At 38.8% G+C, this 57671-nt stretch carries 68 protein-coding genes and 1 tRNA gene (1 of these 69 running past the window's edge); 8 read left to right on the top strand and 61 right to left on the bottom strand.

Going from position 1 to position 57671, the window contains the following annotated elements; translation table 11 throughout:
* Positions 1-63: 63 nt before the first annotated feature.
* From CPS94_RS03190 to CPS94_RS03175, 4 genes are all read right to left on the bottom strand, one after another.
* Positions 64-333: a hypothetical protein gene (locus CPS94_RS03190; protein WP_112195137.1), complete on the bottom strand. Its 270-nt coding sequence runs from the start codon at positions 331-333 to the stop codon at positions 64-66.
* A gap of 415 nt (positions 334-748) precedes the next feature.
* Positions 749-1159 (bottom strand): hypothetical protein, encoded by a 411-nt coding sequence (locus tag CPS94_RS03185; RefSeq protein ID WP_112195139.1) that lies wholly within the window; start codon positions 1157-1159, stop codon positions 749-751.
* Between the two features lie 16 nt (positions 1160-1175).
* Positions 1176-1526 carry a hypothetical protein gene (locus CPS94_RS03180; protein ID WP_004047774.1) on the bottom strand — a complete coding sequence of 117 codons (351 nt, stop codon included), beginning with the start codon at positions 1524-1526 and terminating at the stop codon, positions 1176-1178.
* A 294-nt stretch (positions 1527-1820) separates the two neighbouring features.
* The gene (locus tag CPS94_RS03175) at positions 1821-2240 is read right to left on the bottom strand and encodes a hypothetical protein (protein WP_004047775.1); all 420 of its coding nucleotides are present in this window, start codon (positions 2238-2240) and stop codon (positions 1821-1823) included.
* A gap of 420 nt (positions 2241-2660) precedes the next feature.
* Here CPS94_RS03175 and CPS94_RS03170 point away from each other — a divergent pair, with 420 nt between their 5' ends.
* Positions 2661-3314, top strand: a complete 654-nt coding sequence (locus CPS94_RS03170) for a phospholipase A2 family protein (protein WP_225359704.1) — start codon at positions 2661-2663, stop codon at positions 3312-3314.
* A 22-nt stretch (positions 3315-3336) separates the two neighbouring features.
* Positions 3337-3645 carry a hypothetical protein gene (locus CPS94_RS03165; RefSeq protein ID WP_039935990.1) on the top strand — a complete coding sequence of 103 codons (309 nt, stop codon included), beginning with the start codon at positions 3337-3339 and terminating at the stop codon, positions 3643-3645.
* A gap of 116 nt (positions 3646-3761) precedes the next feature.
* Here CPS94_RS03165 and CPS94_RS03160 read toward each other — a convergent pair whose 3' ends face one another.
* The 19 genes from CPS94_RS03160 to rpsU form a co-directional block, all read right to left on the bottom strand.
* On the bottom strand, positions 3762-4091 hold the full coding sequence (locus CPS94_RS03160; RefSeq protein ID WP_112195143.1) for a hypothetical protein: 330 nt from the start codon (positions 4089-4091) through the stop codon (positions 3762-3764).
* A gap of 37 nt (positions 4092-4128) precedes the next feature.
* Positions 4129-4365, bottom strand: a complete 237-nt coding sequence (locus tag CPS94_RS03155) for a hypothetical protein (RefSeq protein ID WP_112195145.1) — start codon at positions 4363-4365, stop codon at positions 4129-4131.
* Positions 4366-4814: 449 nt separating this feature from the next.
* The gene (locus CPS94_RS03145; protein WP_112195149.1) at positions 4815-6020 is read right to left on the bottom strand and encodes a primase C-terminal domain-containing protein; all 1206 of its coding nucleotides are present in this window, start codon (positions 6018-6020) and stop codon (positions 4815-4817) included.
* A 169-nt stretch (positions 6021-6189) separates the two neighbouring features.
* The gene (rpoD, locus tag CPS94_RS03140; RefSeq protein ID WP_004047907.1) at positions 6190-7314 is read right to left on the bottom strand and encodes an RNA polymerase sigma factor RpoD; all 1125 of its coding nucleotides are present in this window, start codon (positions 7312-7314) and stop codon (positions 6190-6192) included.
* Positions 7315-7328: 14 nt separating this feature from the next.
* On the bottom strand, positions 7329-9194 hold the full coding sequence (gene dnaG / locus CPS94_RS03135) for a DNA primase (RefSeq protein ID WP_162626404.1): 1866 nt from the start codon (positions 9192-9194) through the stop codon (positions 7329-7331).
* Between the two features lie 261 nt (positions 9195-9455).
* Positions 9456-12434 (bottom strand): type III restriction-modification system endonuclease, encoded by a 2979-nt coding sequence (locus CPS94_RS03130; protein ID WP_112195151.1) that lies wholly within the window; start codon positions 12432-12434, stop codon positions 9456-9458.
* 1 nt (position 12435) lies between these two features.
* Positions 12436-14439 (bottom strand): site-specific DNA-methyltransferase, encoded by a 2004-nt coding sequence (locus CPS94_RS03125; protein ID WP_112286365.1) that lies wholly within the window; start codon positions 14437-14439, stop codon positions 12436-12438.
* Between the two features lie 781 nt (positions 14440-15220).
* The gene (glyS, locus tag CPS94_RS03120; RefSeq protein ID WP_112195155.1) at positions 15221-17299 is read right to left on the bottom strand and encodes a glycine--tRNA ligase subunit beta; all 2079 of its coding nucleotides are present in this window, start codon (positions 17297-17299) and stop codon (positions 15221-15223) included.
* On the bottom strand, positions 17299-18216 hold the full coding sequence (glyQ, locus tag CPS94_RS03115; protein ID WP_004047915.1) for a glycine--tRNA ligase subunit alpha: 918 nt from the start codon (positions 18214-18216) through the stop codon (positions 17299-17301). The genes glyS and glyQ overlap by 1 nt, the downstream gene beginning before the upstream one ends.
* A 656-nt stretch (positions 18217-18872) precedes the next feature.
* Entirely contained in the window at positions 18873-20048 is a 1176-nt protein-coding gene (locus CPS94_RS03110; RefSeq protein ID WP_112195157.1) for an AEC family transporter, read from the bottom strand.
* Positions 20049-20186: 138 nt separating this feature from the next.
* On the bottom strand, positions 20187-21521 hold the full coding sequence (gene frc / locus CPS94_RS03105; RefSeq protein WP_004047919.1) for a formyl-CoA transferase: 1335 nt from the start codon (positions 21519-21521) through the stop codon (positions 20187-20189).
* A gap of 16 nt (positions 21522-21537) precedes the next feature.
* Positions 21538-23271 carry an oxalyl-CoA decarboxylase gene (gene oxc / locus CPS94_RS03100; RefSeq protein WP_112195161.1) on the bottom strand — a complete coding sequence of 578 codons (1734 nt, stop codon included), beginning with the start codon at positions 23269-23271 and terminating at the stop codon, positions 21538-21540.
* 351 nt (positions 23272-23622) lie between these two features.
* Entirely contained in the window at positions 23623-24411 is a 789-nt protein-coding gene (gene recO / locus CPS94_RS03095; RefSeq protein WP_112195163.1) for a DNA repair protein RecO, read from the bottom strand.
* Between the two features lie 55 nt (positions 24412-24466).
* Complete coding sequence (era, locus tag CPS94_RS03090) at positions 24467-25369, bottom strand: GTPase Era (RefSeq protein WP_010689126.1); 903 nt, start codon at positions 25367-25369, stop codon at positions 24467-24469.
* 23 nt (positions 25370-25392) lie between these two features.
* Complete coding sequence (locus tag CPS94_RS03085; RefSeq protein ID WP_004047928.1) at positions 25393-25803, bottom strand: diacylglycerol kinase family protein; 411 nt, start codon at positions 25801-25803, stop codon at positions 25393-25395.
* Positions 25787-26266: an rRNA maturation RNase YbeY gene (ybeY, locus tag CPS94_RS03080; RefSeq protein WP_112195165.1), complete on the bottom strand. Its 480-nt coding sequence runs from the start codon at positions 26264-26266 to the stop codon at positions 25787-25789. The genes CPS94_RS03085 and ybeY overlap by 17 nt, the downstream gene beginning before the upstream one ends.
* A 2-nt stretch (positions 26267-26268) precedes the next feature.
* A complete protein-coding gene (locus CPS94_RS03075) occupies positions 26269-27252 on the bottom strand; it encodes a PhoH family protein (protein ID WP_112195167.1) in 984 nt (327 codons plus the stop codon).
* Positions 27253-27375: 123 nt separating this feature from the next.
* Positions 27376-27822: a GatB/YqeY domain-containing protein gene (locus CPS94_RS03070; protein ID WP_004047933.1), complete on the bottom strand. Its 447-nt coding sequence runs from the start codon at positions 27820-27822 to the stop codon at positions 27376-27378.
* A 21-nt stretch (positions 27823-27843) separates the two neighbouring features.
* The gene (rpsU, locus tag CPS94_RS03065) at positions 27844-28029 is read right to left on the bottom strand and encodes a 30S ribosomal protein S21 (protein ID WP_003694124.1); all 186 of its coding nucleotides are present in this window, start codon (positions 28027-28029) and stop codon (positions 27844-27846) included.
* A gap of 279 nt (positions 28030-28308) precedes the next feature.
* On the opposite strand from rpsU, the gene CPS94_RS03060 reads away from it, so the two are divergent.
* Complete coding sequence (locus tag CPS94_RS03060; RefSeq protein WP_004047936.1) at positions 28309-29124, top strand: pyruvate, water dikinase regulatory protein; 816 nt, start codon at positions 28309-28311, stop codon at positions 29122-29124.
* A gap of 58 nt (positions 29125-29182) precedes the next feature.
* Here the strand turns inward: CPS94_RS03060 and CPS94_RS03055 are convergent, their stop codons facing one another.
* The 15 genes from CPS94_RS03055 to deoC all read right to left on the bottom strand — a co-directional run bounded on the left by CPS94_RS03055 (position 29183) and on the right by deoC (position 42954).
* A complete protein-coding gene (locus CPS94_RS03055) occupies positions 29183-30085 on the bottom strand; it encodes a deoxyribonuclease IV (protein WP_112195169.1) in 903 nt (300 codons plus the stop codon).
* Between the two features lie 15 nt (positions 30086-30100).
* Complete coding sequence (locus CPS94_RS03050; protein WP_004047942.1) at positions 30101-31051, bottom strand: glycosyltransferase family 2 protein; 951 nt, start codon at positions 31049-31051, stop codon at positions 30101-30103.
* On the bottom strand, positions 31052-31828 hold the full coding sequence (locus tag CPS94_RS03045) for a glycosyltransferase family 32 protein (RefSeq protein ID WP_112195171.1): 777 nt from the start codon (positions 31826-31828) through the stop codon (positions 31052-31054).
* Positions 31825-32844, bottom strand: coding sequence for a sugar transferase (locus CPS94_RS03040; RefSeq protein ID WP_112195173.1), 1020 nt, complete (start codon positions 32842-32844; stop codon positions 31825-31827). The genes CPS94_RS03045 and CPS94_RS03040 overlap by 4 nt, the downstream gene beginning before the upstream one ends.
* Positions 32845-32860: 16 nt before the next feature.
* On the bottom strand, positions 32861-33733 hold the full coding sequence (locus tag CPS94_RS03035) for a YitT family protein (protein ID WP_004047945.1): 873 nt from the start codon (positions 33731-33733) through the stop codon (positions 32861-32863).
* Between the two features lie 227 nt (positions 33734-33960).
* Positions 33961-35727, bottom strand: a complete 1767-nt coding sequence (gene aspS, locus CPS94_RS03030) for an aspartate--tRNA ligase (RefSeq protein ID WP_076149881.1) — start codon at positions 35725-35727, stop codon at positions 33961-33963.
* A gap of 15 nt (positions 35728-35742) precedes the next feature.
* Complete coding sequence (gene hisS / locus CPS94_RS03025; protein WP_112195175.1) at positions 35743-37020, bottom strand: histidine--tRNA ligase; 1278 nt, start codon at positions 37018-37020, stop codon at positions 35743-35745.
* Between the two features lie 288 nt (positions 37021-37308).
* Entirely contained in the window at positions 37309-37509 is a 201-nt protein-coding gene (locus CPS94_RS03020) for a hypothetical protein (protein WP_112195177.1), read from the bottom strand.
* Positions 37509-38003 (bottom strand): thiol peroxidase, encoded by a 495-nt coding sequence (gene tpx, locus CPS94_RS03015; RefSeq protein ID WP_112195179.1) that lies wholly within the window; start codon positions 38001-38003, stop codon positions 37509-37511. The genes CPS94_RS03020 and tpx overlap by 1 nt, the downstream gene beginning before the upstream one ends.
* A 211-nt stretch (positions 38004-38214) precedes the next feature.
* Positions 38215-38302: transfer RNA gene (locus CPS94_RS03010), tRNA-Ser, on the bottom strand.
* Between the two features lie 212 nt (positions 38303-38514).
* Positions 38515-38841, bottom strand: a complete 327-nt coding sequence (locus tag CPS94_RS03005; protein WP_112195183.1) for a hypothetical protein — start codon at positions 38839-38841, stop codon at positions 38515-38517.
* Positions 38842-39079: 238 nt separating this feature from the next.
* Positions 39080-40366, bottom strand: coding sequence for a pyrimidine-nucleoside phosphorylase (locus tag CPS94_RS03000; RefSeq protein WP_112195185.1), 1287 nt, complete (start codon positions 40364-40366; stop codon positions 39080-39082).
* A gap of 16 nt (positions 40367-40382) precedes the next feature.
* A complete protein-coding gene (gene deoD / locus CPS94_RS02995; protein ID WP_112195187.1) occupies positions 40383-41099 on the bottom strand; it encodes a purine-nucleoside phosphorylase in 717 nt (238 codons plus the stop codon).
* A complete protein-coding gene (locus CPS94_RS02990) occupies positions 41092-42294 on the bottom strand; it encodes a phosphopentomutase (RefSeq protein WP_112195189.1) in 1203 nt (400 codons plus the stop codon). Before CPS94_RS02990 ends, deoD begins: the two co-directional genes overlap by 8 nt.
* Before the next feature lie 12 nt (positions 42295-42306).
* Positions 42307-42954 (bottom strand): deoxyribose-phosphate aldolase, encoded by a 648-nt coding sequence (gene deoC, locus CPS94_RS02985; RefSeq protein ID WP_112195191.1) that lies wholly within the window; start codon positions 42952-42954, stop codon positions 42307-42309.
* Between the two features lie 944 nt (positions 42955-43898).
* On the opposite strand from deoC, the gene CPS94_RS02975 reads away from it, so the two are divergent.
* The 3 genes from CPS94_RS02975 to CPS94_RS02960 all read left to right on the top strand — a co-directional run bounded on the left by CPS94_RS02975 (position 43899) and on the right by CPS94_RS02960 (position 46070).
* Entirely contained in the window at positions 43899-44369 is a 471-nt protein-coding gene (locus CPS94_RS02975; protein WP_238145378.1) for a phospholipase A2 family protein, read from the top strand.
* Between the two features lie 313 nt (positions 44370-44682).
* Complete coding sequence (locus tag CPS94_RS02965; protein WP_112195197.1) at positions 44683-45210, top strand: helix-turn-helix domain-containing protein; 528 nt, start codon at positions 44683-44685, stop codon at positions 45208-45210.
* Positions 45135-46070: an IS3 family transposase gene (locus CPS94_RS02960; protein ID WP_112195199.1), complete on the top strand. Its 936-nt coding sequence runs from the start codon at positions 45135-45137 to the stop codon at positions 46068-46070. The genes CPS94_RS02965 and CPS94_RS02960 overlap by 76 nt, the downstream gene beginning before the upstream one ends.
* 23 nt (positions 46071-46093) lie before the next feature.
* Here the strand turns inward: CPS94_RS02960 and CPS94_RS02955 are convergent, their stop codons facing one another.
* The 13 genes from CPS94_RS02955 to CPS94_RS02910 all read right to left on the bottom strand — a co-directional run bounded on the left by CPS94_RS02955 (position 46094) and on the right by CPS94_RS02910 (position 52354).
* Positions 46094-46303, bottom strand: coding sequence for a hypothetical protein (locus CPS94_RS02955; protein WP_076150349.1), 210 nt, complete (start codon positions 46301-46303; stop codon positions 46094-46096).
* A gap of 372 nt (positions 46304-46675) precedes the next feature.
* On the bottom strand, positions 46676-47587 hold the full coding sequence (locus CPS94_RS02950; protein ID WP_112193163.1) for an IS3 family transposase: 912 nt from the start codon (positions 47585-47587) through the stop codon (positions 46676-46678).
* Positions 47524-48237 (bottom strand): helix-turn-helix domain-containing protein, encoded by a 714-nt coding sequence (locus CPS94_RS02945; protein ID WP_004048385.1) that lies wholly within the window; start codon positions 48235-48237, stop codon positions 47524-47526. The genes CPS94_RS02950 and CPS94_RS02945 overlap by 64 nt, the downstream gene beginning before the upstream one ends.
* A gap of 59 nt (positions 48238-48296) precedes the next feature.
* Positions 48297-48509: a hypothetical protein gene (locus tag CPS94_RS02940; protein WP_112195203.1), complete on the bottom strand. Its 213-nt coding sequence runs from the start codon at positions 48507-48509 to the stop codon at positions 48297-48299.
* A 253-nt stretch (positions 48510-48762) separates the two neighbouring features.
* Positions 48763-49134 (bottom strand): hypothetical protein, encoded by a 372-nt coding sequence (locus CPS94_RS02935; protein ID WP_076150347.1) that lies wholly within the window; start codon positions 49132-49134, stop codon positions 48763-48765.
* Positions 49110-49463 (bottom strand): hypothetical protein, encoded by a 354-nt coding sequence (locus CPS94_RS02930; RefSeq protein WP_112286364.1) that lies wholly within the window; start codon positions 49461-49463, stop codon positions 49110-49112. The genes CPS94_RS02935 and CPS94_RS02930 overlap by 25 nt, the downstream gene beginning before the upstream one ends.
* Before the next feature lie 246 nt (positions 49464-49709).
* Positions 49710-49877 carry a hypothetical protein gene (locus CPS94_RS11420; RefSeq protein ID WP_167397196.1) on the bottom strand — a complete coding sequence of 56 codons (168 nt, stop codon included), beginning with the start codon at positions 49875-49877 and terminating at the stop codon, positions 49710-49712.
* Positions 49877-50014 (bottom strand): hypothetical protein, encoded by a 138-nt coding sequence (locus CPS94_RS11310; RefSeq protein ID WP_162626403.1) that lies wholly within the window; start codon positions 50012-50014, stop codon positions 49877-49879. The genes CPS94_RS11420 and CPS94_RS11310 overlap by 1 nt, the downstream gene beginning before the upstream one ends.
* A 286-nt stretch (positions 50015-50300) precedes the next feature.
* Positions 50301-50765: an ArpU family phage packaging/lysis transcriptional regulator gene (locus tag CPS94_RS02925; RefSeq protein ID WP_112195214.1), complete on the bottom strand. Its 465-nt coding sequence runs from the start codon at positions 50763-50765 to the stop codon at positions 50301-50303.
* A 64-nt stretch (positions 50766-50829) separates the two neighbouring features.
* Positions 50830-51216, bottom strand: coding sequence for a hypothetical protein (locus CPS94_RS02920; protein ID WP_112195216.1), 387 nt, complete (start codon positions 51214-51216; stop codon positions 50830-50832).
* Positions 51213-51368: a hypothetical protein gene (locus tag CPS94_RS11305; protein WP_162626402.1), complete on the bottom strand. Its 156-nt coding sequence runs from the start codon at positions 51366-51368 to the stop codon at positions 51213-51215. The genes CPS94_RS02920 and CPS94_RS11305 overlap by 4 nt, the downstream gene beginning before the upstream one ends.
* Before the next feature lie 384 nt (positions 51369-51752).
* Positions 51753-52157 carry a RusA family crossover junction endodeoxyribonuclease gene (locus CPS94_RS02915; RefSeq protein ID WP_112195218.1) on the bottom strand — a complete coding sequence of 135 codons (405 nt, stop codon included), beginning with the start codon at positions 52155-52157 and terminating at the stop codon, positions 51753-51755.
* Positions 52154-52354, bottom strand: coding sequence for a helix-turn-helix domain-containing protein (locus CPS94_RS02910; RefSeq protein WP_331250491.1), 201 nt, complete (start codon positions 52352-52354; stop codon positions 52154-52156). Before CPS94_RS02910 ends, CPS94_RS02915 begins: the two co-directional genes overlap by 4 nt.
* 108 nt (positions 52355-52462) lie before the next feature.
* Here CPS94_RS02910 and CPS94_RS11415 point away from each other — a divergent pair, with 108 nt between their 5' ends.
* On the top strand, positions 52463-52606 hold the full coding sequence (locus CPS94_RS11415) for a hypothetical protein (protein WP_167397195.1): 144 nt from the start codon (positions 52463-52465) through the stop codon (positions 52604-52606).
* Between the two features lie 157 nt (positions 52607-52763).
* On the opposite strand, the gene CPS94_RS02905 is transcribed toward CPS94_RS11415, so the two are convergent.
* The 10 genes from CPS94_RS02905 to CPS94_RS02865 form a co-directional block, all read right to left on the bottom strand.
* On the bottom strand, positions 52764-53030 hold the full coding sequence (locus tag CPS94_RS02905; RefSeq protein ID WP_112195220.1) for a hypothetical protein: 267 nt from the start codon (positions 53028-53030) through the stop codon (positions 52764-52766).
* A complete protein-coding gene (locus CPS94_RS02900) occupies positions 53027-53974 on the bottom strand; it encodes a hypothetical protein (RefSeq protein ID WP_112195222.1) in 948 nt (315 codons plus the stop codon). The genes CPS94_RS02905 and CPS94_RS02900 overlap by 4 nt, the downstream gene beginning before the upstream one ends.
* 66 nt (positions 53975-54040) lie before the next feature.
* Positions 54041-54184 (bottom strand): hypothetical protein, encoded by a 144-nt coding sequence (locus CPS94_RS11300; RefSeq protein ID WP_162626401.1) that lies wholly within the window; start codon positions 54182-54184, stop codon positions 54041-54043.
* Positions 54185-54193: 9 nt separating this feature from the next.
* Positions 54194-55030, bottom strand: coding sequence for a PD-(D/E)XK nuclease-like domain-containing protein (locus tag CPS94_RS02895; protein ID WP_238145377.1), 837 nt, complete (start codon positions 55028-55030; stop codon positions 54194-54196).
* Positions 55020-56066 (bottom strand): recombinase RecT, encoded by a 1047-nt coding sequence (locus CPS94_RS02890; protein WP_112195232.1) that lies wholly within the window; start codon positions 56064-56066, stop codon positions 55020-55022. The genes CPS94_RS02895 and CPS94_RS02890 overlap by 11 nt, the downstream gene beginning before the upstream one ends.
* Positions 56059-56271: a hypothetical protein gene (locus CPS94_RS02885; protein WP_112195234.1), complete on the bottom strand. Its 213-nt coding sequence runs from the start codon at positions 56269-56271 to the stop codon at positions 56059-56061. The genes CPS94_RS02890 and CPS94_RS02885 overlap by 8 nt, the downstream gene beginning before the upstream one ends.
* Positions 56268-56492 carry a hypothetical protein gene (locus tag CPS94_RS02880; RefSeq protein WP_112195236.1) on the bottom strand — a complete coding sequence of 75 codons (225 nt, stop codon included), beginning with the start codon at positions 56490-56492 and terminating at the stop codon, positions 56268-56270. Before CPS94_RS02880 ends, CPS94_RS02885 begins: the two co-directional genes overlap by 4 nt.
* Positions 56493-56495: 3 nt before the next feature.
* Positions 56496-56810 (bottom strand): hypothetical protein, encoded by a 315-nt coding sequence (locus tag CPS94_RS02875; protein WP_112195238.1) that lies wholly within the window; start codon positions 56808-56810, stop codon positions 56496-56498.
* A gap of 78 nt (positions 56811-56888) precedes the next feature.
* Positions 56889-57068 carry a hypothetical protein gene (locus CPS94_RS02870; RefSeq protein ID WP_112195240.1) on the bottom strand — a complete coding sequence of 60 codons (180 nt, stop codon included), beginning with the start codon at positions 57066-57068 and terminating at the stop codon, positions 56889-56891.
* 6 nt (positions 57069-57074) lie between these two features.
* Entirely contained in the window at positions 57075-57257 is a 183-nt protein-coding gene (locus CPS94_RS02865) for a helix-turn-helix domain-containing protein (protein ID WP_112195242.1), read from the bottom strand.
* Positions 57258-57546: 289 nt separating this feature from the next.
* Here CPS94_RS02865 and CPS94_RS02860 point away from each other — a divergent pair, with 289 nt between their 5' ends.
* On the top strand, positions 57547-57671 hold the 5' portion of the coding sequence (locus CPS94_RS02860; protein WP_112195244.1) for a hypothetical protein. 85 nt of this gene lie beyond the right edge of the window; the window shows 125 of its 210 coding nt (coding positions 1-125); it begins with the start codon at positions 57547-57549; its stop codon lies off the right edge, out of view.

Below are 57671 nucleotides of genomic sequence, written 5' to 3'. Positions count from 1 at the left end.
GATCTACGAGATTTCTTTGTATTCATTTCAATTGATAGTTAGCTCTTGTTCCACTATGCTTTGCTAATATTTACTAATTTCTATGACTTCTCCGTTGAATTGATCAAGCTCAAAAAATGTCTGATGATCAATACAGGTGCAATCATTTCGACGGTATTCTTCATATTCTTGTAGATCCTCATAATAGTAAATCGCACGTTTATCCCAATCGTTAGGTACCTCTTCTCCTTCATCAAAATAGCTAAAATAACCACGTTCCTTATCTAAAAAGAATTCTGCTAACTCTTGATGTTCTTCTGCAAATTCATAAAAATTGTCATAAATCATTTGCATGATGTTCTCCTCCTCGTAAATCTCTTTGATATTAAGTTACATTTTCTATAAGTTCATATACTCCAGAACTATGCAAGTCTGCTAGCTTGCTAGTACGCGGAGCGCTTGGGCTTGCGTAGTTATGGAGTATATGATATGTGCCAAGAGGCGCCCTAGCGCCTTGCGGAAGGAGCATCGGCGACTGGAGCTATTAAAATTCCCCTTGTGCGGTGGGCGGAGGCTGGAGCGCCACGATTTATGGGTACTGACCACCCGACTGAAAAATACCCTGCAATTTACAAAAAACGGGAGCAAATTGGTAGCATTTTGGTAGCAAAAAGGGAGCAATTTGCTCCCAATTCGCTACCATTTTGCTCCCACTTTCACTTTTTAACAATTTGAGACAAAAAATGCCCAGCAGTGCAGGGCAAAGTTTTTATTCAACTCGGTATGTCGCACCATTATCTCTGATATCTTCATACATTTCCAAATACTCTTTAGATATATGCTTGGCTTTGTCTTCTAAAAACTTAGCATGTGTCAATTCCAAGGCTTGATATTCATTAGCTTTGATATTGGCTGGCGTAATTTTCATGTCTATACACAGCAGTGCTTGCATGAACCACTTAGGATTTTCATCATGCAGTGTCTTCAACGTTTTAACGTAAGTATCAATTAAATTGATAGCAACACTACTTTCGACCATTTCTTCCACACTTTTGCCTAATAGCTTTTTATAGTGTGTAGTTGGTACTCGAGTCTCTTGATAGCAGTATGTCATGTCTGTTATCTTTTGCGCCATTTTATTGAGCGACAACTTAGTAAATTCATCAAAATATGTCTTCATTTTTCACACGTCCTTTCTATGCAATTCGGTTAAGCTTTTTATCGACCTTGATCGTGCCAAATTCCGAGTATTCGGGCCTAGTTATATTGTATACGTACGCATAAACATAACCTTCTTGAGCAGACTCTATATCTGCTTGATACCTATCAGTGTCGTCCAATACAACTAAAATACTGACCAATTCTTTTGTGCGAAGTGCACAATATGCGTATGCCCCACGTTCTTCCAATTCTTTAGCAACATTAGGGTGGTTAGCCTTCAAAAAATATTGTAAGACTTCAACTTCAATACCAATATCTACCGGAAAACCTAGAACACTTTCTAAAATTTTTTCAGCTTGTACCCGTTTTTCTTCTACACTAACCATAGTTAATTACCAACTTTCTTTGTATTATTGCGTGTCATGCACGCCACGTTTTCTCCAAGTTCATAGTTGTAAGGTGCGTACAAGTCTGTTAGTTATCTAACACGCGTAGCGCTCGGACTTGTGCGCTCCTTACAACTATGACATGTCCCAAAAAGCGTTCTAACGCTTTGCGGAAGGCATTTTAAATGCCTGGAGTTCGACTATACTTTTCTAGCGCGGTGGGCGGAGGCGGAGCGCAACTGACTTATAAATAAAAGGCTTGAGCAACATTACAGTCTAACTCAAGCCTCTATTCTAGCTAAAAACAAATGTTTCCTCATCGAATTTGGTAAATCTATGTCTCCCGGCTATCGTTTCCCAATAATCTGTTTCCCACTCTTCACAAAATTGTGTATTAGATAATTGCGAAACATAACCATCTTCAAGCAACATATGGTAAGCTTTGGCATAATCTGAACTTAAATCGTAGATACACTCTGTACTTACGCAATAAATCCCATCATCTTCAATCTCAATATCATCAACGTCAAATCTTGCTTCATTAGCAGCCAACCATTCTCCAGACACTAAAAAGCTTTCCTCGCACGTAGCTTTGAGCCGACTTTCTAGCGTCATCGTTGTACTCTTGACCTCTTTAGTTATAAAATCATAACTAGAAAATGTCACGATTTCCTTGTTCAAATTCGATATGATATGTTCCACACTTTTACTCATCAGTACCTACCTCCATCTGTTGTTGATTAGTAACATTTTCTATAGGCTCATATCCATAAGATCGATGCAAGTCTGTTAACTTACTAACACATGCAATGCCTGGGCTTGTAGCGATATTATGGATATGATATGCCAAAAGGCGTTTTTACGCCTTGCGGAAAGATGTGTTAACGACTGAAGTTTTATCTTGATTTTAGTGCGGTGGCAGGTGGTGGAGCACGTTTTAGATTTTGTAAATTATTATTTTTCGGCACACCACAAAATATATTGCTTACTACGATATTTATTGTTATAATTAAGTTGTAAACGGTTACCTATACATAAGAAAGGAAAAAACACGGAATAAATAATATGTATTTGGTAACTAATATGTCTAATGTACCTACAGCTTATAAATCAACTAGAAATGAGGTCTACATTATGAAAGAAAAAGCTGCTACTCGTTTAGACATTATCACCTATCTAAAATTTTCATTACTACTTTTTATCGCATTTTTTGCACTATTTTCACCCCATACTGTTAATGCCGATACTCAAGAAACTAACGAAACAGAATATGTTGAAACTACGCCTCAGGATATTGATAAGCTAAAACAATATCTCAAAACGATGGATAAATATATTGATAAAAACACAGGATATTTTGATGAAAATCTTGCAATTGATAATAATGAAGAAGAGCTTATACTCGAAGCTGGCCGCGAGTATAATGAGATTCGTTGGCAAGAATCTCAAGGAATGTATGAATCTATAAATAGAAAAAAGCGAAGTATCGCAGACATTACACGTTATGGTAATTGGTGTGGGAAAGGAAATAATGGTCGTGCACCAATCGATATACTTGACGCACAATGCAAAAAGCACGATAATTGTTACTCCTCTAGAGGAATGTGGAATACCTCGTGTGACATCGAATTTCTCCATAACTTAGCTAGAAACTTTGGTGCTATAACTAAACGTGGCACACACGCTACTGCTTATGCGATAGCAGCTATATCTGGGTTTGCTTATAAAGTTGGCGGAACTGCTAAATTAAAAAGCATGTACCCTATCCTTATACCATTTATCCCGTAACAGTTATAGGGAGTGAGTCATCATGACTGCATTAAAACAATTTTGGGACTATTCACTATTAGAAAAAATTACCTTGCTATCATTATCAATTCTGATAATTCTTTTACCGCTAGAGTCAATTTTATCAGCTTTTCATATGGGATTTGTTTCTGTTCAATCTTTTTTGATTGTATGGTTCATAACTGTACTTCTGTGTCTAATAGTACGTAAATGGCTATGGCTATTAATTTCGATTTTCTCCCCTTGGGGAACATTCGTGTTTTGCACATGGTTTTTGGAGCCTGCAATTTGGTATTATGGCAAAGAATGGTTTGGTTTAAATCTCTATTGAGATAACATAATTGTAAATAAGCTAATGGAGTTCGTATCATTTTAGGCTCTTTGTCAACCACTGTGTAAAGAGTAAATATTTTTAGAGAAGCTCTGTGAGAATAGTTTAGGCTGTTTTCACAGAGCTTCTTGTATCTTTACCAAGATATGTTTGGAGATAGATACGAGCTTTGAGATGTTCAAAATTACGATAACCATAGACTGTTCTTTGGCCAATTTCACTCTGACAATATTTCTTTCTGAAAACACACCTTTAACCCTTATAATTGCTGGTATAGGTGTCAAAATATCTTCAGCCTGATAAAATGTCCAACACACACTGTCGACCGTAATCTTCTCAAAATCCGGGTGACCACGATATATCTTGAACTCATATTTATTTGCCTCTTGACCACCTCCAAGAAGATAGTATCCCTGTACGATCTTATAATCTACTTCACTATCCATTAGCTCACTCCCTTACAATTAAGTTTTTTGCTTACCGCTAGAAATTCCATAACAACAAAGCAATAAGACATACGCTCCATAAAAACCAAAAATCAAAATCTGTATCTATAAGCTGCTTAGCCCTAATTAGACTTACCAGCGTAAAGATACAAATAATCATAGTCATAATCATAAACATAACCCCCGCCTGTGACGAAGTTAATAATTTATTTAATTCTTCACCCAAATTTCTTAGCATATCGCAAGACAAATCAAAAGGATTTTTATTTTTCAAACTCTACACCCTCTCTTTACCACGATACATGGTGCAATTCCCCTAGGATCGCCATTGCTTTGCCATTTATGTAAGAATCTATATGCTGCCCCCTCAGTTCTAAAAAACAGAGGTTTATCATGGTACACTAAATAATCTTGTAAGCTATAAGAAAAAATTTGATACATAAACTGATACCTCACTTTTTGATATATTTGCACTGTGCTTTGATTAGCCACACTATCATAGATATATGTATATGGCAGTTTGACCTTTTTATCATGACGTATTCACACTCAAAAATTCCAATTGTTCTCCTTTCTCTTGAATATCAAATTCGTTGTGTGTAAATAGCGCTATAGTCCGTTCTAATTCTTTATAATTGTCGTTGAGTATCTTTGCTACATGATCGATAAAAAGCTGTTTACAAGCTTTATTTTTACTTATGGCACCCACAACAAACAATGCAATCAATACCAATGTTGTTCGGCCATTTCTTTTGATGTGCAAGTCAAATAAGGCTTATCAACGGTGCATTTTTTTCGTAGATAAGCTAGTAAATCATCCTCTCTTTCTTTGAAGTGACTGTTCCTACGTTCTTCTCTTGGTCGTGCGAATTTATACCAACTACTTTTAGAAGTAAATAACTCGGCCTCTGTTAGCGAAGGATCTACCCACGTTTGCATCAGCTGTGTTATATACGCGCGTTGTGCTGCTTTGTATTTACCAGAGTACGCACTGTCTATTATTCGCTGCACCTCAACTTCTCTCAAAGGCTGACTCAATCTACCATTAAACTGATAAAGATTGAACTCACAATTTTCTTTTTCTTTACCTGAAGAAAAAAATGCAAGTGCCAATGTCAAAATAGCGTTATTGCGCCCTAAAACGCCCTTTTGGCCACGAATCCGGCCACGATGTAGTAACATATCAAACCACGGTTCGTCGATTTGACGTAATCGACCATGTTTCCTGATCAATCGCATCTCATGCTCTTTATTTTCTTCTAGCAATGAGTCAGATCGCTTTAAGGACCAATTTAGCCACTCATCAAATGAATAGCGATAATCTTGATCAAAGAATAAGACGTTGTCTTTCCGTGGAACTCGTGCAATTCCAAAATCATTACACCCCATATCAACGTTAAATTTTGATGCGTAAGCTTTTTTTAGGTTTCTAGAAATCTTTTTGGCCACATCTACCACTTTGTAATTAGTCTTACTCGTAACAAATGCCGGGCGACTTAATACATGATATATTTGATAACCTTTGGGAGTTTCAAGAACCATAGTAGGCATAAATCCCATATCTAAGCCTAGTAATAAAACTTCAGACCAGTTCACACTTTTACTATCAATATCGATCACAAATGTGTTGATTTGACGCAGGTTCTTCTCGCTGTATCCCTCTACAATGCCACCAAATTCTCTCTTTTTTCCATAACGGTAAACATTTGGTGTCCAATGAGTAAAATTATCAGTATTATCATTCATAGCCTCGATTGATGTTAAGATCACACCACGACCTACTTTTAGTGCCTCTTTTTCTCTGAAACCAAAAATGGACCCCTTCATTTTCTCTTTATGTCCTACGGGCTTAAGATGACTGTTTAAGTATTTGAACTCCCGTAATCCACTACCAAGGATCGTTTTGTATACCACGTTCATGTTTACCATCTGGCCTCACCACCTAAAAAGAATATAAAAAATAGACCTACACCAGAGTTGATCTCTAGTATAGGTCAAATATTTTATATTAATTTTCAGTAGCTAATTAAGAGTTTTTTACCTACCGAGGAAAACTAAACGCTTAGCCACCAAAAAAGTGGCGGACCTGTGACAAAGCTTATTCTAAGAAGTCTTTTAATTGTTTGGATCGTGAAGGATGACGCAATTTACGTAAAGCTTTGGCTTCGATCTGACGAATACGTTCCCGTGTAACGCCAAAAACTTTACCAACTTCTTCTAAAGTCCGCGTCCGACCATCATCTAGACCAAAACGTAGACGCAAAACATTTTCTTCACGATCAGTCAAAGTATCTAAGACACTTTCGATCTGTTCTTTTAATAACTCATAAGCAGCATGTTCAGCTGGACTTGTTGCATCTTGATCTTCGATAAAATCACCTAAATGCGAATCATCTTCTTCACCGATCGGCGTTTCTAAAGAAACAGGTTCTTGCGCGATCTTTAAGATCTCACGTACTTTTTCAGTTGGCATGTTCATTTCTGCCCCGATCTCTTCAGGGATCGGTTCACGCCCGAGATCTTGGAGCATTTGGCGTTGGATACGGATCAATTTATTGATCGTTTCCACCATGTGCACAGGGATCCGGATCGTCCGTGCTTGGTCAGCGATCGCACGCGTGATCGCTTGTCTGATCCACCAAGTTGCATAAGTTGAGAATTTGAATCCTTTACGATAGTCAAATTTTTCAACGGCTTTCATCAAGCCCATGTTACCCTCTTGGATCAAGTCAAGAAATGACATTCCGCGCCCAACATAGCGCTTAGCGATCGAAACGACTAAGCGCAAGTTTGCTTCGGCCAAACGTTGCTTAGCTTCTTCATCGCCTTCTTCGATCCGCAAAGCTAAAGCCACTTCTTCGTCAGCAGTCAAGAGATTGACACGGCCAATTTCTTTAAGGTACATCCGAACTGGATCATTGATCTTAACACCAGATGGAGCTGATAAGTCACTTTTTGCTAATTCTTTTTCTTCATGACTAGCTTTCTTCAAGCTAAGTTCACTTGGATCACCATTTTCATCCACAACTGAGATCCCAGCATCTTCGACCCGCACGATCAAATTGTCCATTTGTTCGGCATCTAAGTGAAATGGCGTTACCATTTTATCAGTCAATTCATCGTATCTGATTTCTTTTTTTGGTTTATACTCACGTAATAACTCACGCAATGCTTTCTTATATGCCACCGCATCGAAATTCGTATTTTTTTTCTCTTCTGCCAAAATAGAGGCCTCCCTTAAATGATTGACTTCTCTGTCTGCTTTTTTTTCAATAATTCGATCAGTTTAGTCGTCTGTTCCATGATCGCTTTAGCATCTCCCAGACGTTTTGCTTGCTCTAATTTGGTCTTTACCACCTTGATCTGCTCTTCTAACGGAGAATGTTGCATGATAAAGGCTAGGCAATCACTGATCTCTTGTTCATTTACTTCACCATAATCACCTAATTCAAGTGAAATGATGATCTGTCTTAAATGTTCATCTTTTAAAAAGTCTAAAAAACTCGCACTTTCATACTCGGAATAACGATCAAAGTATCCATCAGCCAATAAAAAGATCGTTTCATACTCTTCGTGGATAAATGAAAAATCAGCTAGACCTTTGATGCGCAAAAAGACATCATGTTCATGTAATAAACGGTACAATAATAATCTTTCGGCTTGTTCAGCTGGGCTATAGCGTTTTTTTTCTTGACGCTGTTGGGTACTATAAACGACTTTATCCGAGCGTTTGAGTGAATTTGCCTGATCTTGTTTTAATTGTTCTGACTGGACCTGTTGCATCAAAGCCTGAAGTTGACTAGTTAAGTTATTCTTATCTAGCTCGAACTCTTTGGCTAAACGATTGAGCGTCAGATCGCGTGCCAGCGGATCTTTGACCTGCGCAACTTTTTCTAAAACATCTGTGATATACGCTAATTGATCACTTTCAGTCTCAAGATTACGGCCTACCCGAAAATATTCTAGATAAAATTCTAACTCAGTGCGTTCATGTGACGTCACAAAATCTTTAAAATTTTCTGGACCGTATTTACGAACATATTCATCTGGATCAAGCTTTTCAGGTAATAAGATCGCTCCAAGATCAAACTTGCTCAACGGTGCGATCAATTCCAAAGCGCGCTTAGTAGCTTTGCGCCCCGGAAGATCGCCATCATAACAGATATAGAGTTTACTTGCCGTTTGCTCTAAAAGATAGATCTGTTCACTCGTTAAACTCGTCCCCATCGAGGCTACACCATTTTTGATCCCGGCCCGCCATGCCGCTAAGACATCCATAAAACCTTCAAATAAATAGACTTTACTTTCATGTCTGATCGTCTTTTTAGCCTTATCAAAATTAAAGAGAACTTTACGTTTATTAAATAAGATCCCCTCGGGTGAGTTGAGATATTTAGGCAATTTCTTATCAGGGGTCAAGAGTCGTCCTGAAAAAGCAATGATCGATCCAGTTTGATCTCTGATCGGAAACATGATCCGATCATTGAAACGTTCAGCTAGATCTTCACCTTCACGTTCGCTAAACAAACCCGATTTTCGCAAAGTCTGATAATCATCAAGCTTTTTTTCATGAAAAAAGGCTTGTAAGATCTCAGCTTGCGGGGCATACCCCAACTGAAACTCTGCAATCAGTTCATCACTTAGACCACGTTCATGCAAATGATCCAAAGCTGGCTGACCTAACTTAGTATTTACTAAAATGTGATGATATAACTGCCCAGCTTGCGCATAAAGCCGCTTTAATTTACCAGTCTCGGACTGCGTGTCTTCTGCACCAGCAGCATTTTGCGGTAAATACTTAGCATCAAGCTCGATCCCAGCTAACTCAGCCGTACGATAAACGGCTTCCGGAAATGTCAGGTCCTCGATCTCCATCAAGAATTTGAAAACATTTCCCCCGCGACCACATGAAAAACAGTGAAAGAACTGCTTGGGTTCGTTTACAGAAAATGAACCCGTTTTTTCTGTATGGAAGGGACACAATCCGAACCAATTGCTCCCAGAACGGTGTAACTGGACATATTGGCCTACGATATCCAAAATATTGACATCCGATCTGATCTGATCGATCACATCAGTCGGTATCCTACGTTGACTTACCACGGCCTCACCCCATTTTTAAATATAGTTACGAAAGGTCGCACACAAAAGCACGACCTTTCATAATAAAAATTATACCGATACTAATTTTATAATAGATATATCTTTATTGCAAGAGTAAACGTAAACAATTACTATATCAAATTGACATGTTTTTGACAAGCATTATTATTTAAACATCAAGAGTTTTAGAACTAACCCCCTCAAGTTTAAACTTAGCTTTGGTTGACTAAATTTCATCTGCTAACTTAATTAATGATGTACTTACCCTATCTCTCCACTTTCAATTTTATTAATCCATTGATGTACTTCTTGTTCACTGGTTGCCATTTTGTAGTACACGCCGCTTTCTTGCAAGTGATTGAAGTACTTTTCCTGGATAATCTTTATTTTTTCATCCCCTAAACGCATATTTTCAGCCTTGGTCTCAATCATTAAATAAGTTGGCTTGAAATCTCGCTCAATCTTAAAAATAAAGTCTGGTGTTGTCGTCCCGTTATCATAACGTGGAATCTTAATAGCTCGCTTAGGTAGCTTACCAAAAACCGTTATATTGTTATCGTATGTTTTCTTTAATATTTTTAATTCTGGGTTAACACTGTCATAGCGCAATGGTGGTCGATCATACAAGTACTTGTCATCGCTTGTTGAGTTATTATCAGTATAAATGCCTAATTCATTCGCTGAAATCTCATCAACAAAATCCTGTTTTTTATTGTCGTAAATTGACGTAGATGAAGTAAAATCTAACGGAACATATTCATATGAGCACTTAACTTTTTCGTTGAAATCCGTATTGAATCTGTTCACCAAGTTATTGAGAGTAAGCTCGTTAATATATGCTTTATTCCCACCTAATCGCTTAATAGCTAAAATCATCTGTTCATGTAAAAACTGTACGGGAAGATTAGTCCGAGTTGCTAATTGCTTCAAAAACTGCCCATATTTCATAGTCAAATAAGTAGTCTTATAATCGTAGTTAGTTTCTTGAATCGTAGCATGTTGTTTATTAACCACCACTTCCTGTGAAATCATTTGTGGTGTCTGTAAAACAAAAATGTCTTTACACAAATCTTCAAACACATTCTTAGCAATAATTTTTGCCATATTATCGACATCATCATCAAACCTAATCATCCGTCGACGAGATAATTCCTGCCAAAGTTCTTTAAGTTGATTCCAATTGGACTTGCGTAACTTAACTTTCGTAGAGGGATATTTTTTAGGATCTCTAATTTTTCCTGATGCAACCCTAGTTTTATTTTCAAGCTCAGGGTAAAGCTGTACTAAAGCATCATACCCCATAAGAGTCTTACCATCTAATTGAACATCAGACTTAAATTTATTAGAGCGTGTAATAATTTTATGTTCATCTAAATCTGCAAGCAACTTATCTTCGTTGAAAAGTTCATCTGTCTTCTGACGTGCTTTAACAATTAAATCAATCATCTCGTCAGTCAGTTCTTCATGATTCATTTCAATAGGACTGTCTTCGTTTATTTGGTCAACCAGCTTAGTGGCAAAGTCTTTTTCATCATAACCTATCAAAAAGGATAAACGACTTTCAAATTCATCTTGTTGTAGTCGATGCCCTGTCTCATCGACCGGCAAACGTAACCCCCGACCTACTTCTTGAATCTTACTAATTTCAGAACCTGATGTACGGAGCTTAGCAATCACAAAAACATTAGGGTTGTCCCAGCCTTCACGCAATGTCCATTTTGAAAAGAGAAAACGTCGAGTAATCCAGTTGCCATCCTTGTCCTTAAAACTTAGCAGACGTTCCTTATTTTTCAAGATATCGTTAACTTCGGCCTGGATGGCTTCATCTCCGCTCCCTCGGTCTTCACTGAAATAACCGGCATATACTTCTTGCTTATCCTTTTTCAAATCACGCAAGGTTGCTCTTAAGAAGTCTAGATATTCTTTTTCACGGTCTTCAACAGTTAACTTATACTTAGCAATCAAGCTATTAATTTTCTGTCTAAGCATATCTTCAAAATGCTGAGCCAACCAGCCTTTGGTATGGTCAGGACCACGAAAACTAGCAATACTATCAATAAAAAACAAAGATAATGTCTTCACTCGTGGCGCTTTGCCATCACTTTCAGTGCGCATAAAGTTACGCTCCTCAGCTTCGAAGTGACGATCGATTGCTTGAGAAATAATTTCATCCTGGTAGTTTTGTGAGAAGGTTCCAGGGATGAGCTCCATGCCGGTCTGTAATTCAAGATTATTTGATAATTCTTTCCCACCAGCATAAGTAATATCACTAGCAAATCCTTCATCAATATCTACGAGTTTTTCACCCCTATTGATTACATATTCTTTTCCGTTGCGAGAAAGTATCAATTGCTTGGCATTTACCCCTTTAACCTTATAGCGCTTATTCGCTTCTTGTTCGGTAATATTTGGGTAATTGATATCAATGGCCTTAACCAATCCCTGATTGAAACTGTCAATGGCGTTAAGCGTATACTGTGCCTTACCACGATAATAATCTGTAACAGTTTTCTTATTTTTACCACGGCCTGTTGTACTTTGCGGAAATGTAGCACCAAAACGAACAACTAATTGTGGGTTCATTTCCATGATGGACTTGTAAGTTATCTTATCGCGTGGAAAACGGTGTGGTTCATCAATAATAATGATTGGACGAGTTGCAGCAATAGCTTTCATAGGATCAGTTTCCCCACCAAGCAAGGTTTGATCATAATCACTCTTATGCATCCCTGAATTTTTACTGAGCATTCCAGAATTAATTAATAACACCTGAATCTGGTTAACATTTTGACGAGTAGCTTCAACAAATTCAGACAATTGAGCGGGAAAGTTTTTTCTACCCTTTTTATTCTTGAAGTCCCCAGCATTAATTGTATTTAACTGAATGGATACATTTTCGTATCCCGATACACCAGAAAAGTACTGCCGAGCATAATCAGAAGTAATAAAACTCTTGGTACCTTCCTTGATACTTGGAGTAGGAACAACAATGACAAACTTGAAAATACCCTGCTTGTGCATTTCATACATCATTTGAGTGTAAACAAATGTCTTACCTGTCCCAGTTTCCATTTTAATATCAATAAAGGATTTCTCGTTGCCAGCATATTTCAAAATTGGATTAGCATAAATATATCCCGCATCAGGAGAAGTTGAGTTAACATCAACGCCCGCAAATTTTTCATTAATAGCGTCAATAGCTTCAATCTGGTGTGGTAAACGTTCAAGTTGAATTTTCATATTAATACCTCTTCAAAAGACCAATAGTACTATCTAGCTGTTTCAGACCAATTTCAAGTTCACGAATGCCGGTAATATCAAATGAATAACCAAATAAGATAATAGTTTGAACTGTTAATTCATGATTACCAATCTTATTAAGTAATTCTTCAGTACTTTCACCTGTCCATCCTTCATTAATGAGATAGAGTCGACTGTCTTCAACTAATTTTGCTTTATATCCAGCAAAACTAACTTCTTTAACATCAGTCTCAAAATTATAGCCATCCTTAGCAAACCAGGTGGTTAAGATAGTTTGTTCACCAGTAGCATTACCAGCAACTCCCAGTGCTTCACTAGAGAAGTAACTAACCATATCATTAAACAAATTAACATTATCAGGATCAAATTCTTCAATTTCTTCAAGAGTTTGTTTAACTGGATTAACAACTCGGTAATGCTTAAAACTACCATCAAAGTCTTCTGGTATCATTAATCCATTCTCTTCCTTGATTTTAGTCGCCGCCCGACGAATCCGTTCCCTTGAAATTTCATCAATGGTTTTAAAACCAGCTTCATAAGCGACCTTTCCACCTTTAGTTGGAACTGCATTACCATCACTATTTAATGTATATGTCTTCTCTGGCAATTGAACCATAATGAATTTACGATGGCCTCCGTCTTCGGCATTAAGTTGCATTACTGCATCTGCTGTAGTTGACGAGCCAGCAAAAAAATCCAAAATAATTGACTCTTTTTTAGAACCCATTTTAAGTATTTTTTTCAATAAGCCTGGAGACTTTGGAAATGTCATAATATTACTACCAAATAAATCTTTAATCGCTTTTTTTCCATAATCATTATTTATTTCTTTATCTACCCATAATGATTTTGCAAGGGTGGTTGCCTTTTTTCCATCTTTAACTAAATAATCTTTTCTGTAAATTCTCCAACTGTTACCTGACTTCCCTGCAATCAAAAGGTTATTCTCATTAACAACCTTCTTTTTCATCCATGTCCAACAAGTTTTCGTTCCATCCGGAGCATCCGGCCAAACCTCATCAATATAACCATTATCCTTTACAACTGAAACTTTTAAAGTTTTCGGATTCACATAAAGAGGATAATATAGGTTAGGCCTTGTTACAGGATTAAATGATTGATTTCGATTTCTCAATCCAATTTCTCTATATTTACCCAATTCATCTTTCTTATTATATTCATCAATCATTTTTCCTTTTTTTTCAATACCATTTATTGAATTTTCATTGTTATAGTTCATAACATAAACAAGCACGTATTCAATTGTTTTAGCTACGAAAATATCAAGATTTCTTCCTCTTGGATTAATTTGTACTGCTATTTGTGCAACAAAGTTATCTTCACCGTATAATTCGTTACATATGTTTCTTAAATTTGTAACTTCATTATCATCAATAGAGATAAAAATAACACCACTATCTGATAATAAATTCCTGCTTAAAAAAAGTCGTGGATACATGAATGTTAACCAAGCCGAGTGACTAGATTTTCCCTGAATACTCTTTAAGTGTTTAATTTGGCTGTCATCCATCCCAAACATTTCTTTGATTTTCTCATCTGAGTACTCAAATTTATCTGGGTAAACAAAACCATCACTCCCAGTATTGTATGGTGGGTCAATGTATATCATATCAATTTTGTTAGCGTAATTTGTCTGAAGATGACGAAGAACTTCCAAATTATCCCCGGTAAAGAAGAGATTCTTACTGTTCTTACCCTCACTATTATTTTGTTCTTCATCTGGAACGATCACAGTCCACGGTCTTTCTCCAGCTTGACGACGCGCATAGTCCTTACCAATAAAATCTAATTGGTATCCATCTTTTAGTTCATTGATATTATGTTCTTGGAGTTCCGATTTGAACTTATCTAAGTTGAACTCTCCATCCTTGTTAAAAAATTCGGGTAACTTATTTTTTAATTCGCTTAAGAAAGCTGTATTTGGTTTTACAGCTTCATTATATTTCTCATTATCTGTTTGCATATACTCACACCTTTTTCCTTTTCACTTTTGTGTGCTGAGTCTTCTATATCAACACCTAGAGACATTTGGCAAAAAACACACGGGCATCATTTAGTATCTGGATACACAAAAAAGAGCCATAATGGCATCTTTCTATTGTGTATCTTACACGAAAATTCAACTAGAAAGTATGATATCCATCATGAGCTCTTCAAATTATACTACAAATTCAAGCTATTCGATAGTTAAATCTTACCTTAATTGTTATGTTCCACATCGGTCAAATGCTCAACATTGCTGTAAATTCAATACGTACCGCCCTGATGAACCTCTTTTCCTCTAACTCTAAAGACTATAAGTTATTTAAACAATTAGAAACTTTTCTTAAAGCGATACGATAATCTGAACCGTGTTCATCAATTTATATGGAAGACCATAACGCAAGCGGATCACTTCTTTCTGAACGATTGGTCAATCAAGGTCTGGAGTTAGCTGATCATAACTTTCGTAAGGCATATTTGGATTATCAACGATTACTAGGAGTCATTGATGCCCCAAAGAACTCTAAACTAAAAATATTCAAACAATACCTTCATGCAGTGCATCAATAGTACTCAGTTTCTCGCCATAACACCTCTAAAGATGACAAAGTATTACTAATCTAACCTCTTTGATATTTTTCTCCTGTTATCACAGCTTTAGAGTAAAAAATATCATCATTATACTCACTACCTTCCAGAGGTATAAAACGTAAAATAAAACAAATTCAGCGAACAGTCTATGGTTTTTATAATTTTGTTCATTATTTAGTATTCAAGGCATCTAAAGCCCCAAAAACAGCTGTCAAACGTGCGATCTGCGCTAATTGGCGCAAACGATTCAACTTGACCTTTTCATCATCAGCCATGACCATCGTCTTTTCAAAATAAGCATTGATCGGTTCACGTAAATTCTTCAAAGCAATAAATTTGGTTTCAAGATCAGCTGCTTTGAAATCTTTTCTAACTGCTTCAACGGCTTCGTAAAGACCTTGTTCAGCTTCATTTTCAAATAAAGTTGTATCAACCGTAAGATCACTTTGATCATCTAATTTTTTAGCTAAACGACTTGCTCTAGTCAAAGCTTCGATATTTGCTTTGAAATCTTCGTCTGCCAAATGTTTTGCCAAAAGATCAGCTGCTTTTTGGGCTAACGTAAACGCATTAGCTTTATTAGCCATAACTGCTTCAAGCACATCATGACGTAAGTTCGGTCCATTCAAGATCTGTTGTAAACGATCTGCGATAAAGTCTTGGATCATAGCTTTATTTTCAGCAGGAGCGATCTTTTCGTATAGATCTGGGCGCTTAGCATAAGCAGATTCAACTGCCGCTTGCAACAATGGAGTTGAAAGAGCCCAGCCTTTAGCTAAAGCGATCCGGACGATCCCTAAAGCTTGACGACGCAAGGCATAAGGATCATTGGAACCACTTGGTAACATTCCTGCACTAAAGAAAGCTTGGATGCTATCAACTTTATCAGCGATCGATAAGACTGCGCCAACATTAGTTTGTGGTAATTCACCTTCAGCACTGGTTGGAAGGTATTCTTCACGCATCGCAACACAAACTGCTTCATTTTCACCTTGCAATCTAGCATAGATCTCACCCATGACACCTTGCAATTCTGAAAATTCACCGACCATTCCAGTTACTAAGTCAAATTTATAGATCTGACTTGCACGATCAAGATCAGCTAACTCTTGCTCACTTAAGCCCAATTTTTCGCCTAGGTAATGTGCGATCAAGTGAACACGTTCCATCTTTTCATAGATCGTGCCGATCTTATCGTGAAACATTACTTTCTTCAAACGTGCAACATAATCTGCGATCGTTTGTTTTTGATCTTCTTCATAGAAGAAAGCAGCATCTTCTAAACGTGCCGTCAACACTTTCTCGTTACCTGCGATCACATTTTCCAAATGAGCTTGGTTACCGTTACGCACTGAGATAAAGTTTGGTAACAAGTTACCAGCTTTATCAGTTACGTAGAAGAACCGTTGATGATCTTTCATGGAAGTGATCAAAACAGCATCTGGGATCGTCAGATATTTTTGATCAAATTTTCCTGCAAAGACAGTTGGATATTCGACCAAATTGTTAACTTCTTCTAACAACTCAGGATCGATCACTACTTGCCAGTTATTTTGTTGCGCAAGCTCATTTAGCTGAGAAACGATCATTTCTTTACGTTTCTTGGCATCAGCGATCACCATTTGTGGTTCTAAAGCAGCTGGATAATCATTGGCATCAGCAAGTTCGATCGCTTTACCTAAGAAACGATGACCTAATGTTTGGCGCCCTGCCTTAACGTTTAAGATCTCAAAATCTACGACATCTTTATCCAACAAGGAAACTAACCACTTGATCGGACGTACATATTCAAAATCATTAGTGCTCCAGCGCATCATCGTTGGGAACTTAAGATCCATCACGACTTCTTTGACATCACTTAAAACTTCTTTAGCACTCTTACCGGGGATGAATTTTTTAACATAAGCATATTCGACCCCTTTTAATTCCTTAAAGAAGATATCATCTGGGGTGCAACCTTGTCCTCGTGAAAAGCCTTGGGCAGCTTTAGACCAATTTCCATCAGCATCCAAAGCGATCTTTTTAGCTGGACCTTTAGCTTCTTCTTCAATGTCAGCTTGTTTATCAGCTAAGCCTAAAACCTTGAGCGCTAACCGCCTTGGAGTTGAGTAAGCCTTGATCTCATCAAAGTCTAAGCGATTTTCTTCTAAAAATGCCGTCATCTTTTTGACCAATTGTTGGCTACTTGGTGTAACGACATGAGCTGGGATCTCTTCTAATCCGATCTCTAACAAAAATGTATGTGCCATTATTTGTCCTCCTCTAACAATTTAGCGCGTAAAGCTTCATCTTTGATCAATGGATAACCCAATTTCTTACGTTCAGCCACAAAAGCACGTGCGACCATCCGAGCCATATTTCTGATCCGCGATAGATAACCGGCACGTTCAGTCACTGAAACTGCACCCCGAGCATCTAATAAGTTAAAGGTATGACTACATTTTAGGATATAGTCATAGGCTGGGTGAACTAAACCATTTTCGATCTGCTTTTTAGCTTCTTTTTCATAAGTATCAAACAATTCAAACAACATCTCTTGGTTGCTTTCCTCAAATGAATACTTGGAATGTTCAAATTCAGGTTCTTTGAAGATATCACCGTATTTGACTCCATCAGCCCATTCAAGTTCAAAGACTGAATTAACATCTTGAATGTAAGAGGATAAACGTTCGAGCCCATAAGTCACTTCAACGGCGACCGGACGAACTTCTAAGCCCCCGACTTGTTGGAAATAAGTAAATTGGGTGATCTCCATCCCATCGAGCCAAACTTCCCAACCCACACCGGCACAACCCATTGATGGGTTTTCCCAGTTGTCTTCAACGAACCGAATATCATGTTCTAAAGGATCGATCCCTAAGGCACGTAAACTATCCAAGTAAAGTTCTTGGATGTTATCTGGTGAAGGTTTCATGATCACTTGGAATTGATGGTGTTGATACAAACGGTTAGGATTTTCACCATAGCGACCGTCAGCTGGGCGACGTGAAGGTTCAACATAGGCAACGTTCCAAGGTTCTGGTCCGATCGCACGTAAGAAAGTATAAGGACTCATCGTGCCGGCCCCTTTTTCTGTATCATAGGATTGCATTAACATACAGCCTTGTTTTGCCCAAAACTGTTGTAATGTCAAAATAATATCTTGCATTGACAATTTATCTGCCATCTTTTTTCCTCCAAAGATTTATTTTCGAATCAGCCAAATAACGCACAAAAAAGTCCCTATGTAGCGCCTTTGGCCACATAGGGACGATTTTAAAAAATCGCGGTTCCACCCTACTTCTAGTATAACTAGCAGCTTAATTCGTTAAGACTCCAAAAGTGCCAATCATGTCTCAATAGATATCTGCTTTCACCATCCCAGACTCGCTAACTCTATCCTTAGACCGATTCTCTTTTATCAACGTCTCATTATTGATATTTTTAGGATAGTTTAACCGCGTTTTTTTGTCAAGGCTTATTTAGTTGTAAAATCACGTATTATCCTTAAAAAATTGATCCCATGACGCCATTTGAGCGAGAAATTTTTTGGCTGGTACGTAAATTCCAACTTGAAAACAATCCAAGAAGCGTCTGAAAAAACTTAACGATCGCCTTTGTAGGACTTATTTAAATTTATTTTTGGTTTGTAGAATTTTGAAAAGGTCCTCGTCACTCTAAAAAGGCGGACGAACCGTAACAAAAGCCATGATAATATACTGATATTTCTTAACAAATTTCTTCATTTCACCACACACTTACCTATCCCAAAACACATATGACACCTCTAATATAGCCTAAAAAACCTATATTGGAGACCAACCTCCAATATAGGTTCAAATTTTAAAAGACACTCGCCAAGATCGGGAGCAACCAGATCCAGAAGATACATGAAGCAGCAAATGCTACTGTTGAGATAGCAACAGAATTAGCTCCTTCTTTAACGTAAATATTGTAACGACTGGAGATTATAATTCCAGAAAATGCAGGGGGCAAGGCCGTCGCCATACATAACATCGCGATTTTTTCAGGATCTGAACCCATCCCACACAAGTAAGCCACCAATACAATGATCGCTGGAGTCAAGAGCAAACGATAAAATGTATTCCACAATGACTCTTTAGTGATCGAAAACTTGACGGTCGATAAAGCTAAGCCAGCTGCTAAAACAGCTACACCTGAGTTAGCTTTAGCGATCAATTGGAAACATGGATCCCAGGCTGTCGGGATCTTGATACCGATCAAAACCAAGATCACTGCCAGCAATGGAGCAGCTGCAACTGGTTGCTTGATCGCATTGATAACTGCAGCCTTAGTTGAGTTATCAGTCTCTTTCTTTGCTTTACCTTCATGATTTTCGATCTCAGCTCGTACTAGATCGATCTCACGAGTTATTCCTTGTTCACGCAAAGCCTTGGCCTCAATATCTGAGACCGGTACACCATCAGCGATCATGACTTCCTTTTGCTTGACCGGTGTTTTGTCTGTCATCTTTTGTGGCAGATTTATCTTTACTTTGATACCATTTTTAGTTGAAGCTTTAGCTCGAGCCTCGGCTTGCCCTTGATCGATCAAAGCTAAGCCGATCGGGATCGTGACGGCATTAACTACGATCGAGACGATCCCGATCACTAAGTTAGTCGTTACGTTATTTCCATAAATCGGATCTAGCACCGCAAAACCCAAAAAGCCGATCGTCGGTGAGCCTGCGATCAAAGCACATACCGCAGCTTCTTGCGTTGTTCGGTGGAACATAACTTTATCTAAAACATAACTTAACAAAAACAACCCTGTGACCCCAAAGATCGAGATCAAGGTCAACACGATGTCTTGCGCAAAAATATGTCGAGTCGCGTTCACGATCGAGACAAACAAAGCAGCCGGCAAAGCGATGTTTAAGACTAGCTTATTTAAACCTTGGCGCTGGTCATCATTAAAAAATGAAAACTTCCCACATAGATACCCTAAGATCATGATAACTAATATCGGGATGATATCATTTACTAATATACTTATCATATTTTCACTATATAAATGTGAACAAATGTATTAAGACTACATTTGGGAAAGAAGTATAGCCTTTCTTCCTTTCTTAATAAAAGTGACAGGCTAAGATATCAGCTCACATCTTTGATCTTTCGACTGATCTATTGAAAATCATTGGCCCTTGATAACTTCGCGCCGTGGGTTCTTAGGCCCACGTGCTTTAGAGATGACACCTTTTTCTACTAGATCAGCGATTTGGGTCGCATCATATCCCAAATCCGCTAAGATCTCATCATTATTTTCACCTAAATCAGGAGCACGCTTATACGCAGGCTTATAATTTGAAAGTGAGAATGGTAACCCGATCGTCTTAAACTTACCACGGCTACCACCTTGGTCGATCGTAACGATCGTACCATCTTCATTTAGATCTGGATCATTTTCTAACTCATGCCAATCTAAAACTGGTCCGACTGGGATCCCAGCTTCACCCAATCTTCGAGTCAATTCATATTTATCATATTGTTTAGTATATGCTTCCAACAAAGGATAGAGTTCTTCTTTATGAAGTTGACGATGTTGCCAATCAACAAAGCGTTCATCGGTGATCCATTCTGGATGTCCCATCGTATTAGCGATCGCAGCCCAACTCTTGTTTGAATCTTGGATAACGATATAGACGTAGGCATTAGGATCATTCTCCCAACCTTTAGCCTTATAAGTCCAACCGATAACTTCGCCACCTTCAGTATTTTCAGCCCGTGGTACTGCTTTGCCCCACTTATAGTTAGGGTAGACTGCATAATGTGGTAACGCACCCAAATTATCTAGCATGATCTGATCACGTAACTTGATCCGGCAAAGGTTCATGACGGCATCTTGCATTGATTGATAAACAAAGGTACCTTCACCTGTTTTTTCACGTTGTAGCAATGCAGCTAAAATACCGATCGTCAAATGCATCCCTGAGTTCGAATCACCTAAAGCCGCCGCAGATTGAGTCGGTACATTGGCTGCCCCTTTATTCCAACCCGTAGCTGAAGCAGAACCGCCCGCAGACTGAGCTACAGGTTCGTAGGCTTTGACATTTTCAAACCGTGACCCTTGATTGAACCCCTTTAATGAAGCCATGATCAATCTTGGATTCAAAGCATGGACGTCTTTCCAACCAAAACCAGCTCGATCAGCAGCACCAGGACGTACATTTTCAACGTAGACATCAGCCTTTTTCAAAAGGTCATTCATGATTTTTTTACCTTCATCACTTTTGATATCAAGGGTCAATGATTTCTTATTTGCGTTTAGTTGTAGGTAATATAAACTCCATGAATCTTGAACATCTAATAATTGGTTACGCGTAGGATCACCTGTATTAGTTCGTTCGATCTTGATAACTTCTGCCCCTAACCAAGCAAGAAGTTGGGTACAAGAAGGTCCAGATTGTACTTGAGTCCAATCGACAACACGCAAACCCTTTAATGGTGCATAACTATTTTCTTCAGTCATAATAATTACTTCTTTCCTAATTCTTTACGTTCTCTTTTAATTCTTTAACTTCTTCAGTAATGTCTTCTGGATTTAAATTACCGATATGACCAGATTCTTTACCCATACTTGGATCAATCTGGACATTGATCAAACAAGGGCGCTTAGAGTCAACTGCTTTTGAAAAAGTCTCTTCCATCGTTTGATAATCACTTACAAAGTAACTATCGCCACCAAAAGCTTGAGCTAACAATTCATACTTGGCAGTCGAGTCTAACTTAGTAGGCCCTGGTTGACTAGGAACTTCTTGATCAGTCCCATTATAGATCCCACCATTATTGACAACAACAACGGTTATCGGCAAATTATAACGACAGATGGTCTCCATCTCCATACCATCAAAACCAAAGGCACTATCCCCTTCTAAGGCAACTACTGGTTTGCCCGTTTCAACGGCAGTCGCGATCGCATAACCAAGACCAACGCCCATCACGCCCCATGTACCAGTATCTAATCTATGGCGTGGCAACTTCATCGCGATCAAGTTCCGACCAATATCTAGCGTATTAGCTCCTTCACTGACCAGATACGTATCTGGATGCTTTTCAAAGTATTCTTGGATCGGCAAAAGTGCTCCATAATAACCGAACTTAGGATCTGTCTTCCCAGCGGCTAGCCGCTTAGCAAACTTGGCATCGTTTTTATCTGTATCCGCAACGATTGCATCGATCCAAGCTTTGTCAGCTTTATAACCCGTATTGACCAACGCTGGCACTAACTTATCAAGCACTGAACCTAGATCACCTAGTAATGGTGCATCGATCTTTTGATTTGAATCAAATTCGGTCGGATCGATATCTAATTGAACAAATTTGACATCTTGTGCAAACGTTGGTGCATCGCCATGATTCAACATCCAATTTAAACGTGCTCCAACAACGATCACAACATCGGCATTACCTAAAGAAAGTGACCGAGCTGCGGCGGCTGAATGCTTATCATCGTCAGGAATAAGACCCTTAGCCATCGACATTGGCAAAAATGGGATATCCGTTTTATCGACTAATATTTGTAATTGCTTTTCAACTTGGGCATAAGCCGCGCCTTTACCTAACAACAATAATGGTCGCTTAGCTTGTTTGATAACTTCAACAGCACGTAACACAGCCGCTTGACTAGGTTCTTGCTTAGGTGCTGGATCGACTAGCTTGTAGACTCCAGTGTCTTTTTCATTAGCGACTTTTAGTTCTTGACTGATTGTTTCAGCAGGAAGATCTAAATAAACTCCCCCTGGTCTCCCAGATACAGCCGTCCGAACTGCTCGTGCGATCGCTAGCCCAATATCCTGGGCACGATCAACACGATAAGCTTTTTTACAAAATGGCTTAGCGACATTATATTGATCTAAGCCTTCATAGTCGCCTTGATCTAAATCGATATAATGACGTTCCGACGAACCAGACATCATGATCAATGGAAAACAATTTTTAGTCGCTTGAGCTAAAGCAGTCAGTCCATTTAAAAAGCCTGGTGCTGAAACAGTTAATGCTACTCCCGGCTTTTGCCTCAAGTAACCGGCTGCTGCTGCTGCGTCAACGGCAGCATCTTCACGTCGGAAACCATAATACTTCATGCCCCGAAGTTGAGCTAGACGCGCAAAATCAGTAACTGGGATCCCAACGACCCCATACATCTTATTTATACCATTTTCTTGAAGTGCCTGGATCAATAGATCAGCACCCGTTTTGATCATCAAATCATTTTTACCCATGATACAGCCTCCTAATAAACTTTCATTACGTTTAGTTTATGATCTCTAAAAGATCACGCGAGTAGCTGCTAATAAGGTAAACATAAATCCTAAAACGTTTATCTGTCATAGTAGTTATCCGTAAATCTTGTAATTATTTTTTTATCACTTCCTTTGATACAAAGCCATTGTAGTACTTTTAGCTAAAATTGTTAAACAATAACACCTTAGATTGCTATTTTTTACAGGAGTTTTAAAAGCGATTCCCTTAGACCCATAGCCTAAAACCTTATGCCATCAATATAAAATGACAAAAAATCACTAAAAAATAGAGTTCGTATGCTTGCCATAGCACGAACTCTAAAGTGTTTACTAATTTTTTTTATCTGTTTTAAGCGTTTGATCCCATGAAGACATTTGATCAAGAAATTGTTTGGCTGGTACATAGATCCCGACCTGATGTTCATAGATAGTATCCAAAGCTTTTCTTAAATTGATCTTTGTCTGTTCCTTTACTCTGATCGAATTTAATCGATTTAAATCTACGACTGATAGCAAGCGTAAATAATAGACCGTACGTTTATCTAAATGCAAACGATATGGATCTAAATGCCAATGTTGTTTACACAATAAACCACCATAGTTTTCAGAATAGTCAAATGTACATTCTGTATTTTGACAAATCACACAGCTTTCAAGTTGCGGTCTCACCCCGAAACTAGCAAGTAACTGGATCTCGATGATATTGGTGATGATCGCAGGATCAAAACCATCATCGATCAACTCAAGTGCTTTTTTAACTCTTAAAAACCAGCCTAAATTCACAAGATCTTCCGTCGTTAAAGCACGCTCTATCAAACTTAAGATATACGAAGCATAAGCATTCAACTCGATATCTTGCGTGATCTGTTGATATTGACTGATGTCACGGGTCGTCGTAATAAATGATAAGCCCTCATCACTGATACTTCCAAGATAGGTCCCATGAGTAAAGGGTAAGATTGCTGCCCCTAATTTAAAGCCCCGCTTGCGGACCCCACGGACAAAAAAAGTTTTAAAGCCATATTTGTCAGTCAAAATTTTGACCAGCATATCGCGTTCTTTATAGTCTTTACGTGAGACTACGATCCCTAAAAACTCTACACCTTGTTGTAGCACCATCTTTTTACCCCCAAAAATCTCAAAAAAGAGGAGAATTTTCCCCTCTTTTCCTTAATTAATAATCATCTTGCCGGTAACCAAACGCTTTTAGATCGACTTGACGGTCTTTCCAGTTAGGCTGAACTTTGACCCAAAGCTCTAAAAAGACTTTATCACCTAACATAAATTCGATCTCTTTACGCGCTCTTGTTCCGATCTCTTTTAGCATCTTACCACCTTTACCGATGATGATCCCCTTTTGACTGGAACGTTCGACCACGATAGTTGCTTGGATCAAAACTTTTTCATCATCTTCTCGTTTGATCCGATCAACAACGACGGCAACGGAATGTGGAACTTCTTCGCGTGTCAATTGTAAAACTTTTTCGCGGATCAATTCGCTGACGATAAAACGTTCGGGATGATCAGTAACTTGATCTTCTGGATAGTATTGCGGACCTTCCGGTAGATCTTCAACTAGATCGTGGACTAATTCAGCACAATTATTACCATTCAAAGCCGAGATCGGAAAGACATCCTTGTAGTCTAACGTATCTCGATAATCATCCATCACTTCTAATAAATGATCTGGGTGGATCTTATCGATCTTGTTGATCACCAAATAGATAGGTTTTTTGACATTTTTTAGTCGCTCAATGATAAAATCATCGCCTCGACCTCGTTTTTGTTCGGCATTGACCATAAAGATCACTGCATCAACTTCATTAAGCGTTGAAAGCGCCGATTTGACCATAAAATCGCCTAAACGACTATGTGGTTTATGGATCCCTGGTGTATCGATAAACACGATCTGCGCGTTGTCAGTGGTATATACCCCTTGGATCTTATTGCGTGTTGTTTGAGCCTTATCGCTCATGATCGCGATCTTTTGTCCGACCACATTGTTTAAAAAGGTCGATTTGCCAACGTTAGGTCGCCCTACGATCGCAATAAAACCTGAATGAAATTTTTCTTCCAAAATATACACTTCCCTAATCAATATCAGTTAAATAATTGCCAAATATGTGGACCAAAGACCAAGGTTGCTGTGATCAAAGAAAAGATCGCTGCTAATAATACCGCTGCAGCCGCCATATCTTTAGCTTTTTTGGCAAGTGGATGTCGTTTATAGTTTGTAGCTAGATCAACGACATTTTCGATGGCAGAATTCCAAACTTCACTGGAGATCACCAAAAAAATACTCAAAAATAGCCAGAGCCACTCACTGATAGTCACATTAAAAATGAGTCCCATAATCACGACCAAAGTTATCGCACTCACATGAAACCGCAGATTGCGCTCTTCTTTATAAGCCGTTTTCAAGCCAACGAGCGCATAACGCAAGGACTGGAAAAAATGGCGATTTTTCCAGCTGTTGACCGGCTGTTTTTGTTCTTTATCGTTTAAGTCCATACGCCTCGAGAATTTCTCTTTGCAAACCAAACATTTCCTTTTCGTCTTCAGCTTGCATGTGGTCGTAGCCATTGAGATGTAAAAAACCATGAACAACTAAAAAGCCCAATTCTCTTTCCTGCGAATGTCCTAAATACTCAGCCTGTTCTTTGACCTTATCGATCGAAACCATGATATCCCCGATATTTTTAGGGATCTCAAACTCAGCTTCGTCTGGTAAAATGATCGGGATCTCATTTGGATCTTCCTCTTCGATCGCAAAACTGATCACATCAGTTGGTTTATCAACACCACGATATTCTTTATTGATACGATGGATCTCATTATTATCCATCAAAGTGACTGACATTTCAGTATCTGAGGGTAACTTGAGATAATCACCCGCAAAGTCCAAGATCTCGCAAATGAGTGTCTTCCACTCACTTGAAACTCGCTCAGTATTATCATAAACTTCCAGATCCATTTTTATTCCTCATTTTCCATTGAATTATAGTTATCGTATGCCCGAATGATCTCAGATACGACTGGATGGCGCACAACATCGACAGAATCAAATTTTACAAAGCCGATATGTGGTGATCCCTTCAAGATCTTCTCTGCGTCGACCAAACCACTTTGACTGTGTCCTTTAGGTAGATCGATCTGTGATCTGTCACCATTGATGATCATTTTAGAGCCAAAACCAAGGCGAGTCAAAAACATCTTCATCTGCGCTCGCGTCGTATTTTGCGCTTCATCCAAGATAACAAAAGCATTATCTAATGTGCGACCGCGCATATAAGCTAAAGGTGCGATCTCGATCACACCGCGTTCGATCAAACGTTCCGTGTGTTCTGCCCCTAAGATCGAATTTAGTGCATCATAGATCGGACGTAAATACGGATCGACTTTTTCTTTAAGATCTCCCGGTAAAAAGCCCAACGATTCGCCTGCTTCGACCGCTGGACGCGTCAAGATCAGCCGTTCGACTTCATGGCGCTTTAAAGCAGCAACAGCCATTACGACGGCTAAATAAGTCTTACCTGTTCCGGCAGGTCCGATCCCAAACACAAGATCTTTATGCTTGATCTCTTGCACATATTGGCGTTGCCCATAACTTTTGACCCGGATCGAACGTCCCCGGCGGTCTTTTAATAATTCTTCAGTATAGAGATCTTTAAAATACTCTAATGTTCCACGCTGTGCCATCTTCATCGCTGACACAACATCTGCACTGCTTATAGTGATTTTTTTACGCAAAAGTCCCGTCAACTCACTCAATATCTGATAGGCTAAAGTAACATTTTCTTCAGTACCAGTAATCTTTATCGTACCACCAAAAGGCTTTAACACCACATCTTGGCCTTCTTCGATCAATTTAAAATGGCTGTCATTGATGCCTGACAGCGAAATTTGCAATTGAGAATCGTTGAGAACGAAACTTTTTTCGACTAATTGTTCTGCGCTCAACCGCCCATCTCCCTTATCATACTTTATAATCCCAATTATACTGATTATCAATTCGATAATCAAATTCAAAGTAAACTTGAACAAATAAGAAAAAAGCCGAGATCTAACATCTCGACTCTTTGCTTATTTATTAAGCAATGACATTACGGTAGAGTTGACTAATTTACCATCAGCTTTACCCTTTAACTTAGGCATCACTGCCCCCATTACTTTACCGAAGTCAGCTTTTGATGTTGCTCCAACCTGATTGATCGTTTCTTCAACAACGGCCTTTACTTCATCTGCACTGAGTTGTTTTGGCAAGTAACCTTCAACAACTTTGATCTCTTCTTCGAGTTTTTGGACAGCTTCATCACGCCCAGCAGCTTTGAATTCTTCTAAAGAATCCTTGCGTTGCTTCAACTCACGAGATAACACGCTCACTTCTTCATCAGGAGTCAAGTCGTGTCCAACGTTGATTTGTTCATTTGTAACTGCAGCTTTGAGCATTCGAACCGTTGCCAAACGGCCTTTATCCTTAGCCTTCATTGCAGCTACCATATCTTTTTGTAATGAATCTAATAAACTCATCACATTAGCCTCCTCTAGAAACTAGAAACGACGCTTATTTTTGCGCTTTCTTGCTGCTTCGGATTTTTTCTTACGTTTTACACTTGGCTTCTCGTAGAATTCACGTTTCCGATATTCTTGCAAAGTACCTGTTTTTGAAACGGAACGTTTGAAGCGACGAAGAGCGTCATCAAGAGATTCGTTTTTACGAACGACTGTCTTTGACATGGTTGTTTCCCTCCCTCCGAGCTTAAATGTAACCGTCTTAATTGTACAAACCTCAACAGTTCCTTTCCATTATAAACTAAATTAAAAGTTAGAGTCAACATAACTTTATAAACTTTTACATAATTAGTGCTCATTTGTAGTTTGAGCGGCGAAAAATTAGAGTTTTACAGTGTTTTTTTACCCTAGCCATTTTTCTTGGAATCGCCCGTTAGATAAGCTATAATTTTCATAGAATAAGTCGCTTTTTAACACTTTATCATAATTATGGGAGGCAATTTTATGTCAAATGAATTACATGTCTATGCAATCTCAGATTCACTTGGGGAGACTGCCTATGCGATCGCCGAAGCTGCTAGTGTCCAATTTCCTAATGCAGATTTCAAGATCCAACGTTACCCATTGATCAAGACCGTTTCTTTGGTACAAGGGATCTTGAACAAAGCAAAACGCGAAGCTGCTATCATCGTGCATACTTTTGTCGATCCGGAACTATCGACTTTTGTAAATAATTACTGCCAAGAAAATGGCTTATCCGTGATCGATGCTTTAAGTGACGTTATCCAAAAATTCTCACAAAAAGCGGGCGAAAAACCATTACAAAAAGCAGGGATCAATCACAATACTGATAAAGAATATTTCAACCGGATCGAAGCCCTTGAATTTGCCGTTACCTATGATGATGGTAAAGACCCAGCTGGCTTTTTGAAGGCTGATCTAGTCTTACTAGGGATCTCGCGGACATCGAAGACCCCATTGTCACTTTTCCTAGCTAATCGGGGTTATAAAGTGGCTAATCTACCGCTTGTTCCTAAAGCACAGATTCCAGCAGAGATCTATAAAGTTGATCCTAACAAGATCTTTGGGTTGACTAACGACCCCGAGATCTTAAATGGGATCCGGCGTGAACGAATGATCTCTTATGGTCTTGATCCCGACACACACTACTCAAACATCGACAACATCGAAAGCGAATTGAATTTTGCTAATGAGCTTTACAAAAAGCTGGGTTGTCCTGTGATCAACGTTGCACATAAGTCGATCGAAGAAACTGCAATGATCATCACTGAAAGTTTGGATAATAACGCTCAAAGATAAACAAAAAACTAAGATCTGTAAATTGAAACGCTCAATTTAGATCTTAGTTTTTTTGTGTCTATTTTTTCCCCTTATTTTGGTAGATCTTATCAAGTAACTCAGGGTCAAATTCACCTGCACGTAACATTGCGATCTCATAACCATATGGAGCATAACGATCATTTTTATCGGGGCCTACATATGGTGTTTCCAAGATCTTCGGTAGTGAAGCTAATTCATCAAGTTTAGCGATCTTTTCTAAACTTTCAAATCCGATCGTACCAAAGCCCAGATTAGCATGCCGATCTTTATGGCTTCCTTGAGGATTCAAGGAGTCATTTAAATGGATCACCTTTAGTCTCTCTAAACCAATGATCTTATCAAATTCTGTTAAAACACCAGAAAAATCATCTTTGATCGCATAGCCTGCATCATTTGCATGGCAAGTATCCAAAGTAACAGATAGCTTATCATTATACTTTACCAAGTCAATGATCTGAGCTAATTCTTCAAAACTCCGCCCAACTTCTGTTCCTTTGCCTGCCATCGTCTCCAAGGCGATCTGAAGCTTTTGCTCAGGTTGGATGACTTCGTTTAAGCCCTTAGCAATACTTGCGATCCCGGCCTTTGCTCCCGCACCGACATGTGCTCCAGGATGAAGCGTCATCTGAGTTGCCCCTAAAGCCTCAGCACGCTCAACTTCAGCCCGTAAAAAATCAACAGCAAAACCAAAATTTTCCGGTTTTTTAGTATTACCTAGATTAATGATATAAGGAGCATGGACAACGATCTGGCTTAAGCCGTGTTCTGCCATATACGCTTGGCCAGCTTCGATATTTAACTCAGCGATCGGTTTGCGCCGCGTATTTTGGGGCGCACCTGTATAGATCATAAAGGTCGAAGCCTCATAACTCTTTGCCTCTTTTGCTGCTCCTAACAACATTTCTTTTCCCTTCATGCCGACATGTGAACCAATTAGCATTTTTTCACCTCATTTTTAAAGATAAAATAGTCGATAAGTTAGTGGATTGATACAACGTAAATATAGATCAACTTTACTTTTTTGACGTAAATATGGATTTTTAGCAAAATCTGGGAACCAGATCTTTTTTTGCTGCCAGATCTGATCTAGGAGTTGACGCTTTAGTTGTTTATCTTTTAATTTAACGACTTTGCGTAATAAAACATTTCCTAATAAGTTTCGCACAAACCGATACTCTAATTCAAGATAATAGGTCTCAAAGAGCCCTTTAGTTTGATAAAAATCGATGATATCTTGATAGATCCATAATATCTCAGCGATCCGTGTCGTCTCACTATATGAGATCGAAGTTTGGCGTTGCACATAATAAACTTCACACTCACGATCAACGGCAACCTCTGTGATATCCGTTAAATAAGTCACTAATTTAAAGAAAAAGTCTTGATCTTCATAGAGTTTTCCCTTGGGAAATTTAACTTTTGTGTCTAACAGCCACGTCCGTAAATATAACTTATTCCAAGCGACCACACGTCCACGGATCATATAATCTTTGAGTGAAACATATTTAGGTGCTTGATCTTTTATTTTTTTATCCGGATATTCCCAATAAAAATCACACTCAACGATCTTCTTGTTGCCTTCGTTTGTCAAGGCATACATATTTGTCAAAGCATTAGGTGCAAGATGATCATCCGAATCTAAAAACATGACATATTGTCCAGTTGCATATTGCATCCCAAAATTACGCGCATCTGATAATCCACCATTTGGCTTGGTATAACTTTTGATGAGCAACGGGTATTGGTCAGCATAACTTTCACAAAGCTCAGCCGAACTATCAGTACTCCCGTCATTTACTAAAATGACTTCAAAATCAGTGAAAGTTTGCTTGACTAAACTTGAGATACATTTTGGTAGATAAGCTTCAACATTATAGACTGGAACGATCACACTGATCTTTGTCATTTACTTTTCCCCCCATAACTTCTTGCTCCGGCGTTCAAGCGCCCACCAAACACGCCACAAAAAATTGATCCGCATCCCCCATTTTTTACCAAAACGTCGATTGATCTGACGCATTTTTTCGATATGCCGTAAATTGGTCGGTGTTTGCCATAACGCACTGTAGTGATGGATGCTGAGCGTCTCGGGACTGAGTTTTATCTGTCCCGTTAAAAAATCCATTGGTGCAAAGTAATTTGTCGGGTAGATCGTCACATCGCCCAATTTTTGTAGTTTATCTTGGCGTTTAAAGCCGAACTTTTCCAACAATTGCGTTGTATAAACTGGGATCGCGACCGTATTTAACGATCCATCGGCTTGGATAAATTTCAAGTCATTATACATATCGCGTAACTGCTTTAACAGTGGGTGATTTTTTTTAGCTCCAAACCCTAAGCCTGGCGCAACTTCAGCTCCACTTTCATTTTCTTCGATCGCAAAAAAAGCATCATTTTCTAAAATATGATCTAACGTTTGAAGTAATTCAACATCAGTATCCAAATAGATCCCACCATAGCGGTAAACAACATCAAAGCCTAAATAATCAGAGACAAAACTCCACTTACCAGCTTTTGCAGCTTGCGCAGTATAGGCTACTTGCTCAACATCGTAATTTTCTTCATTCCACTCAATGATCTCATAATCGGGACAAATTTTTTTCCAGCCTTCAATATACTGACGATACTGCTTAGGCATTTCATTTTGACCAAACCAACAATAATGGATTATCTTAGGGATCATTTTGTCACCTCATATTCTAATTTTGTCACAGCTGCTTGCAAATAAGCCCCCAAACGCATCTTATGAGCTACTTTAGCTACATTTTGACACATTTGGTGATACATCTCTGGTGTCAATTCATTTAATATTTCATCTAATTGCGCTAAGTTCTCGACGGTTAGTCCCACTTGGTTTTTCACGATAAAGTCAGCCAAGGCCGCTTCTTTCCAGATGATGACTGGAAGACCCGAGCTCAAATACAGTGAAGTCTTATGAGGGTCATTATATTTTAGGTAATTTCCAAAACTACCATCACAGCGTTCGATACTTGTGCCGTCCCAAACCAAACCAAAATTTTGCGTTAATTTTGCTGGCAATTCATCTGGCGGGAACGAACCATAGTAGGTGAGATTTTTAGGATAAGTGGTGGCTTTATTAGGACCATACAAGGCTAACGGGCTACTTAGCTCCAACTTTTGTAAAAAATCGGCTTTTTGTAGATTACCCGCATAACAAATGCTTTTCTCATAAGGACGGTCAGTCGCTAATTTAACTGGATTAGCATAATCAAAGATCTCTAATACAGTCATTGGCTTAATGACCCCATTTTCTTTGAGCCAAGCTTTCATTTTCTCATTATGTACGATCAAACCATCACTTTGATTTAAAAATGCGATCTCTTTTTTGCGATACGCCACATCACCAGCATAAGCGCGTAAAGATTCGATATCATGGATCAAATACAATAGCTTGGCTTGCGTAAAGCGACGCACATTTTTCACGATCACCTGATCAGTACGTTGATCAAAAGACGGATATTGAAAAACCACTGTCTGTGCTTCTAACTTTTTGATCTGCCGCGGAATATCCCAAAAACTCTGCTTATAACTCATAAGCTTAGCTTTTCTAGCCCCAGAAAAATAAAAATTCAGTTTTTTAAAACCCGCAGTGGCTAAAAAATCCTCAGCATCAACTTTAGCTTTTGGACCAGCTTCATTTTGACCCTTATCATACATCGAGATTACATATTTTTCCATTGACCGGTTTTCCTTTCTATGGATTGGGTTCGTAGAAATGACCCATGATATGAACATTTTCTGCAATACTTACAAAAGCATGCGGATCAGACTCTGTCATTGCTTGACGTAATTCTGGTTGTTCATAGCGCGAGATCACCGTAAACAAGATCGTCTTATTATCATGTTTATATGCCCCTTCAGCGCCATGAACGATCGTGATCCCACGTTGCATGTGATTTTGAATACAATCGATCACACTCTTTGGTTTATTGGTTACGATCATTACTTGCATTTTTTGTTGGCGCGTATAGACCATATCCATGACCCGTGCATTGACAAGGATCCCTAATGCAGAATAAAAAGCATACGGCCAGCCATAGACTGCCCCCGCAGCTAAAACGATAAAAGCGTTGAAAATAATGTTGATCGTTCCGACACTTTTACCCGTGTGTTTTCTGATCGTCAAACCTAAAATATCCAAGCCACCAGTGGAGATCCCATTTTTCAAAGCCAAGCCAGTTCCAAAACCGTTGATCGCAGCACCAAAAAGGGCACAAATTATCGGGTCGTGTGTCAGCGTTATCGGTTGAAGTGACTTGATCATAAGTGATGAGCAAAAGACCGCTAAAACCGTGAAAAATGTAAAGCGACGCCCGATCTGAAACCATGCCAAGATAAAAAGTGGCACGTTTAAGATAAAGATCAGTAACGCGGTTGAAAGATGCACTGGCAAGTTGGCTGTTAAAGTGGCGAGCAGCTGAGCTAGCCCCGTGATCCCGGAAGAGTAAATATGCCCTGGCTCCCAAAAAAAGTTCATCGCGATCGAAACTAAAACACCGTAAATAAATGCTGTCGAAGCCTTAGCGATATAAACATGGCGTTTCCAAATCTTTTGTAGTTCATCCATTGTAATTAAATCCTTTCAAGCACAAAAGTTATCTCAGCTATACAAGAAACAGATCCGCATTTTTCTTTAAAAATTTTAAATAACTTTACCTTGAAATAATACACCGCTGTTTTTGCTTGTAAACTATTCTCTAAATAATGATACCGCACTTTGGCTCCAGAACAAACCACTTTATGTAAAAAATAGCCTGCCTAAGTAAATACTTAAACAAGCTATCAAATAATAAATTAAGCCTTATCTTCTGGAATTTCAGTCGTTAGATAAAGTTCATCTAATTGTTTATCTGCCACTGGACTTGGAGCATGGGTCAACGGTTCAGAAGCCTTGGAATTCTTAGGAAAGGCGATCACTTCACGAATGTTATCTTTACCAGCTAATAACATTGCAAAACGATCTAATCCAAGTGCTAAGCCACCGTGTGGAGGAAAACCAAAGTCTAAAGCATCCATGAACCAACCAAATTGTTCTTTAGCACTTTCTTTTGTAAAGCCTAAAGCCTTAAACATTGCCTCTTGCACACTACGTTGGTGGATACGGATCGAACCACCACCTAATTCATAACCATTCAACACGATATCGTAGCTTTGTGCGTGACATTTATGTGGATCAGTAGCTAATAGCTCAAGATCTTCTTCATTTGGCATCGTGAATGGATGGTGTGCAGCAATATAACGTTCGAATTCTTCACTGTATTCAAATAATGGCCAATCAACGACCCAAACAAAGGCAAATTGTGACTTGTCGATCATGTCTAACTCTTTAGCAATAGCTACTCGAAGATAACCAAGTGCATCAGCTACAACTTTTGGCTTATCAGCCACAAATAAGAGCATGTCACCTGCTTTAGCCCCACTAGCTGCTAAGATCTTATCCTCGCGTTCTTTAAAGAACTTAGCGATCGGACCAGTTAGACCTTCATCTGTAACTTTGAGCCAAGCTAACCCCTTAGCCCCAAAGCGCTTGATATACTCTTGTTTTTCATCGATGTGCTTACGTGAATACTTATCGGCCCCACCAGGAACTGTGATCGCTTTAACTTGCCCACCATTTTCTAATGTGCTATCAAAGACTTTGAAACCAGCTCCTGCAACCGCATCAGCCATGTTTGTCAATTCCATCCCAAAACGCATGTCTGGCTTATCAGAACCAAAGCGATCCATTGCTTCATTCCATGTGATCCGCTTGATCGGCGTTTCTAATTCTACACCTAAAGCATCTTTCATTACAGCTTTTAATAAGCCTTCTGTCATCGTTTGGATCTCTTCAGCCGTCATAAATGACATTTCCATATCGATCTGGGTAAATTCTGGTTGCCGATCCCCCCGCAGATCTTCATCACGGAAGCAACGTGCGATCTGATAGTAACGATCTACACCAGCGCCCATCAATAATTGCTTGAATAATTGTGGTGATTGGGGCAAAGCATAGAAATGACCTGGATAAACGCGCGATGGGACCAAATAATCACGTGCCCCTTCTGGCGTTGAGCGTGTCAAATATGGTGTTTCGATATCTAAGAAATTATTTTCATCTAAGTAGCGGTGAACTGCTTGCGTGATCCGATTTCTGATCTTCAAAGCCTTTAACATTTCTGGACGGCGAAGATCTAAATAACGGTATTGTAAACGTAGATCATCTGAAGCATTGATATCGTCAGAAATATCAAATGGTGTTGTCTTAGCTTCGTTTAAAACAGTGATCTTAGAAACTTCAACTTCGATCTGACCAGTCTTCATATTAGGATTAGCGTTAGCACGTTTAACGACTTTTCCTTCAACTTCGATCACATATTCACTCCGAATATTTTCAGCGATCTCAAGTGCTTTGGCTCCGAACTCTTGACTAAAGACAAGTTGGACGATCCCCTCACGATCCCGAAGATCAACGAAGATCAAGTTACCAAGATCACGGCGCTTTTGGACCCAACCCTTTAAAACTACTTCTTGTCCTAAATATTTTTCATCAACTAAACCTGCATAAGTTGTACGTTCCATGTCTATCCTTCTTTCTTAAGCTAGTAGGCCAGCAAAGTTAGCGTAGATGTCTGCTAACGAAACGCTGATCTCTTCGCCAGTTTCCATATTCTTTAAGTTAGCTTGTTGTTTTGTTAATTCAGTTTCCCCTAAAGTCAAAGTATATTTTGCATTCAAACGACTAGCTGTTTTAAATTGTCCCTTAGGTTTACGCTCAAGGTAATCGCGATCAGCACTAAAGCCCTGGTGCCGTAAACTTTGGACCAATTTTAATGTTTCAGCGTTGACACTTTGACCGATCCCAACAACATAAACATCAAGGGGATCTTCAAGTTGTAAGCCATTTTCAGTTGCATCTAAAACTAATAACAAGCGTTCGACCCCTAGGCCAAAACCGATCCCTGGTGTTTCAGGACCACCAAGTTGTTCAACTAAGCCATTATAACGCCCTCCAGCACACACAGTCGTCCACTTACCACCAAAGGCACTCGAATCGCTCATGATCTCAAAGATCGTATGGTTGTAGTAATCTAAACCACGCACCATATTAGGATCGACTTCATATTTGATCCCTAGATCATCTAAGAGTTTCTTTAACGTCTCAAAATGTTTTGTTGCCGCAGGTGTTAAGTAATCCAAGATCGATGGGGCATCAGCTACGATCGCTTGGTCTTTTATATCTTTACTATCCAAGACCCGCAACGGATTTTTGTGTAGTCGTTCTTTGGAATCATCTGAAAGCTGATCGGCAAATGGTTCTAAATAGTCGATCAAAGCTTGGCGGTAAGCCTGACGTGATTCATTGTCGCCTAAAGTATTCAAAGCTAACTTCAAGCTATCTAACCCAAAACTTTCCAAAAGATCGATAGCCATTGCGATCACTTCAACATCTAAAGCCGGACTGTCAACGCCAAATGCTTCGACCCCGATCTGATGAAATTCGCGTAAGCGTCCAGATTGTGGACGTTCGTAACGAAACATCGGTCCCATATAATAAGTTTTGACGGGTTTTTGTAACTCAGGACCGTATAATTTATTTTCAACAAAGCTACGTACCACCCCAGCAGTTCCTTCTGGACGCAAAGTGATATGCCGTTCACCCTTGTCATAAAAATCATACATTTCTTTGGTTACAATGTCGGATGTTTCTCCCGAAGTACGGGAAAAAACTTCGAAGCTTTCAAAGATCGGAGTCCGCATTTCATGGTAACGATATTTTTTAAATAATTCACGAGCTTTAGCTTCAACATATTGCCATTTTGCTGATTCAGCTGGCAAAATATCGGCTGTGCCCTTCGGACGTTGATATTTCATGGATTTCCTCCTAAAAATGTTCCGGTAATAAAAAAGGCCCTTGTTGAACCAAATTCAACAAGGGCGCAAACAGCACGGTACCACCTTAATTTATTACTTTAGGATAACGCACCTATCGCGGCATACTCTCATATGCACCTCAAGAGTCGTCTTTCACTTAAGCCTGAGCGACGGATTTCCAGCAACCTCCGCTCTCTGGACGCCAAACTTAAATTACTCATCTCTTTAAACCGGTCTGATATTATACTATTCAGCATAATATCAACTGGCTTCAAAGTCAAGCCTATTTTAGCTTTTATTAGCTACTGCGACCCCTAGCAAGAAAAATACCAAAAGAAGCCACCAAAATTTTAGTAATAAACCTAAGAAGGCTAATACGATCACACCTAAAAATACAAAGGCAAAGAGTGCTATACATCCCTTAAAAACACCATCAGTGACTTTAAAGAGCAACCATAGCACAAGTAATAATACGAGAAACTTTAGCATTAATTCAAACTATCCAAAAATTCTAAAGCCTTAGCATAATTTGGTTCATCTGATTGTTCTGCCAATAATTCTTGATAAAGAACTGTACCTTTAGTATCAACGATCCAAATGCTACGTGCATCGATCCCCTTTTCTTCAACATATAATCCCATAGCTTTACCAAATTCAGCCGTGGCATCCGATAAAAGTTCAAGTTTAGCAACACCTTCAGCAGCACACCAATTCTTTTGTTGCTCTAATGTATTGGTCGAGATCGTATAAAAATTAATATTATTATATTTATCTACTTCTTGATTGAAGCGTTTTGTCGAGAGACTGCAAACGCGGGTATCGATATCAGGCACGACACTGATCAAACTTACCTTAGTAAAAAGTTGTGTCCCAGTTTTAACGGTATCAGCTGCATCTTTTACAGTAAACGCTGGCAATTTTTCACCGACTTTTACGGGAGTTCCATTCGTTTTTGTTGCAACACCGTGAAAAAGAATTTCCATTTTAAAATCCCTCCAACATTTAAATTACTTTTATTTAATCACACTGGCGCTAGAAAGCAAATTTTTTGCTTTGACCTAAATCACAATAATTACATCTAATTTTATTACAGTTTCTATACAAAAAGACCATCTGATAATCATCAGATGGTCTTCATATCTTCCTCTGTAAAGGAAAATAGCTTCTAACCCTTGCTATAATCAGGTATTTTTAAGGAGAGTACAGGATTTGAACCTGCGCGCCGGTATTAGCCGGTTCGCCGGATTTCGAGTCCGGTGCATTACCACTCTGCCAACTCTCCATAACAAAGAGTATTATAGCAACTTCATTTTTAAATTGCAACAATATTTAAAAAAATATATACTTAAAATTCTCTAATTTCACCAAATATATTTAGTTCCCACTAGCTTTCTTTAGTGTGGCTAAATACGCTTTAGTCCTCAGTACCAGCTAGCGTACCTCTTGAAAGTGCAAACAAAAAAGCATCATTACTGATGCTTGAAAATTATCATCTTAACCTACTGCTTGTAATGTTGCCTGTAAATATTGCCCGATATAACCATCATTATTGAAGTTTTCTTCAAGTTCATCCAACGAGACCAGCTCACTTTTAGTGAAATCATCTGGCAACTGTTCCAACAAATTTTTATGTACATGCTCGATATGGTGGCGCGTGATCTTGATAAATTCTGAATAAAATAAAAGATTGACCTTATAATCAGGCTTTGATAGCCCTGTATTGGGAAAATGATACGTTACATTAAAACGCGTAAATTTCCCCTCATGAAATCTCACTTCGGGCCGTTCGACACGATCCTTGATATCGATCTTAGCTTTCACACACGGTAAAGTTGGTTGCTTTAACGTAAAATATTGTGGATACCTGATATGAACTAAATAAATATCTTTTCGCTGTTAATCTACATAAAAAACGTTATTCAACGTCAACTCATATAGTTTCAACTCTATTTCCTCCCATTTTTCAATGTGCTAATTATCTTAATATGGATCACCAAATTATGCAAATCAAAAAATAGTATTGTTAAGCCTTACATCCCTAACAATACCATCTTGTCTGCTATTTGATTATTTCATGGATCAACGGAACAGCATTAGTCTTTTCGCCGATCTCGATATTATATAAGATCAACTTTTCAACTTGCTCAATGTCTTTTTGATCACTATAGACCGTTACTAGCTCCTCATCTTTTTCAACTCGCTCACCGACTTTTTTGTGTAAGCGTAAACCGACTGCATAATTGATCGTATCTTCTTTACTTTGACGACCACCGCCAAGTAGCATACTTGCTACACCCAATTCATCAGCTGTCATTTTAGAAATATAGCCTGCCTTAGGTGCCTTGATCGAGATCTGATATTTTGCCTGAGGCATCAAACTATGATCATCGATGATATTGCGATCACCTCCCTGTGCTTCGATCATAGCGCCAAATTTTTCAAGGGCCTTACCATTTACCAAAACTTCGATCAACATTTCACGGGCTTGCTCTAGCGTTTCGGCTTTTCCAGCTAAAACTACCATCTGACTTCCTAATGTCAAAACAAGATCAGTGATGTCTTTAGGCCCATTCCCCTTTAAGATCTCGATCGACTCTTCGATCTCAAGGGTATTTCCGATCGTATTGCCCAATGGTTGATTCATATCAGAAATAACCGCCATACAGCGCATCCCGACGTTTTTACCGATCTCGACCATCGCTTTAGCTTTCTCTTGTGTCTTCATAAATGCACCTGAGCCAGTCTTAACATCTAAGACCAGCGCATCAGTACCAGAAGCGATCTTCTTACTCATAATAGAACCTGCGATCAACGGGATCGAGTCGACTGTTGCAGTAACATCACGTAAAGCATATAATTTCTTATCTGCGGGTGCGATATTACCAGTGGCACTGATGATAGCCAAGTTGATATCTTTGACTTGCTGGATAAACTCAGCCTCACTTAGTTCGACCTTAAACCCTGGTATCGCTTCCAATTTATCCAACGTTCCTCCAGTATGTCCCAACCCCCGACCTGAGATCATTGGGATCAGAATATCTAACGCAGCGATCATCGGAGCTAAGGGAATACTAGTCTTATCCCCCACACCACCAGTTGAGTGTTTATCGACCTTGATCCCTAGAATCAGTGACAAGTCAACTTCATCACCTGAATGGAGCATCTCTAAAGCAAAGGTCGCTTGCTCCTTAGCCGTCATCCCATTGAAATAGGTCGCCATCAAAAAAGCACTAGCTTGATAATCTGGGATCTCGCCTTTAGTATAACCCTCAATAAAAGTGTGTAGCTCTTCTTTTGTCAATTCTGCTCCATTGCGTTTGCGTTCGATAATATCTACCATTCGCATTGTGGCTCCCACCTTTCTACACTTTAACTTGTGAAACTGCAGCTTCAAGCGCAACTTTTACCATGTCATTAAATGATCTTTCACGCTCAGATGCTGGAGTTGATTCGCCACTTATAATGTGGTTACTGATCGTCAAAACAGCTAAAGCCTTTACATTATACTTAGCTGCGATCAGATATAGGCCTGCCGCTTCCATCTCAGCCCCTAACACATTGTATTGGATCAATTTTTTTCGATCGATCTCTTCATTATAAAAACGATCCTCTGAGATGATATTGCCAACTTTAACTGCGATCCGCTCTTTTTTAGCCGCAGTATACGCATGATCAAGCAAACTAAAATCAGCTGTGGGCGCATAATAAAGACCACTACCAAAAGTATTTTGAATGATGGCCGAATCAGTTGTTGCCGATTGCGCTAAAACAACATCTCTAACTTTTATTTCCGGCGCCATTCCGCCACATGTACCGACACGGATCAAGATCTCACACCCGTAATAATTGATCAGCTCTTCTGCATATATCAAAGTTGATGGGATCCCCATCCCTGTGCCTTGGACCGAGATCTTTATCCCCTTATAAGTTCCTGTATAACCCAATGCATTGCGAACTGTATTGTAACAGCGTGGATCGTCTAAAAACGTTTCCGCAATATGTTTGGCCCGTAAAGGATCACCTGGTAATAAAACGATCTTAGCAATATCACCTTTCTTGGCTTCAATATGTTCACTCATCTTGATCCCTCCGTAGATCGGTTAAAAAACTCTTACCGTCCGTTTTATTTGGTAACTCAAAATTATCTAGGATCGTTGCTCCCAGATCAGCATAAGTCTCACGGATCCCTAACGAACTACCCTTAGAAAAACTTGGTGAATAAGCTAATAAAGGCACATATTCACGCGTATGGTCAGTCCCTTTAAATCCAGGATCGTTACCGTGATCAGCTGTGATCAGCAATAGATCGTTAACTTGTAAATTCTGCAGTAATTCACCCAAACGTTCATCAAATGCTGCCAAAGCTTTACCGTATCCTTCAAGATCACGGCGATGACCATACATTGCATCAAAATCGACCAAGTTCGTAAAACACAGGCCGGTAAAATCTGTTTGGGCAACTTCGACCGTCTTAGTCATCCCGTCATCATTACTTTCAGTATGGATCCTTGTAGCGATCCCCTTACCTGAAAAAATATCGTTCGTTTTTCCAACTCCGATGACTTCAAAGCCAGCTTGACCTAACATATCTAGGACCGTATCTTTTGGAGGGACTAAAGTAAAATCATGCCGGTCAGACGTTCGTTTAAATTCACTTTTATCTTTACCAACATATGGACGCGCAATAATACGCCCGATGTGATATTCATCGATCGTTATTTCTCTAACATATTTACAGATCCGATACAACTCATCGAGCGAAATGATCGCTGTATTAGCCGCGATCTGCAAGACTGAATCTCCTGAGGTATACACGATCAAAGCCCCAGTTTCTAACTGCTCTTCACCGTATTTAGCGATCACTTCGGTCCCAGAGATCGGACGATTGACGATCACTTTACGGCCACTAAATTCTTCGATCGCCTTGATCAATGGTTCTGGGAATCCATTAGGGAAAAAGCCCAGCGGTTCAGTGACTGGCAAGCCCATCATTTCCCAGTGACCATCCATACTATCTTTTCCAGCCGAGATCTCTTGCATCTTGCCATAGTAAGCTAGTGGGGCTTCAACTGGTAAAACGCCTGTTAATGGCGAATCAGCCCGAATATTGCCCAAACCTAGAGCCGTTAAGTTAGGTAATTTTAACTCACTATTCCAATAAGAAGTGATGTGGCCTAGAGTATCAGAGCCTTCATCATCAAATTTAGCCGCATCTTTAGCAGCTCCGATCCCTACCGAGTCGAGCACTAATGTAAATACACGTTTAAATCGCATTCTATTCACATCCTAACTATTAACGATCTTGATCCCTGCACTCGCACCTAAACGTGAAGCTCCTGCCTCGATCAAGGCTAGCGCGTCTTCTTTGGAATGGATCCCACCAGAAGCTTTAACACCGATATCTGGTCCGACAGTCTTTCGCATCAATTCAATGTCAGCTACGGTCGCGCCACCAGTCGAAAAACCAGTGGATGTTTTAACGTAATCAGCCCCAGCTTCTTTTGACAATTCACAAGCCTTGATCTTTTCTTCATCGGTCAATAAGCAAGCTTCAATGATAACTTTGACCAATTTACTTTCTGCATGACATACATCAACTACCGCCTTGATATCTGCTTTGACCACGTCGTAATGTTTGGCCTTTAATTCGCCGATATTTATCACCATATCAAGTTCATCTGCTCCATCAGCGATCGCTTCTTTAGCTTCACTGACTTTGATACTGGTCTTATTAGCGCCTAAAGGAAAGCCGATCACCGTACAGACTTTGACATCACTATCAGCTAAACCTTGAGCCACTTTTTTGACCCAATATGGATTGATACAGACTGATGCAAAGCCATATTCTAATGCCTCAGAAATTATCTTTTCTACTTGTTCTTCAGTTGCATTTGGTGCCAAGATCGTGTGATCGATATATTTTACTAGATCCATAACTACTTCCTCCAAAAATATAAATTTTATATTATGAATACGCTTACAATATAACATTTAGACGATCAACTTGTACAACAAATAGCTTGAATTTTAGGAAAAATTACTGAATATTTTATTTCGCTAATATTGGTCAATAAATCTTTCTGATTTTACTACTATCCTTTTTGTAGTGATCAAGTGTCTATACGCTTTTACCTACTTCTTTAGCTACTTGTAGTGATTTACGAGTCAAACATCATCTATTTAATTTTACAGCGTACACATGTCGCTTATCTGCCTAGCATAGGTCATGCGGACCTTTTGACAACAACAGATATTTATGCGTACTTGATCGACGAATACAAAGAAAAAGTTGTAGCTTATTTTTAATTATGATATGTTCAAAAGCTGGTTACAGCTTGCGCAAGGAGCCCTTGCGACTGAAGTTATATACAATCTTCTAAGCGCGGTGGGCGGAGGCGGAGCGCTCGCAATGCTTCAATCCAAAATTAGTGGGAGCAAAGTGGGAGCATTTTTTCACTATAACATCAAAAGTGGTAGCAAAACGGCAGCAATTTGCTACCACTTTAGAAAAAACACTGATAAAAAATGGGAGCAATCTGCTACCACTCGCCCTTACAATCAATAATTAAAATGTGTTATTGACGAGTATAGTTGATCATGATACAATTTAATTGGAAACGGTTACTCAACTTAAAGAGGGTTATATGAAGAAGTAGCACCTAGTATAATTATTAGTTTATTCCGATAGACAACTCGTTTAGACGCAAACAATTTAGAAACGGGAGGTTACTGAAATGGAACTTTTAAATCGCACTACTAGATTTCTCAAGTATATCATCCTTTTATTGTCAATCCTCTTTGGGATAATTTTCTTTAACGGTTTATCTATTGTTAAAGCTGATGTCCAGCCTGATATTTAATCTGATAGTTACTTCAATTTGTATGATAATCTAACTCCTGAAAACCAACAATTAATGTTGACTTTAGACCAATATATTGCAGTAGATAATAACGGATCTGTTAAATTTGATCTGCAAAAAGCTAAACAAGATCAACAATCAATAGATGTTTTAAATGTTGGTAACGCAATAAACGATTTATCTCTCAATATCGAAGCAGAAGGTTATACTTCGACTGTTAATGGTGTCTTTCGAGCATTATTTCCAATAGGTTCTTACGGTAATTATTGCGGTAAAGGAAATAAAGGGTGGAATAAGAAGCCTATTGATGATTTAGATGCTGCATGTAGATCCCACGACGCATGTTTCAAAGGATTCAATGCAAAAAGTAAATCTTGTAATAGGGCATTTATTAGTAAACTAAGACCTATAGCCAATAGAACTCCTATTACTACGTATAAAGGAGTCTACGCAAGAGCAGCAATTAAGCTATTTTCCGTATGGACATAGGAAGGTGAAATCAATGTTTGATTTTATTAATTTTATACTCATTAAGACGTTACTTGTAGTAATTCTCTCATCAAATATTATCTGGTGTTCATTTTTCATATACAAGTATTTTAGAGATAAAGCTAAACATAAATTCTTATTGTTATTCACATTTATCCCTATGATTCTTTTATCAATTTTCTCTATAGTCTTTATTATTCATTTTGGAGTCAACACCCCTTAGAGTTGAATACCAATAGAAAAAATCATGCTTAATCTTCTTGAAGTGAACCCCCTAAGTTGGACAAAGGAATCTAACTTAGGGGGTTTTACTATGACTAAATTTTCTTTTGAGGATAAGTTGCGAGCTGTAAATATGTATCTAAGAGGATATGGAAGTAACACAGTAGCTAAAGTTTATAAAGTGATGAATCACTCAAATATCCTTATGTGGGTCAAACGATATCAAAAATATGGTATTGATGGGTTAAAAGTTCGCTACCCTAAATACGATTACGATGGAAATTTTAAGCTCAACGTTTTAAACTGGAGAAAAAGACATAAGGCTTCCTATCCGCAAACAGCACTTCAGTTTGATATAAGTAATCCTGGGACGATCGCGACTTGGCAACGTAAATTGGATACTAAAGGTGTTGATGCCTTATTTACTAGAAGAGGACGGGCTAAACACATGACGACCAACAATAATAAACAAGCAGAAAAATCAGAATTATCTGAATTAGAACGTTTACGAGCTGAGAATCGTGCTTTACGGGTTGAAAATGAATACTTAAAAAAACTCGATGCCTTGGTTCAGAAGCGCAGACATCGCAAGAAAAATATCAAATCATCCAAGAATTAAGGCAAAAATTTAAATATACATTGGATGAAATACTACCTTACACTAGTCTTAAACGTAGTACATTTTACTATCAAGCCCAACGAATAAACGGGCGAAAAAATAAAGATGAGGAGCTATTAAAGCTTATAAAGGAGGTCAAATCAAAGCACCCGTGTTTTGGTTATCGTACAGTAACACTGAAATTACGATCTCAAGGCATAAAAGTAAATCATAAGCGTGTTAGTCGCATCATGCGAGAAAATGATCTATCAGCGCATATGTATAATAAACAAAGGCGAAAATATAATTCTGCCCTTGGACCACAAGGTAAGAAAGCTAAGAACTTATTACATCGACGTTTTGATACACATTTACCATTTCAAAAAATGGTGACCGACGTAAGTGAATTTAGGTATGGAAATAAGACACAAGAAGAACGTGTCTATCTTTCACCTATCAAGGATCTATGTACAGATGAAATAGTAAGCTATAGTATCAGTAAGCATCCAACAACAGCCTTCGTGGTAAAACCGTTGGATGCATTGATAAAACTTAGACCTAAATTAAACTATCGTATGACTCTCCATAGCGATCAAGGTGTCCAATATCAGAGTGTCCAATGGCGAAAGAAGCTAAAAGAAAATAGGATCTTTCAAAGCATGTCTCGTAGGGCAACGTGCTTAGATAATGCACCCATGGAAAGTTTTTTCCACACAATGAAAGTAGAGCTATATCACAATAAAGAATATACAACACAAGAAGAGTTGGTCAAAGCAATGATCAGCTGGATCAGCTATTACAATAACGAACGGATAAAGGTCAAACTAAAAGGCAAGACACCGGTAGAATACCGACATCTTGCCTTAAGAAATATAGTCTAAATAGAGTGTCCAACTTTATGGGTTCACTTCAGAGTGCCTTTCGGTCTATATACAACTTTTTCAATATCATCAATTGAAATTGGCATCATCGCCATCGTTTTTTCTTCTTGTTCAGGTGTTTCAACGCCATAATCAGGAAGGAAATGAGTTTCGTCTAATTGATCCATTAAACAAACTTTTTCACCTGTTTTCAAAATAACTTCATCATATTCCTGTGGGATAAGTTTACTCATTTTTCTTAACCTCCTTAATATAGCTACTCGTAAATCTTATTTGTTTAAGATTATCTTTCGGTATTATCCAACCTACAACAACATTCACTGGGATGCCGTCTTCATTATATAACATTATTTTTTGTTCGTACACATCTCCAAAACCATTGTTGCCTTTAAATTTCGATGGATATAATTTAGTAGCTTTTTCAATCCGAAAAATTATCTATATCATAACCTAGCTTTTCTTTGATTATTTTTCCTTAGACCCACATACGTATTGATTTTTGAGCAGTTTTATGACTTACTCAGGTCAAGGCAAAATAAAAAGCACTCAACTAACGAGTGCGGCACTATGTCCCGTCAAGTATACAGATCAAATAGATAAAAATTTTAGGCGGCTTGGTTGCGGAATTGTTCCGCGGTCAAGCCGTTTTTGCTTGTGTAAGCGCGTTTGGTATTAAAGTATTCAATGGCTCCTTTGACGAGTTGTTCTAGCTCTGCTAGCGTCTTAGGACGAGGGTGTTTGTTAATCCAGATTAGCTTGAAGTCATTCCACCAACGCTCTATGGGTGAGTTTTCCCAAGGATGACCGGGGTGCGACATACTATGAATACAATTTTTAGAGGCTAAGTAGTCGTTGAACATACTTGAGCAGTAAGCTGACCCGCGGTCAGTATGGATCATTGGTTGCGCATCAGGTTCAACCGTAAAAGCACGATTAAAGGTTTCAATTACTGCTGATGAAGTTTCTGTGTCTGAAATATTGTAGCTTAAAGCGTAACGACCATATAAATCTAAAATAACGTGTACTCGTACTTTATGAAGTGTGTGTTCGCCGTAGGCTACTTCCGTTGTGTCGGTAACCCACACTTCATTTTTAGTTTCACGGTCGAATTGTCCCTGCAATAAGTTGTCATTGATGTATTCTTCATGGCGTTGAATTCGATTGCGCTTCTTCTTCCTAATATTTGCTCTAATTCCATGCTTACGCATGCAGTTAGTTATTCGTTTTAATCCAGCGGTAAAGCTTAAACGGTTTTCAAAGCTTAACTGTGTAGTCATCGCTAAATATCCCAGCGTCCAATTATGTTCTTCTTCTAACTCTACAATCGCTTCAAGTAACTCTGCTTGCTCATTATGATATTGACTTGGCTTTCGATTGAGCCATTTGTAATAACCATCTCGCGAAGAATCAGCTATTTTACACAACTGGCTAATTGACCATCCATTTTCTTGATTTAGTTCTTTGATGGCTTGGTACCGGAGTCCTTTTCCACCTCCCGATTGCGTATTTCTGTTAATTTTTTTGCGAATGCAATCTCCATCTCTTGCTTTTCTAGCTGAGCCCTTAATAAGCGATTCTCTGCCTTGAGTCGGTCAACTTCCGTCCACTTCTCTTCTGGCTTAGCTTTGCCTCGGCGATCACGAAGTGATTCTGGGTCATTACCGCTTTTGCGATACTTTTGATACCAGCCATAAACTTGTTGGTAACTAATATGGTATTTTTCAACTGCCCAATTGTAGTTCACATCATGCTTAATCAACTCTTCAATGATAGTAAGTCGTTCTTCAAAGTCAGTCTTTCGTCCACTCATTTTTGAATCTCGCTTTCTTGGCGTATAGGCCTTTAAGTTAGATTCATTATACTGCATAATCCAATCTGATAGTTGTGTTTTGGACTTTAGCCCATGCTTGATCGCGAATATTTCAAGCGACGCGTCTGATTTTTGATACTGTTGGACCAAAGATAATTTAAATTCCTTTGAATATCTATGATTATTGTGAGTAGATCGTAAGCCATCAATGCCCTGATATTCATATAGATACCCCCAAGTTCTAATAGTTTTCTTGCCCACTGCATACTTTTTAGCCACCTCACTAATATTAGAACGGGTTAGTTCATTTAGTATAGCTAATTTTTGTTCTGCACTGTATTTTGATTTCCTAGACATATAAAATACCCTCCAAGTATAAGATGAATTTTCTATTTCATCTGTATACTTAGAGGGCATTATAGCCTGCCCTTCGGTCTATGCCTATATACTACTTTTTCGATATCATCAATCGAAATCAGCATCATTGCCATCGTTTTTTCTTCTTGCTCAGGTGTTTCGACTCCATAGTCGGGAAGGAAATGAGTTTCGTCTAATTGATCCATTAAGCCTACCCTTTCACCTGTTTTTAGAATAACTACATCACATTCTTGTGGAATAAGCTCACTCATTCTTCTTCACCTCAAGTCTAGCCTTCTTTTAACATCAACGTTTAAGTTATTCCAATAACTATTACCACTACTTTTAAGGTCATCATATACTCTTTTGTTAGGCATATCTTCACCCAAAAGTTCCTTGATTATATCATAGTCATCTTTGATAGTATCTTTAAAAACACCTAGATATATCACAGGTACAGTACGACAAAAGCGACTTTTAAATGTGCGCCAACAAGCCCACACACGTATTTAATTTTAAGCAGTTTTATGACTTGCCTAGGTCGCGAGGTTCTTTCATCCCCATATCTTCAAAAGTATAAGAAACATATTCCGTTTTTCTATACGGATCCTTGTATTCAGGTGCTTTTTGCCCCTGTGGTAGCTCAATAACTTCTGCTTCCTTAAAAAGCATATCTTTCATGTGTTTAGCTACTTCTGTCGGAAATCTATCACAAACTAAACGATCAATATTATCAATTTCGATATATGCATTTTTGGCAGTATCTTCCCATGAATCCCAAAAGTCTTTAATATAACGACTGTCTTCTTCGTTACAATTATAGACAAATTCTCGTATTTTCGAGTCAAAGTACGCATACTCATAGGCATCAACTAATAATCTGTAAATCCTAGCCAATATAATTTACCTCGATTCAAAACATTGATAGTTGCATCTTTTTTTATAATATCATATCCACTTAAGATGGCAATTATATCAACATTGGATTCATATTCCATATACTTGTAAGGAACACCAATTTTAATGTCTCCTATAGACCTTAGTGGCGCAGCGTCTTTAAAATTTAAGACTCGACCACTTACATCTAGTAACCATTTTCCAACAAGAGGCGTAGTGCCCTTTTTGGCATGGAATAAAGCTTGACCCTTAGCTTCTGAAAAATATAATCCTCTACCCTTAGTAGAATTTCCAACTCCTGAGATAGGTATTTTCCCATTGTTGATCATGTCTATAAAATACTCCGAACTTCTATCTTTTGAGTCATGGACTCCTCGGTATACTCTTTGTAAGCTTGTAGCGTCTAATTTACTTGATCGTGTTGGCAAAGCATCAAAGCCTGTCTTATTTAATAAATAGCGAATAAATTTGCTCTTTTCATCTTTGGAACACTATCATAATACTATGATGTTCCGACGGTTTACCAACGCTATTCCGATGGCTTTTCAGCGGATTTCCAGCGGAAAAGCAACGGTTTATTCTGATAGTCTCTTATCAAGCAGTTCTTTGAGTTCTACTAGATCTTCATACTTGCCATATTTCGTGATAAATGTCCTTGCTACCGATCGCTTACGCATATAGGCAGCTTTTTCTTTGTTCTTAGCTTGCCATCGTTTGTTGCGTTCTGTTTGTGACAGTGCCATTACTTCATCACCCACCAAGCAACCAAACATGCGATAACGATCAATGCGATTCCACTTGCGATCATTTCTTTTTTGGTGGTTCTTCTAACTGACATCGACATCTTAAATTTACCTTTTTGATATTCAAATAACTTCATTTGTACAACCTCCTGATAAATTGTGTTATACTAAAAGTACCAAGAAGGGGAAGGGCAATTCCCCTCCTGTGGTAACTAATCAATGTTACCACTCAAAATGCCATTCAAAGCTTACGACTACCAAATGAATTTTGACGGTTAATTTGGTTTTTGTAGGCTTTTTTATTTTTAGCTTCTTGAGTAGGCTCATCAATCTCACCTCCTCCTTGGTACTATTTAATTGTACTATATACATTACGTGAATACAATACTTTTCATACAAAAAAGCCTGATTTCTCAGACTTTTTCACTTATATTTGTGTAAATCTTTCCACCATGGACAACACGTCTCAAAGGCATCTGCAAATTCATTTTCAGCTTTACGCTTCTTTACACGATATTGCGTTTCTTCACATCCTAATCTTTCGCATATCTCCCATGCGCCTAAATCATCAACATACACAGCGATCAATATTTGCTTGCTTTCATCCCTGATTGCATTTAAAGCTTCAATGACCCGTTCTAACGTTTCTTGCGCATATACACGTTTTACGATCCGCTCTTCTAAGTTATTACCAAAAGAGGGCGCTTTAGGTTCATCAGTGATCACAGGCGACTTTAAAAAGCTATTCCCAACACCAGCCACTCGCATTAATTTTGGATAATCTTGCTTGAAGAACTTGCGCACTTTTGCAGCAGTCTCGATCGTATCGACTTCCATTCTATCAAATTGTAGTTGAAATTCTTGTGCCTTTTTTAAATCAAGTTCCATTAGACCGCTCTCCCTTATGTTATAATTAGTTGTTGAAATTTTATTGGGAAAGCGTGGTGTCTGCTCACTGCGCTTTTTTTCGTAAGATTTTGTAACGACTCTTTACCATTCTGTTATCTCTTCGATTATTGACGATCACACTTTCAGTCACACCTAATTTTTGCGCTAGTTTAAACGCACTGATCGCTTCATAGTTTTCGCCTGTTTCAGCGTCTATTGCTTGCCAGATATATACTATTCGTGGTTTGCGTGGTAGTCTTGAGCCTTTATAATGTTTCTGTGTTCCCTTTAAAAAAGTCTCCCACGCTATTCTGAGCACAACATCACTTGGATCATCTTTGATCCGTTTTAAGATATCTTGTCTATGCGCTGAGATATCAAAGTCGTTATACTCATTTTTTAGATAAGTTACCGCTCCGCTAAATGTTTTAACTAAGCTCAGTTTATTCATTTGTGGCCACCTACCATTCTGCTCAACATTTCAACCGCTAACGCTTCTTGTCCATCATGCCAGCCTAGCTTATACTGCCGTTCTAGCTCTTTAGCTAGTTCATGTTCTTGCATACTTATCAGCTTGCTCGCCATCTGCTCGAATTTGTTCATATTCTCTTGTCTCCTTAATTTTTATTTATTGTCTGAGCAAATGCCTCGCAAACGGAATCGAACCGTTTAGAAGTCCACACACGAGGCTGTAAATCGTTTTACGTGATCACTAAACTGCGCTACATATTGTGAGTATCTAAACGCATTAGCTGATCAACTGCGAGCTTAATTGAGCAATGAGTTAGTCTTATTTTTGTTTGCCATGCGACCCACTCGCAAGGTCGTTGGTAATGATCGACGGCACTTGTTCAGCCACCGCCGACCTAATTTGTAAAACCCTAGCACGAAGCTTTTGCAATTAAGTTTTGAAAGAAAGTTTTTACTGTAAATAAAGGAGGTAATTAGTATGTTTCATTTGCTTCGTACTTCCCACCCACCACAGTTTTACACTAATTCTTTAACAACCACTTCAATGCGTGGTGAATCGCTATAATACTTAAACGCATGAAGCTCAACGATGCGTGCGTCATCTACCCATAAAACTCCATTTAAGGCATCTAAAGTCGATTTGACGTAATTGTCAAGATCTGGTTTTACGATCGGTCTGTGCTCGCCTGAGAGTCTTCTATCACTCTCTTTTTTCGATAGCGACTTTTGAATCGGACGATAGAATTTGATCTCGACGCTTAGTTCGCCATCGAATGGATCGTCGCCAAAGCGATTTTTAGCTAGTTGGCGCAACTCACGCTTGAACTTTGATACTTTTGGTGGATCGTACATCCCAATGCGTTTACCACGTCTCACTGCTCTCGGTCTTGCTTGTTCGACCGGCTCAATGTCCAATATCATTGTTTTCGCTCCTTTTCTCTGAAATAATCTAAACTGACATCCAATGCGTCTGCAATCTTGCACATATTCTTAAATGATGGCTCAATACCATTTTTGTAATTTTGTAAAGTCGTTGCACTGATACCCGTATTTTTCGCAAGTCGATACACTGAAGTTTTTTGTCTCATCAATTCTTTTTCAATTTTTAACCACAACATATAGTATTCACCTCTTGATTAATACTAAATATAGTATTATGCTAGTCGTATCAGATATGCAGCCTCCTAAAACTCATATTTGAAATTCACAGAAAGGAGATATTTTTTATGGCAAAATCCTCAAGTCGTAAAACGACATCGCGTAAGGTTGCAACTAAAGCATCCAAAGCCTTAAAAAGTGGACATACTAGTAAGCTCACCAAATCTCTTGCGGGTAGTGCTTTAGCACAAGCTAAATCTCGCAAAAAATAATATAGTCAGTATTTACTAGATAGGTCACACCTTTTTCGGTAATTCGCACAAACGAGTTATCTGGAAAAGGTGTTTTTTTATCGTCAATTTGCTCAACCAAGCAATTAACAAAAGTAGTTTCATCTGCCATTGTGATAGTTTTATACATCATTCGTTATCACTCTCCTGTCCAGTATTTTGGCGGATCATCAAGATCCCAGTGTTCCATAAATGCTTTTGTTAATACATTTGGAAACCCAACCATCCAACGCGCTGCAAATTCAGATGACACAATTCCAGACTTACCTGTCTTTACTAGCTTCTTACATTCGTTATACACGAATTCAGCGTTATAACCTTCGTGTCTTAAGTTGCTCATCTCGATCTTGACATCTAGTGGCATCGGTAAGAACGGGCGTTTAATCGGTCTGAACTCTTTGATCAACTTGTTCCGCTCCCTTCAACATCATCTAACTCCAATTCCTTCAACAGAGCATCTATCTCTGCATTGATCCGTACGCTGTCCGTTTTTTTAATCCCTCTCTTTTTTCTTGACTCTGGTATATCTTTAGCCCAATCAGGTAACGTTTCTCTTTGGAATACTTGCTTTTTGCGAGGCTTGCTATCTCTTGCTCGTTGTGCCTCAAGCAGATCAAAATGCTTTCTCAATTTGTCTGGAGACAAGATATTAGCTTTCCAAAAGTCGTCTTGCGTAGCATATAAGATCATTTCACCTATCTCTGTCCATTCGCGTTTATCTCTCTCGTGTATCAACCTAAAAGTATCAGCCCATTTTTGTAAATTGGGTTTCTTGAAGTTAGGCTTGTTTTTCAATATTTCTTCTTGTAGCTTTAGTGCACAACGATATTCTTTAGAGTCAAGATTATATTCTTTCTTCTTGATCGTTTTTTTAGGTGCACCGTCTGAAACGTTTTGCGTTTCGGACGTATTATTTATATCTGTAGTAGTCTCTGTGTAGTCTATGGTATTGGTCATGCCATTTTGGCATTCCCCATTATGACAATCTGGCATACTCGTCATGCTATTTTGGCATAATCGATGTTCCATTTTGTCTAATGCGTCGTAATCGACTCTGTACCACTTTGTCTTATCAAATTTCGCTTTGTTATAGTTGTTAGTGACCAATACACCTGATTTTTCTAAATTAGCAAATTTTCTTGCCAATGTTCGTTCAGGTATCCAAGGAAATTGCTTTTGCCATTCTTTCATTGGATTGTAGACCCAACTGTAGCCATCTTTGATATTCGTATTTTTCTGAGCCCAGTAATGAACTTGTTGCAAAATAATAGCTTCATCCGATCCACCAAGTACAAACGCTAATTTGGGCTGTACAACTAATGGTCGCTCATCAAATAAAAGACTGCTCATGTTTCATTCCTCCTGTAGTATCGGGCCTCTCACCCGTTTGGCATTAACGTTTACTGACGCTCGTTGTTAGATCTTGCTTTTGATCATCAAGTGATAGTGCTGTTCTTCGATCTCTTTCAAAATCGCTTTTAGCTCTTCGTGAGTAAGCTTTGACTCGACTGCAGCATATAGAACAAAGTCGATCAATACATCTTTTGCTGTTGGTTTCATTCGATCACCTTAGTAGATTTCGATTTCACTGGCATGGATTGGCAATTCAATCTTCTTTGTCAATCTGCAGTATTCGCAGTGATTGCATCGAATTGGCGTTTCTTCGCCACTCATCGCCTTTTGGATATGTTCCTGATTTTCTTCGATCATACGCATTGCATCTTCCATGTAGATCACATCTTGATCACCATTGAAGTCGATTGCTTCTTTATCTGGTGGCGTCTGCTTGCTAACTGCAAAGATGAACGGCTGACAGCTCACACCGAATGTTTGTTTGATGAGTTCGATATACACCGCCATCTGCATGAAATACCCACGATCAGCGATAAAGTTATCGTACTTGTTATAAGCGCTGGACCAATGCTTTTTGTGGATATCATCGACTGTCTTGAGATCGCAGAAGTACAACTGATCTAGGTTCAAGCTGTCGATCTTGCCTTTCCATTTGTAGCCGTAAATGTCACCAGTCACGATCACTTCTTTTTGTCCCGGTTCATATAATGCTTTGAAGACTGTTTCATATTTCAACGCATTTATCATCGCATCAGCCACTTTAAAATCAGCTTTGAGTTGACCTTTAGTCTTTCCACGAGATGAGATCATCTCTTTACTATTTGCATCGACAAATTTTTGATGTGACTCTTCACTTTCAAAGTAACTATGAACATAATTACCCACCAAAAGAGGTACTGGCGATCGTTCGGGTTGCCACTCGTCTTTCAACTTGGCAAGTGCAGCTGCTTCGCATTGCATAAAGTCTTTGAATAGCGATACACTCATATAGTGCCAACTGGTGCCTTTGGCATAGTAGTTTTCTTCTGTCAGTTCGATCGGTTTACTCTTCATTTGTTGGCTCACCCCAATGGTTGAAAAGTTCTGTTTGGTTTTCATCTGGCTCTTCGTTGTTCACTTCGTCAATGACTTTGGCCAGATTGTCCGTTTTTTCGTCTGACGCTGTTTCTTCCTTTGCCACCGCTGTTTCTTTCACTTCGACCGCTTCTACTGGCTTTGGTTCTTCTTTTTTGGTAGCTGTCGCTTTGTGTGTCGCTTTTTCCTTTGGCTTTGGTGTAATTACCTTAGATTCTTCTTTTTGCTCTTGTGGCGCTTTTTGTGGCTGTTCTAGTGCTTGTGTAAATAAGTTCTTAGCTTGTTCATCCTTTGGCGTCACGTCTTTGCGTTCATTGCGATCATCATCGTACTCGTTTTCTGTCGTTTGATTGATTGCTCCGCTTAAAAGATCACTGTCATCGCTCGTGTTGATGAACATTTTAGCGGCACGATTTAGTACGGTACGCTTGGCCATTTCTTGACTAAAGTTTTGTTGTACCATGTTCGTTTTATTACGAGATTGACGCCAGCTTTGATCGATCTCTTTTTTAGTCATGATCGTAAATGAGACTGTGCCATCAGTCTTTTTGATCATCGCAAATGCTCCGATCAGTGGCTTATCTTGATTTTCAAACTTGGGCTCGAATTTTTTAACGATCGTCTCCATCTCGTTATTTGATCCGATCTCAAAGACGTCACCTTCGTGGATCACTTCAGCACTGATCTTGTCGATATCTTCAAGTCGTTTGAGCGCTGCGACCGTTCCAAAGTATGAGCGTTGCATTTGTAGCTCTTTACCATAAGCGATGAAGTAGCATTGCGTCTTTGCTGGACTCAGACCTTGTGTGATCATATTCAGTAAAGAATTAGCGATCGATGCTTGCGTGCAGTTCTCGATACCACGCACCTTATCTAATTCAAAGAATGCTGATTTCAAAGCATTTTGATAATTGTAATTTTTCGGTAATGCAAGACCTTCCTGTTCCATTACCGCTACTCGACGTCCAACTTTTTCTGTTAACTCTTTTTGCATTTCTACTAGTTGATTATTCATTTTCTTCCTCCCGCACTGCTTTAAAGTCTTCTAAGATTCCAAATTCTAATTCATCTTGTACATAAGCCATGACATCATCCTGCGTCTGATGTGTTAGTTGTGTACCATCTGGCAACGTTACGGTATATAACAACTCAGGCTCTGAGCGATAGCAACTGTTGGGATCGTTGTACGTTTCGATCTCGTCGATTTGATCTGGTGTCACGATAAATGCCCTCCCATTAGCAAGAAATTTTTAACAATTTCCTTTGTTAGTTCTGATGATCCATCTAATGCGAACATGATCAGGTTCGCAGTTACATGAGAATCCCTTGGTGTTTTTACTGACACATCATCGCCGTCTGATGCAATGATAACTACATCCGTTGCGCCTAACATTTTCAATGTTTTTTCAGCAGACTTTACTGAAATCGTTAATTCATTCATCCGTTAGTCCTCCTTATCCCTAGCATTGATCTCTGCACATACAATGTCTTTAACACAGTCCAGTGCATCCTTAGGTAGCTTTTCAAACAACTCATTAAGCATTACAAACAAGTCAATTGGTGTCGCAATCAAGCAAGTAGCTGTAAAATCAGTATTCGGACTTAAGGTAAGCACTGCAAAATTTAAATCCACTTTCTTTAAAAGTTCACACGCTCGTTTAACTGCTTCTGCTTCTTCTTTTTGCTCTTTCTTAGTGTCTTCTTTTTTAACGCTTTGTTTTAAGATAGCCGCTAATAACATTTTTTCTAATTCATTCATTTTCGTATCTCCTTCAATTCGTGTTATAATTTAACCGAAAAATATTTTGTTCAGGGTCGCACTGCCATGCGACCCTTTTTATGGTCTGAACAGCCAATCTAGGCCTTTCGTCCATTCGGCATCCCGGGCGCTAGCAATCGCCAACGTGATCAGCGCTAGGACGCCAGCCAAGCCAAACACCCATTCTTCGTGCGGTAAGAAGCCCGCCAGCATTACGCCAGCCAGGATCGCTACCAGATAGCTACTGTTAAATTTCATCTAATCTCACCTCCTGAAATATCCAATGTCAACTTTCAATGCATCTGCGATCTTACACATATTCTTAAATGACGGCTCAACTCCTTTTTTATAGCTTCGTAGTGTACTTTCCGGAATACCAGTGAGCATACTTAATTTATAATTCGAGTACCCTAACTCTTTACGCTTGATTATCACTTTTTGCCACATTATTTCACCTTCTTTACGTATTGCACACCGCAAAATATTGCGATATAATCTACTCAGATAAATTTGCCCCTTCCTGTAGCGATACAGGTTGAGTATCGGGTGAATTCAAGGAAAGCCTAAGTCTTTTTAGATATGGTAACCCTGAGCCAAGCTTGAACTATGGTTCTTGAAGGTGCAACGCATAGAGTATTTACTCCACGAGCGCCCGACAACTCTTTGAGTTGAACAGGTATGCTGAACTAACAGGAAACTGTTAGAAGTTAGGATAAAAAACCTAGCGATAACAACATTGAAGACTAATGCATTTACCAGTCTTGGTGAAACACCTAGTGTAAAAGCCAAGTTCTCGGCAGTTAACGGTTTAACAAAATTAGAAGGAGTTGATGCAGCTATGAAACATGTGAACAATATGGC

The organism is Ligilactobacillus murinus (assembly GCF_003288115.1).
In the GTDB taxonomy this organism is placed as follows: domain Bacteria; phylum Bacillota; class Bacilli; order Lactobacillales; family Lactobacillaceae; genus Ligilactobacillus; species Ligilactobacillus murinus.
The sequence above is the reverse complement of the archived record's forward strand: the minus strand, read 5'-3'. Positions and strand labels throughout refer to the sequence as shown.

Coding starts and splice junctions, on each gene's coding strand:
- CPS94_RS03190 (WP_112195137.1), bottom strand. CDS start 333: ATGCAAATGATTTATGACAATTTTTATGAATTTGCAGAAGAACATCAA.
- CPS94_RS03185 (WP_112195139.1), bottom strand. CDS start 1,159: ATGAAGACATATTTTGATGAATTTACTAAGTTGTCGCTCAATAAAATG.
- CPS94_RS03180 (WP_004047774.1), bottom strand. CDS start 1,526: ATGGTTAGTGTAGAAGAAAAACGGGTACAAGCTGAAAAAATTTTAGAA.
- CPS94_RS03175 (WP_004047775.1), bottom strand. CDS start 2,240: ATGAGTAAAAGTGTGGAACATATCATATCGAATTTGAACAAGGAAATC.
- CPS94_RS03170 (WP_225359704.1), top strand. CDS start 2,661: ATGAAAGAAAAAGCTGCTACTCGTTTAGACATTATCACCTATCTAAAA.
- CPS94_RS03165 (WP_039935990.1), top strand. CDS start 3,337: ATGACTGCATTAAAACAATTTTGGGACTATTCACTATTAGAAAAAATT.
- CPS94_RS03160 (WP_112195143.1), bottom strand. CDS start 4,091: ATGGATAGTGAAGTAGATTATAAGATCGTACAGGGATACTATCTTCTT.
- CPS94_RS03145 (WP_112195149.1), bottom strand. CDS start 6,020: ATGGTAAACATGAACGTGGTATACAAAACGATCCTTGGTAGTGGATTA.
- CPS94_RS03130 (WP_112195151.1), bottom strand. CDS start 12,434: ATGAAAATTCAACTTGAACGTTTACCACACCAGATTGAAGCTATTGAC.
- CPS94_RS03125 (WP_112286365.1), bottom strand. CDS start 14,439: ATGCAAACAGATAATGAGAAATATAATGAAGCTGTAAAACCAAATACA.
- glyS (WP_112195155.1), bottom strand. CDS start 17,299: ATGGCACATACATTTTTGTTAGAGATCGGATTAGAAGAGATCCCAGCT.
- glyQ (WP_004047915.1), bottom strand. CDS start 18,216: ATGGCAGATAAATTGTCAATGCAAGATATTATTTTGACATTACAACAG.
- CPS94_RS03110 (WP_112195157.1), bottom strand. CDS start 20,048: ATGATAAGTATATTAGTAAATGATATCATCCCGATATTAGTTATCATG.
- frc (WP_004047919.1), bottom strand. CDS start 21,521: ATGACTGAAGAAAATAGTTATGCACCATTAAAGGGTTTGCGTGTTGTC.
- oxc (WP_112195161.1), bottom strand. CDS start 23,271: ATGGGTAAAAATGATTTGATGATCAAAACGGGTGCTGATCTATTGATC.
- recO (WP_112195163.1), bottom strand. CDS start 24,411: ATGGTGCTACAACAAGGTGTAGAGTTTTTAGGGATCGTAGTCTCACGT.
- CPS94_RS03085 (WP_004047928.1), bottom strand. CDS start 25,803: ATGGACTTAAACGATAAAGAACAAAAACAGCCGGTCAACAGCTGGAAA.
- ybeY (WP_112195165.1), bottom strand. CDS start 26,266: ATGGATCTGGAAGTTTATGATAATACTGAGCGAGTTTCAAGTGAGTGG.
- CPS94_RS03070 (WP_004047933.1), bottom strand. CDS start 27,822: ATGAGTTTATTAGATTCATTACAAAAAGATATGGTAGCTGCAATGAAG.
- rpsU (WP_003694124.1), bottom strand. CDS start 28,029: ATGTCAAAGACAGTCGTTCGTAAAAACGAATCTCTTGATGACGCTCTT.
- CPS94_RS03060 (WP_004047936.1), top strand. CDS start 28,309: ATGTCAAATGAATTACATGTCTATGCAATCTCAGATTCACTTGGGGAG.
- CPS94_RS03055 (WP_112195169.1), bottom strand. CDS start 30,085: ATGCTAATTGGTTCACATGTCGGCATGAAGGGAAAAGAAATGTTGTTA.
- CPS94_RS03050 (WP_004047942.1), bottom strand. CDS start 31,051: ATGACAAAGATCAGTGTGATCGTTCCAGTCTATAATGTTGAAGCTTAT.
- CPS94_RS03045 (WP_112195171.1), bottom strand. CDS start 31,828: ATGATCCCTAAGATAATCCATTATTGTTGGTTTGGTCAAAATGAAATG.
- CPS94_RS03040 (WP_112195173.1), bottom strand. CDS start 32,844: ATGGAAAAATATGTAATCTCGATGTATGATAAGGGTCAAAATGAAGCT.
- CPS94_RS03035 (WP_004047945.1), bottom strand. CDS start 33,733: ATGGATGAACTACAAAAGATTTGGAAACGCCATGTTTATATCGCTAAG.
- aspS (WP_076149881.1), bottom strand. CDS start 35,727: ATGGAACGTACAACTTATGCAGGTTTAGTTGATGAAAAATATTTAGGA.
- hisS (WP_112195175.1), bottom strand. CDS start 37,020: ATGAAATATCAACGTCCGAAGGGCACAGCCGATATTTTGCCAGCTGAA.
- CPS94_RS03020 (WP_112195177.1), bottom strand. CDS start 37,509: ATGCTAAAGTTTCTCGTATTATTACTTGTGCTATGGTTGCTCTTTAAA.
- tpx (WP_112195179.1), bottom strand. CDS start 38,003: ATGGAAATTCTTTTTCACGGTGTTGCAACAAAAACGAATGGAACTCCC.
- CPS94_RS03000 (WP_112195185.1), bottom strand. CDS start 40,366: ATGCGAATGGTAGATATTATCGAACGCAAACGCAATGGAGCAGAATTG.
- deoD (WP_112195187.1), bottom strand. CDS start 41,099: ATGAGTGAACATATTGAAGCCAAGAAAGGTGATATTGCTAAGATCGTT.
- CPS94_RS02990 (WP_112195189.1), bottom strand. CDS start 42,294: ATGCGATTTAAACGTGTATTTACATTAGTGCTCGACTCGGTAGGGATC.
- deoC (WP_112195191.1), bottom strand. CDS start 42,954: ATGGATCTAGTAAAATATATCGATCACACGATCTTGGCACCAAATGCA.
- CPS94_RS02965 (WP_112195197.1), top strand. CDS start 44,683: ATGACTAAATTTTCTTTTGAGGATAAGTTGCGAGCTGTAAATATGTAT.
- CPS94_RS02955 (WP_076150349.1), bottom strand. CDS start 46,303: ATGAGTAAACTTATCCCACAGGAATATGATGAAGTTATTTTGAAAACA.
- CPS94_RS02945 (WP_004048385.1), bottom strand. CDS start 48,237: ATGTCTAGGAAATCAAAATACAGTGCAGAACAAAAATTAGCTATACTA.
- CPS94_RS02940 (WP_112195203.1), bottom strand. CDS start 48,509: ATGAGTGAGCTTATTCCACAAGAATGTGATGTAGTTATTCTAAAAACA.
- CPS94_RS02930 (WP_112286364.1), bottom strand. CDS start 49,463: ATGATCAACAATGGGAAAATACCTATCTCAGGAGTTGGAAATTCTACT.
- CPS94_RS11420 (WP_167397196.1), bottom strand. CDS start 49,877: ATGGCACTGTCACAAACAGAACGCAACAAACGATGGCAAGCTAAGAAC.
- CPS94_RS11310 (WP_162626403.1), bottom strand. CDS start 50,014: ATGAAGTTATTTGAATATCAAAAAGGTAAATTTAAGATGTCGATGTCA.
- CPS94_RS02925 (WP_112195214.1), bottom strand. CDS start 50,765: ATGGAACTTGATTTAAAAAAGGCACAAGAATTTCAACTACAATTTGAT.
- CPS94_RS02920 (WP_112195216.1), bottom strand. CDS start 51,216: ATGAATAAACTGAGCTTAGTTAAAACATTTAGCGGAGCGGTAACTTAT.
- CPS94_RS11305 (WP_162626402.1), bottom strand. CDS start 51,368: ATGAACAAATTCGAGCAGATGGCGAGCAAGCTGATAAGTATGCAAGAA.
- CPS94_RS02915 (WP_112195218.1), bottom strand. CDS start 52,157: ATGATATTGGACATTGAGCCGGTCGAACAAGCAAGACCGAGAGCAGTG.
- CPS94_RS02910 (WP_331250491.1), bottom strand. CDS start 52,354: ATGTTGTGGTTAAAAATTGAAAAAGAATTGATGAGACAAAAAACTTCA.
- CPS94_RS11415 (WP_167397195.1), top strand. CDS start 52,463: ATGGCAAAATCCTCAAGTCGTAAAACGACATCGCGTAAGGTTGCAACT.
- CPS94_RS02900 (WP_112195222.1), bottom strand. CDS start 53,974: ATGAGCAGTCTTTTATTTGATGAGCGACCATTAGTTGTACAGCCCAAA.
- CPS94_RS11300 (WP_162626401.1), bottom strand. CDS start 54,184: ATGAAACCAACAGCAAAAGATGTATTGATCGACTTTGTTCTATATGCT.
- CPS94_RS02895 (WP_238145377.1), bottom strand. CDS start 55,030: ATGAAGAGTAAACCGATCGAACTGACAGAAGAAAACTACTATGCCAAA.
- CPS94_RS02890 (WP_112195232.1), bottom strand. CDS start 56,066: ATGAATAATCAACTAGTAGAAATGCAAAAAGAGTTAACAGAAAAAGTT.
- CPS94_RS02880 (WP_112195236.1), bottom strand. CDS start 56,492: ATGAATGAATTAACGATTTCAGTAAAGTCTGCTGAAAAAACATTGAAA.
- CPS94_RS02875 (WP_112195238.1), bottom strand. CDS start 56,810: ATGAATGAATTAGAAAAAATGTTATTAGCGGCTATCTTAAAACAAAGC.
- CPS94_RS02870 (WP_112195240.1), bottom strand. CDS start 57,068: ATGAAATTTAACAGTAGCTATCTGGTAGCGATCCTGGCTGGCGTAATG.
- CPS94_RS02865 (WP_112195242.1), bottom strand. CDS start 57,257: ATGTGGCAAAAAGTGATAATCAAGCGTAAAGAGTTAGGGTACTCGAAT.